We start from the raw sequence: 57,671 nt of genomic DNA, 5'->3' as shown, positions 1-57,671 counted from the left end.
GGCTGGTGGCGGGAATGTGTAGCTTCTGGTTGGCAATGGATGCGCAAACGTGGAAAGGCAAAAGCGCGGGATTTTTACTGCTGGGAATCACCTGCGGTATGGGGGTAATGACCAAAGGTTTTCTCGCCCTCGCCGTGCCGGTATTAAGCGTGCTGCCATGGGTGGCGACGCAAAAACGCTGGAAAGATTTCTTTATTTACGGCTGGCTGGCAATCATCAGTTGTGTACTGACGGTTCTCCCCTGGGGGTTAGCAATAGCGCAACGGGAGCCTGACTTCTGGCACTATTTTTTCTGGATTGAGCATATTCAACGCTTTGCGATGGATGATGCCCAACATAAAGCCCCGTTCTGGTACTACTTGCCTATCATCATTGCCGGTAGCCTGCCATGGCTGGGATTACTCCCCGGTGCGCTGCGTTCTGGCTGGAAAAACCGCAACCATTCCGCAACCGTCTATCTCTTGAGTTGGACGGTGATGCCACTGCTGTTTTTCTCCGTCGCTAAAGGCAAGCTGCCGACCTATATTCTTTCCTGCTTTGCGCCTCTGGCAATACTGGTGGCGTATTACGCGTTGCAGGCAGCAAAAAATAATCCTCTGGCGCTGCGGATTAATGGCTGGATCAATATCGCATTTGGCGTCACTGGCATTATTGCCACGTTTGTAGTCTCTCCCTGGGGACCAATGAGTACGCCAGTCTGGCAAACTTTCGAAATCTATAAAGTCTTTTGCGCATGGTCGATTTTTTCGCTATGGGCATTTTTCGGCTGGTACACATTAACGAACATTGAAAAAAACTGGCCTTTTGCGGCACTTTGCCCGTTGGGGCTGGCGTTGCTCGTGGGTATTGCGATCCCCGACAGGGTCATGGAAGGCAAACATCCGCAATTTTTTGTCGAGATGACGCAAGAATCACTCCAGCCGAGCCGCTATATTCTTACTGATAGCGTCGGCGTTGCCGCAGGTCTGGCATGGAGTCTGCAACGCGATGACATCATCATGTATCGCCAGACGGGGGAGTTGAAATATGGCCTCAATTATCCGGATGCGAAAGGCAGATTTGTCAGCGGTGATGATTTCGCCAGCTGGCTTACTCAACATCGCCAGGAGGGGATTATTACTCTCGTGCTTTCGGTAGACCGCGATGAGGATATCAACAGCCTTGCCATTCCACCTGCAGATGCTATCGATCATCAGGGGCGTCTGGTGCTCATTCAGTATCGGCCCAAATGATCTGGCTGATTTTAGTCTTTGCCAGCCTGCTTAGCGTAGCCGGGCAGCTCTGCCAGAAACAGGCAACTCGCTTTGTGGCAATAAGTAAACGGCGCAAACATATTGCACTGTGGCTGGCGCTGGCATTGATGTGTCTGGGGCTGGCAATGGTGCTCTGGCTGCTGGTATTACAGAACGTGCCGGTTGGAATCGCCTACCCTATGCTAAGCCTGAATTTTGTCTGGGTGACACTGGCGGCGACAAAACTCTGGCACGAACCGGTGTCTTTTCGGCACTGGTGTGGGGTGGCGTTCATTATTGGTGGCATTGTGATTCTCGGGAGTACGGTGTAATGGGCCTGATGTGGGGATTATGTAGCGTTATTATTGCCTCCGCTGCGCAATTAAGCCTGGGTTTTGCGGCGAGTCATCTGCCGCCGATAACGCAATTCTGGGAATTTATTGCGGCATTTTTTGCCTTTGGTCCCGGAGCCAGAATGCTGGTCGTCGGCCTGGTTGGCTATCTGATCTCCGTTTTTTGCTGGTATAAGGCGTTGCATCGGCTGGCACTCAGCAAAGCCTATGCCTTACTGAGTATGAGTTATGTACTGGTATGGATTGCATCAATGGTACTTCCCGGCTGGGAAGGGACCTTCTCGCTGAAGGCTATGCTGGGCGTAGCCTGTATTATGGGTGGATTAACGCTGATTTTTCTACCAGCAGCAAAACAACGCTGCTAACTTTTGCAGCCAGACTGACATTGTCGCCCCCATTCTTCAACACTATAACTGCTCGCCGAAATGACTTTCACCGTGCGCTGTTTTTCCCGGTTGATGCAATAAAGCGCATCCTGTAGCGGAGAAAGCAGGTCACCTGATTTAACGCTAAAGTCAGTTTGCACTTCGGCAATCATTTTTATCGTGCCGCCAGTATCACAAAGCTTTAGTACATGTCTGTTGTCTTGTTTATCGCTGCATGATTTTTTAACCAGCCATTCCATTGCACTATCCTGTCTGATAAGAATTGTCACATTAATTTACAGATTAACAGATAAACTCATTATCAATGGCAATGGAATAGCGGAAATGAGAGATGAAACTAATGATTTCTTAATACTGGCGTTGCACCCACTCTTTTAATGCCTGACGTGAAATCTTAATGCCGCCGTTTTTCAGCTCCGGCGGAAGCGTCAGCCAACGCACCGGTTGTTGAAAACGGGCCAACTTGTCTTTCACCCATTCGCTAAGATCAACGGTTTCGTGGTCATACTCCACCACCGCTACCGGTCGATGACCAAACTCCTTGTCAGTAACGGGGACGATAAACACCTGCAAAACCGCAGGATGCGCGGCAATCACACGTTCGACTTCTTCTGGCTGAATGCCTTCGCCACCACTGAAGAACAGATTGTCTAAACGTCCGACAATGGTCAGCTTGCCATTATGCATCTCACCGCGATCGCGCGTGGCGTACCAGCCTTCATCATTAACCAGCGGCACCAGTTGCCCGTTACGCCAGTAACCTTCTGCCATACTGGCAGCCCGCAGCCACACTTCATCATTAACGATTTTCACTTCCCGCCCCGGCAGCGGCGAACCGACGTCAGCCAGGCCGTCCGCTTCTTTCGCGCAAACCGTGGAAGCGAACTCCGTCAGACCATAGCCGCAAAAGCAACGAATGCCCTGCTCGCGCGCCTGCTCCGTCAACTCAACCGGAATTGCCGCGCCGCCAAGTAACACCGCTTTCAGGGAAACTGAACTGCGGTTAACCAGCAAACGCCAGAGCTGTGTTGGCACCAGTGAAGCGTGAGTACAGCCTGCCAGCATTTGCTCCAATGGCTGTTTATCACGTACCGTCATCCGCGCACCAGCGTATAACCAGCGCCACATAATTCCCTGACCAGAGACGTGAAACAACGGCAAAGAGAGCAGCCAGTCATCATGCTCGCCAAACTGAATCAGCGATAACACCCCTTCGGCACTGGCAAGATGGGCCTGATAAGTATGAACTGCGGCTTTCGGCAAGCCAGTGGAGCCAGAGGTTAACGTCATTGAGCACAGGCGCGTCGGCTGCCACGCAGCGACATATGCGCCTTCAACCAGCTGAATGTGCAGCGACGTTAACGCCGGAAACGTGTTTTCCCCTTCCGGCACCAGCGCAAATTGCAGAGTGAGATTTGGCAGCAATTCCTCAAGCAACGGTTGCGGCAGTTGTGGATTCACGGGCAGCACCCGCGCCCCACATTGCAGTAACGCCAGCCAGGCCAGCAGCGTTTGCGGCGTATTCCACGCCCGCAACATTACGCCGCTGCCCTCAACCACACCCTGCGCCGCAAAGCCGGAGGCTAATTCATCGACGCGAGCACAAAGCTTGCGCCAGTTGAGTTGCTCGTCATTAAGACGTAAGGCGATGGCTTCTCCCCGCACCTGCCGCCAGTGACGCCACGGCCAGTCAGAGAAGATCATAACAGCCGCTCCAGTGCATCAACTTCCACTAATGGCAGCGGGCTACCCGGCCAGCAACGAACCTGCTGCGCCTGCATCAGATCCAGCGTATCCAGCCCCGGAATGGTGTCTGGCGTTAACCAGGCAGCAATCCGCGCCAGTTGCGTTAAGCCTAAGCTCGACTCGATGGAAGAACTGATCACCGCCGTCAGCCCCAGCGCGTGCGCCGCCTGCACCTGCTCGCGGACTTTCTCCAGGCTGCCCGTGAGCGTGGGTTTGATCACCACCGCACGCACGCCCTCTTCCGCCACAAAGGCAAAATCCGGCTCGCGCAGGCTTTCATCCCAGGCAATGGCAATGCCGGTTTCACGGGCAAATGCACGCGAATCATCGCGGGTTTTGCACGGCTCTTCGAGAAACGCGATGCGGTGGCGATAGTCCGGGTTAACGTATTTGGCAAACTGCTGGCCTTTCAGCGGCGTCCAGGCGCGGTTCGCGTCAAGACGCAAATGCAGATCCGGAATTGCCTCCAGCAAAAGATTGACCACCATGCCGTCGCGCACGGCTTCGTACAATCCCACTTTGACCTTCGCCACTTTCTCGCCAGGCATATCGGCAAGTTTGAGGATCAGATCGTCCGGATCGCCATTACACAGCGGCGCAGCACGGTAATTGGCCGCCTGCGGGAGCGTATCTGCCAGTTCAGCCAGCGCGCAGCTTACGCCAAAGGCGACGGAAGGCATCTGTGGTAGCTCGCAATCGCCTGCCAGCCAGTTATGTACCCAGGCAAGCAGCACACTTTGCGCCTCTTCCCAGGTTTCCTGACTGAAGCCCGGCAGTGGGGAGATCTCCCCCCACCCTTCGCGCTCGCCCTCACGCAGGCAAACGTATAGCCCGTCGCGGGTTTTTAACCGCCTGTCGCGCAGAACCACCCCCGCGTCCATGGGGATCTGCCAGCGGTATACCTGCGCGCTACGCATTACGGATTCCGTTTAAATTTGCTGAAGTCAGGCTGACGTTTCTGGTTAAAGGCGTTGCGACCTTCCTGACCTTCTTCCGTCATGTAGAACAGCATGGTGGCGTTACCCGCCAGTTCCTGCAGACCCGCCTGACCGTCACAGTCGGCGTTCAGTGCAGCTTTCAGGCAACGCAGCGCCATCGGGCTGTTTTGCAGCATTTCGCGGCACCAGCGGACGGTCTCTTTTTCCAGATCGGCCAGCGGCACCACGGTGTTCACAAGGCCCATATCCAGCGCCTGTTTTGCATCGTACTGACGGCACAGGAACCAGATTTCACGCGCTTTTTTCTGCCCGACGATGCGAGCCATGTAGGAAGCGCCCCAGCCGCCGTCGAAGGAACCGACTTTCGGGCCAGTCTGACCGAAGATGGCATTATCTGCCGCGATAGTCAGGTCGCACATCATGTGCAGAACATGACCGCCGCCGATGGAGTAGCCAGCCACCATCGCGACAACCGGTTTCGGACAGGTACGGATCTGACGCTGGAAGTCCAGCACGTTGAGGTGATGTACGCCGGAATCATCTTTATAACCGCCGTAGTCGCCACGTACTTTCTGGTCACCGCCGGAGCAGAACGCTTTATCGCCCGCGCCAGTCAGAATGATCACGCCGATGTTGTCGTCATAACGGGCATCCGCCAGCGCCTGGATCATCTCTTTTACCGTCAGAGGACGGAAGGCATTGCGCACCTGCGGACGATTAATGGTGATTTTTGCTATACCGTCGGTGGATTTTTCATAACGAATGTCCTCGAAACCTTCGGAGCAGTCGTGCCATTCAACCGGTGCGTAAAGCATTGCTTCATCAGGATAAATCATATTGTGTCCTTTAGTCAGAAACGCAAGATCTGCGCCAGACTTGCGATTACGCCAGCGGGATTTTCCCGATGCGCGTTATGTCCGGCGCGAGGAATGACATGGCAGTCGGCAGCCAGTTCCGCCGCCAGAGCGCGGAATTTGCTGTCACGTTCACCACATAAATAATAAAACGCAAATGTGCGGGCGCTAAGGTTAGCACGTAAATCAGGCTGGACGGCGAGAGAAGTGGCCTCCAGCATGGCGGCAAGGGTTGCGCCGTTATTGTTGCTGCGCAGCGCCACCAGCTCCCGGCGTTGATCGTCATTGAGCGAGGCAAAAACAGGCTGTTGATACCAGTCGGCAAATACCGCCGTTAACGGTTCTGTGCGAAAACGCTGCGCCCAGCGATGATCGGAAAGCTGACGTTCCGTGCGTTGTTCAGCATTTTGCAGCCCGGGATGCCCACCTTCGACAATCACGCCACAAAGCCCCGCCATCCCCTGACAAGCCGCCATCATCGCCACCCGTCCACCGAGCGAGTACCCCACCAGCCAGAAGTTAAGGATGTTGTAACTAACCAAAGTTTTACGCAGTAAGTCGGTGACATCATCAAATCCATCGACGCTAATTGCCGCCGAACCGCCGTGACCTGGAAGATCAACATACAACCGCGAGTAGTCTGCAAACGCCTCGCCGACTTCCTGCCATTCGAGGCAATCGCCGGAGAAACCATGCAAAAACACCAGCCAGGGTAAACCTGGCTTGCCGTGTTTTGCCTGTGCGTGCAGGATCATAAATGGCTTACCTGCGCCAGCAGTTGCTGGAGGGTTTGCGCGCCGTCGGTGTCGTTAACCACCATCTCAATCACCGTGGTGGTCGGAGTGCGCCAGGCGTCGGCAAGTGCCGTTTCAAGTTCCTGCCAGTTTTGCGGACGATGATATTTCAGCTCAAACATCGCGGCAGCGTGCTCAAAATGGACGTTTTGCGGCATCAGATAGAAACGCTCGCGCTCGCTTTTCGGCGTCGGCAACAGCGAGAAAATTTGTCCGCCGTTGTTGTTCACCACAATTAATACCAGCGGCGCGGAAACCTGACGCAATAGCGCCAGCGCATTGAGATCGTAAAGTGCTGAGAGATCACCCACAATCGCCAGCGTCGGTTTGCCGCTGGCCCGCTGAACGCCTGCGGCGGTAGAGAGCAACCCATCAATTCCGCTGGCCCCACGGTTGCTGTACACCGGATAGCCTGCCGGAAGTTGCGAGAGAGCATCGATCAAACGTACCACCAGGCTATTACCGACAAACAGTTGCCCCTGTTCAGGCAAATAGTCTCTGATGCGGTGCGCCAGTTGTGCTTCGCCAAACGCATCACGACGGGCAACAACTGCCTGCATTGCCTGTTCAGCCAGACGCGGGATCTCCACGCACCAGGGCTGGCGTTTTTCAGCCGGATGCAGCTCCAGCCAGTCGGCAATATTGGCGACCAGGCGACGTCCACGGTGGTGTGCCGGGTCAAGCTGCCCTTCGATGTTATCAACAATCCAGTACTCTTCTGGTTCACAGCTTGCCTGCCATTGCAGTAACCGTTTGCCGGTCAGGCTGCTCCCCAGTTGCACGACAATCTGCGCCTGTCGCAGTTCGCTGGTCGCTTTGGCATTGCCTAACCAGAGATCGGCACACGGCAGCGGCTGCCCGGTTTGCGACAGAACGTCGCCAATCAGCGGCCAGCCAAGAGTTTGCGCCCACAGGGCAACTTTTTTGCCCTCTTCCGCACTCATGCGCCCGGCAACCACCACGCCGCGCTTTTGCCGCCAGAAGAACCAGTCGCGCTGTTTTTCGCTCTCAAGACGAGGCGCTTCACGCAGCCACGGTTTGTCGCCCTGCCACCAGTCGCCAAGACGTTGTTGCCAGCTAAGTCCGGTATCGTCCATCTCGCCATAAAGCGGTTCGGCAAACGGGCAGTTGATATGGACTCCACCCGCATGCAGCGTGCCTAAAGCATGGTCGATAGTAGAAACCAGCCAACGGGCGGGAATATCCTGCGTCGGGCGCGGTAGTGAAATGCTATGCGTAGGATGAGAGGCGAACATGCCCGGCTGACGAATTGCCTGATTTGCGCCGCAGTCAATCAATTCCGGAGGACGATCGGCGGTTAACAGGATCAGTTTTTCTCCGGTTAACCCAGCTTCAATCAGTGCCGGATAGAGATTCGCTACCGCCGTGCCGGAAGTCACTATCACCGCCACCGGCTGCTTGCTGACTTTCGCCAGCCCCAGCGCCAAATGCCCCAGCCCACGCTCATCAAAATGAGTGTGATGAATGAAAGCGGAATTTTCCGCCGCCGCCAGAGTTAATGGCGTAGAACGAGAGCCAGGGGCGATGCAGACGTGTCTGACGCCGTGACGTGTTAATGCTTCCAGAATGACCGCCGCCCAGCGTCGGTTAAATGCGCTTACTGACATGAGTTTGTCCGGTATCAATATTGCGGCTAAGTATAAGGAGCTACAAATAGAGATTATTGATATGAATCGGTAATGATGCGACTCATTACTATTCCAATTGTAATAAAGTGCGCAGTCCTGCCGCTTTGTTGTCGATTTCCTGCCACTCCAGTTCGGGGTCTGAGCCTCGGACAATACCCGCTCCGGCATACAATCGCACGACATTGCCACTGATTTTCGCCGAGCGCAGGGAAACGCAGAATTCGCTTTGTTGTAATGAGAGATAGCCCGCAGAACCCGCATACCATTCACGGGTAAACGGTTCGTGCCGGGCGATGAACTGCCGTGCCAAATCGCGCGGTAAACCTGCCACCGCTGCCGTTGGCTGCAACTGATGCAGACAAACCACATCATCTGCCGTATTAAGCGAGGTCCAGATACAGCGACGCAGATGCTGCACTTTACGCAGACGAAGCACCTGCGGCGGTAAAACATCCAGCGCCTGGGTGTCGCTCTGTAATCGCTGGCAGATATCTTCCACCACCAGCATATTCTCGCGCTGGTTTTTATCATCCGCCATCAGCCACTCGCCCAGTTGCTGCGCCTGTTTATCATCAGGATGATTCGCCACCGTTCCCGCCAGTGCTTCAGTACGCAACGCTTTGTCACGCCGCCGCCAAAGCCGCTCAGGAGATGAACCCAGGAACGCGCTTTCGCCATCAAAGGCCATGTAGAAATGGTAGCAGTTCAGGTTCAACCGACGGCTGGCAGCCATCATTGCCGCCGCGTTAACTGAATCGGAGAAATGCAGATCGGTCGCCCGCGCCAACACCACTTTATCCAGTTCACCTTCAGCAATGGTGTCTGTCGCCAGTTTAATTAACCCCGTCCAGGCTGATTTGTCCGGCCAGTGATTTTCTTGGATGATGGTTAAATGCAGAGCTGGCAACGGTTTAATGTTTGCCAGAGCAGCAATGTATTCCTTTGCCTGATGTGCGTCTTGCTGAAGGGAGTTTTCGCTGAAAAGGGTCAGTCGAAGGGTCGCTTTGCCTGCACAGCGTCGCCATTCCAACCGCGGGAGGAGTAAATTGCCCTGGGAAGGGTCAAACGCATTCAGCCCCCAGATACGTAAGTCGGTGTGATCCGGGTATTGTCGGAGAAAACGCTGCGCCTGCGCCAGCGACGAAAAGCTGGCTATTGTACCCAGCACGGCAGCCTCTTCATCACCATTGCGTTGTTGCCAGTAAAATTGCGGATACATTTGCTGGCTGGCCAGCCAGCTTAAGGCATCAAAGGCGTCATTTAATGGGAAAGGAACATCAAAAACCCGAATGCCGGGCGTCGCTGGAAACTCTTGCGACAGATGGCGCAATAGATTTTCCAGCGCCGTAGTGAGTGATTGCACGCGGACCTCTCCCTGTTAAAAGCCTCACATTATACGGGGTACTGCAAAAAAAATGCAGTACCCCAGTGTAGGGAGGTTTTAACGGCGTGCCAGCAACAGTCCTAATACCAAACCAACCGCAGCGCCAACGCCAATCCCCTGCCACGGTTTTTCATGAACGTAGTCGTCGGCACGATAAACCGCTTGCTTCGCCCGATAGTAATAGCTGTCTGAAGCCTGACTGACTCTTTTTTTCACATCATCCAGCGCCTTCTCTGCTCGCGCCTTCAGCTCAACATATTTCTGATCGGCGGGATCGCCAGAGGAGCGCAGCACTTCTTCCAGTGTTTCACTCAGCAACGTCAGGTCGTCATCGATGCGTGTATCACCAAATTGATTAGACATTCTCGTTCTCCATTTGCTTAAAACCTGCCACTAACTATAGACAACGGTTATCAATTACGCCTGAATGACTTCGCGCGCCATCCCAATGTGGGGAATACCATCTTCCTCGTAGATATCCGTTACGGGGATAAAGCCAAAACTGCGGTAAAAGTTTTGTAAGTGCGCCTGCGCTCCCAGATAAATCGCCTTGTCCGGCCAGTGGCGCGTACATGATTCCAGCACCTTACTCATCAATTGCTGCCCCACTTTTTCGCCCCGCAACGCTTCGCTGACAATCACCCGACCAATCACCACCGGTTCGAGATCATCATCACTTTTCAGAATCCTCGCATACGCTACCAGTTTCCCGTTTTGCCAGCCGAGAATATGACGATTTTCCCCTACCAGATCGTCACCATCGACATCCTGATAAGGACAGTTTTGTTCGACAACGAATACCGCACAACGCAGTTGTAATAAGGTATAAAGCTGAGAAACCGATAATTCAGAGTGATGAAGATCCTGCCAGTCGATCATGATGCGCTCCTTTTGGTTGTATGCCTTATACTAGCCGGATTATTTTTAGAAATGTGATGGTCTTATGGAATTAATTTTCTTAGGTACTTCGGCGGGAGTTCCGACCCGGGCGCGTAATGTCACGGCGATATTGCTTAATCTGCAACATCCGACCCAGGCCGGACTTTGGTTATTTGACTGTGGCGAAGGCACTCAACACCAAATGCTGCACACGGTGTTTAATCCCGGCAAACTGGACAGGATTTTTATTAGCCATCTTCATGGCGATCATCTTTTCGGCCTGCCCGGTTTGCTGTGCAGTCGTTCCATGTCAGGTATTGTGCAACCCTTAACCATTTATGGTCCGAAAGGTATCCGTGAATTTGTTGAGACAGCGCTACGCATTAGTGGCTCGTGGACCGATTATCCACTGGAGATTATTGAAATTAGCGCAGGCGAAATTCTTGATGATGGCTTGCGTAAAGTGACAGCTTATCCGATGGAACATCCGCTGGAATGTTACGGCTATCGCGTAGAAGAACATGATAAGCCTGGTGCGCTGAATGCCCGGGCATTAAAGGCTGCAGGAGTACCGCCAGGCCCATTGTTTCAGGATTTGAAAGCCGGAAAAACTGTCACACTGGAAGACGGTCGGCAGATTAACGGCGCTGATTACTTAGCCGCGCCTACACCAGGAAAAGCGATCGCCATTTTCGGCGATACTGGTCCTTGCGATGCCGCGCTGGCGCTGGCCAAAGGTGTCGACGTAATGGTTCACGAAGCGACTCTGGATTTGGCGATGGAGGCCAAAGCCAACAGTCGCGGCCACAGCTCCACACGCCAGGCGGCGGCACTGGCCCGTGAAGCTGGTGTCGGTAAGCTAATCATTACCCATGTTAGTTCACGCTATGATGATAAAGGCTGTCAGCACTTGTTACACGAGTGCCGGACGATTTTCCCGGCAACTGAACTGGCGAGCGATTTCGCGGTGTTTAGCATTTAAGTCGAAAGCGGTGGTTAGTTGGCAGATTAATTTAATGATGCCAACGCATTTATTTTTCATCTGTTTGCCGAATACGCTTGATGTCGATATCCGGCAAACAGATTTATCATTTATAGTTTTGTGAATTGTCCAGATCTTCCGCCAGCCCAATCAGACGAATAAATTCCGCTCTGTAGCCTTGTTGATCCGGTCCTTTTGCTTGCCGCGCCCACTGTTCGATCTGCTGCCAGGATGTATTATTCAGGTATTCAGAACCGCGCAATTTTAGCCCATACGCAGAGACTGCTGCGCGAAAACGCATATCTTCTGACGGTGCGTTTATTGTGGGTGCCAACGGGAATTCAACTAACTGACTTTCTTTTCCCTGCGGGTATTTCCAACGAATCTTTAACCAGGCCAGTTCTTTCGCTTTATCTGATTTCGCTGATTTGTTATCCGGGGCATAGCGTAACTTATCAATTGATGCTTTTTGCCCATTCAGAGTTAGCTGCCGGTGTCGACGTCAAGGCTAAACGTCGCCAACGGGTTTTGCGCTACCTGCTTAACCGGATTATCATCGAACTGCTGATAGCGAGCGGTTCCTGGATTTGCGATACGTGTAGCTTTTGCTTTAGCCGCTCTTTCAAATGTTGGCGCTTCCTGTAATCGCCCCTGCAAAGCCTGTTTGTCTGAGGATTGTTGCGCTTCATGCTGGGCTAAGGTTTTTGCTTTAGCGGCGGCGGCTCTTTGCTCCGCCACTTTTGTTGCCGCTTGTTGCGCGGCAAGTACTTGCTGGTCTGTGGGTGTAGTAGATTGTTGTTGCTGACTTTCCTTATCATCAGATTCCGGCCCACATCCTGACAAAATCAAACTACTAATAAGCAACATGATTATATTTTTATTTCGCATATAAAATCCTTTTAAATAAACTCAACCACCAGACATAAAATAGACTCTTTGTATAATCCGGCTAATCTTAATAAAATACGATCTCGAAACCTATAACAAATAATGATTCAACAACGAAACCTATCAACAATTTATATATGAAAAAAATAACCTTTTCCTTTTTTATATTGTTCCTGTTTTCACTTCCTCTGATTGTTTTTTACCAACCCTGGGTCAATGCATTACCACCAACGCCCCAGCACGCAAGTCCCGAGCAATTAGAAAAAACAGTTCGTTATTTTACACAAACTGTGCATCCACGTAGTGCCGACAATATTGATAATCTGAATAGGTCCGCAGAGTATATAAAAGAGGTCTTTGTCAGTAGCGGCGCCAGAGTTACCGGGCAGGATGTCCCCATTACTGGTGGCCCCTACAAAAACATTGTTGCTGATTATGGTCCTACCGATGGACCACAGATTATTATCGGTGCGCACTATGACTCTGCCAGTAGTTACGAAAACAATCAATTAACCTATACGCCGGGAGCGGATGATAACGCCAGCGGTGTGGCAGGATTACTCGAACTGGCACGTTTGTTACAGCAGCAAGCGCCGAAAATAGGTGTGCAACTGGTCGCCTATGCGTCGGAAGAACCGCCCTTCTTTCGTAGCAATGAAATGGGGAGCGCGGTACACGCCGCTTCGCTTGAGCGTCCGGTGAAATTAATGATAGCACTGGAGATGATAGGTTATTACGACTCCGCACCAGGGAGTCAGGATTACCCTTACTCTGTCATGTCCTGGCTTTATCCCGACCATGGTGATTTTATTGCTGTCGTCGGCAGAGTGCAGGATATCAGCGCTGTGCGTCAGGTAAAATCTGCGTTGTTATCAGCAAAAGAGTTGCCTGTTTATTCTATTAATGCACCTGGTTTTATTCCCGGTATCGATTTCTCCGACCACCTTAATTATTGGCAACACGATATTCCCGCCGTAATGATTACTGACACCGCTTTTTATCGTAATAAACAATATCACTTACCTGGCGATACCGCAGACAGACTCAATTATCAGAAAATGGCTCAGGTGGTGGATGGCGTTATAACCTTGTTGCAAAACAGTAAATAATAAAAATTTCTCGAGGAAGATCCAGAAAAAGCAACATGCGCATTTTATTTTCCCTCGTCTGTTTTAAGATGCGAAAAATTAAATTCAACGGAGGAAAAACAAATGGGAATGATTGGCTATTTTGCAGAAATTGACTCAGAAAGAATTAACCGACTGCTTGAGTCTACTGAAAAACCCTTAATGGACAATATTCATGACACGCTTTCAGGTTTACGGCGACTGGATATTGATAAACGCTGGGATTTTTTACATTTTGGCCTAACGGGTACCTCTGCTTTTGATCCAGCGAAGAATGATCCGCTGAGTCGTGCCGTGCTTGGTGAACACAGCCTCGAAGATGGCATAGATGGTTTCCTGGGATTGACCTGGAATCAGGAGTTAGCCGCGACAATCGACCGCCTGGAATCACTGGATCGAAGTGAGCTGCGTAAACAGTTTTCCATTCAGCGACTCAATGAAATGGAGATTTATCCGGGAGTGACCTTTTCAGAAGAGTTAGAGGGGCAACTCTTTGCTTCGATCATGCTTGATATGGAAAAGCTGATTAGCGCGTATCGACGTATGCTGCGACAAGGGAATCATGCGCTGACGGTTATTGTTGGGTGATATAGCTTGATGCCTGGGGGAGAAATACCCATTAGTTAAAATTTACGCCAAGATCATCTTGAAAAAATATTTAACCATGGTCCGGTTTTTATCCCCTTGTATAAATATCGCTAAATGCTTGCTTAGTCGCATTCTTAAAGCAATGCCGTGTATTCGGTATATAACAGCGATGTCATCTGTGCTGGCAACGATTTGGAATCTTGGATGAAAACGGAACTCAACCTGTCATTACCTGGAAATTACCAGGCAGATAAAAAGCCTGTTCAATTTTGAGATGATTTTTTAAAAAATCGTGTCCATTGTGACGACATGGGAAAAACTCAATATTATCCTCCACAAATTGCAGTAACACAGAATCAACATCTTTTGCAAGTTGGTCACAATGTGTGATAAGCATTTTGAATATTTCATCCTTTGTAATCTCATGAAAATTTTCTACCTTCTCTTTTAACTCATTATATCGGATTCTTGCAGTAACCATTTTTTTGGCAAGTTCTAACAATCCCAACGCTTGCAATTGTTGGTGAATATGATCACTTTCAAAAAAGATCCCACAATCCATTCCTTCCCAACCAACATATTCATGCCATTCATAAACCAGCATAAAAGTTTGTAAAACTGGCTGTAATAATTGGATATCTGCAAAACTAAACCAAAACTTACGCTTGAGATCCCACTCATATTCAATCGCCAATGCTATTTTGTTTAAGGCATCTCCGGCATCCTTATTTTTACGCAAAATCAATTCCGTCAGTGTATAGCGTTGTTCATCAATACGCCGAAGAGTTTCTGCAATATCATAGTTTGTAGCCAACAAAACATTCTCTGCTTCCTGATGTGTGACGTCTGCTTTTGCAGTCAATATATTGATTTGATCAATATGAAAGAATTTAATGGCCTCATCAACATTACCGCCAGTCCTCTCTAGCAAACGTCTGGCAGACTGGATACCGACAGGTACGTGCTCCCGAAGTTTGCGAATTTCACTTAACCATTCCATGTCAAACCCCTTTAAATATTTATGATGTTATATATAACAACGTCTGGATCACGACCCAGCCTGACTGAATATTTCACCTTTCCCTGCTTAACATCCATGCTATGATGTGCCTGAAACTAATAAGACGTGTGGCATTGTCACTATTTATCCGCTATTGAATTCAAACAATGCCATTCATTTGATGAATGAATTATTTCAGGGAATAATTATGACACCTTTAGAACGCATTACCCAACTTGTTAATATCAATGGTGATGTTAACGAGCCTGCTACCCCCCGTCCATTGTTATCTCTTGAGGATTTTTTTATCGGCAATAATATCCTCGGTTCAATATGTTGCAATGTGACTCCAGAACAATCTCCGCAAGCTATCTACCACCATTTGCTGAAAATTCGTGAGCGTAACGATGTCAGTGATGTTTTGGTAGAAATTACGATGTTCGATGACCCTAACTGGCCCTTTAGCGAAAGAATTTCAGTTATCACTTCTGCCTCACCCGAAGAAGTTCAGAATTGGTTTGCAGAAGAAATTGCCCCTGATGAGTGCCGGGAAGGATGGGAAGAAGATACAGATCATGGATGGGTTGAAGTCCCTGCGGGTATGCATCCGGTTAATTGTTGGTGGGATTAAAACATATTGCTCATTACGAAAAATTTTTAAAATACTTCATGGAGGATGTATATTGTCATTTTCAACGGGTGCTGTAATTATCATTTTTGCGTGTTATGCATTAGCCTTTATCATACCAATACTCTTTATCGTACCGTTTCTTCTTCGATGGGATAAAGAGAAAATGGATAACACCGGTTTCATTTCTTTAATCTATCTGGAATTGCCAATCGGCACTACCGCATTAGCCTATTTATTTTATTTCAATAAGTATTTCGATTCTTTCTTTGAATATATTTTCAACCTGATACCCTATACATTAATTTTATGGTATGTGTGTTTTCTAAGGAAAAGCATATATTGCAGCCCACGCAAGATTTTATTTACAGGCTGGCGCGCCTTTGCCATTATATTTGTTTTACATACATTCTATTTATTCCCCATGAAAAACGAATCAGATTATGACACTGCTGTGAATACGGCACTAAGACAAGGGGATGGTACTGCATTGGATAAACTTTGGAAAACATGCCCGGAGGGTATCAATTCACTTTTGTTCAATATGAAATTTAACTATAACAGAACATATAACTTTGACTACCCAATCACTTCATTCGAGAAAGTTATCCAGTGTAGTGAATTTAAAGACGACTTTACCAGCGATTATGCTGTCAACTATTCTTTTGCTAACGTAACAAGCATTAATTTCTTAAAATTTCTATATAGCAAAATAGATGATAATAAAAAGAAAGAGATTCAGAATGATAAAGGTATTATAGACACTAGATTAATTGATTTAAAGCGATGTTTAAGAGACGAAAAGTGCAGTGCACAAAAAATCCAAATGCTCGATTTTCTACTAAAGCTCGTTCCAAAATGGCAAAAGCATTTATTTATCAAACCGGTAGACTTGCATAATTCTATTTTAAACTCAAATAAGCTTAGTGTTTCTTATTTTTCAAAATTTGTTCAACCTGAAAATGAAAATGACATTATCGCTATGCATGTTGTTTTAGGTGATAACCAGTCCGTAATATCAAAAATAAAGAACAAAGAATACCTACCTTCCGTGATTGGTCAAGAATATGGTGATTTTGGTGAAAATATAACATTAGTAAAGTTTATTATAATGAATGGTACAGAAGACATGATCGACTTCATCATTAACGATTTAAACGTTGATGTGGCGTGTTATGCAAGTGCGTCAACCATAAACTATAATACTATTGTCTCTTCAGACTATAATTATAAATACAATAAACGTTTCCAAAATAAAACCTGCACAAACCCAATCAAATCATAACACCATAAAAAAACCGCCGAAATCGGCGGTTTTTTAACATCAACACTCAACCTTACATCAGCGGCATTGCCAAACGCACAATACTAATCAGCGGTTGCGGCCATACACCCAGCACCAGTACCAACAGTGCAGAGATCAGCACCACGATACCGCCCACGCTGTACTGCCAGTTTGACGGTGCATCGCGACCCGGTTGTTCCGGGGCGTGCAGGTATAAGCTCACCGCCACGCGCAGGTAGTAGTAAAGGCCGATTGCCGAACCGACAACCACGGCACCCACCAGCCACCACAAGTGTGCCTGGACACCGACCGCCAGCACGTAGAACTTACCAATAAAGCCCAGCGTCATCGGGATACCGGCCAGAGACAGCATCATCACCGTCATCACTGCCGCGAGGATCGGACGATGCCAGAACAGACCGCGGTAAGAGAACAGGGAATCAGCATCCGGGCCACGATATGGGCTGGACATCAGGCTGACCACGCCGAACGCGCCGAGGCTGCTGAACAGATAACCGGCCAGGTAAACCCCTACCGCTTCCATCGACATCTCGCCAGTTTGCAGCGCAATCAGCGCCACCAGCAGATAGCCGAGGTGAGAGATAGATGAGTAACCGAGCAGACGTTTGATGTTGGTCTGGCTCAGCGCCATCAGGTTACCGAAGATGATGGAGGCAAAGGCGATAATCGCCAGCACCACGCGAATCGCTTCGCTGTCACCCACTGGTGCGTAAAGGAACAGACGCATCACCACACCGAAGATAGCGATTTTGCTCGCCGTCGCCAGGAAAGTGGAAACCGGCGCAGGCGCGCCCTGGTATACGTCTGGCGTCCACAGGTGGAACGGCACCAGAGAGAGTTTGAAGCCGAGGCCAACAATCATCAGGCCGAAACCTGCCAGCAACAGCGGCTCGTTGAGCATACCGTCGCCGAGGTTTTTACCCAGTGCAACGAACGACAGATCCCCAGACTGCGCATACACCAGCGCCATACCAAACAGCAGGAAAGAAGACGCTGCGGCAGAAAGAATGGTGTATTTGATACTGGCTTCCAGCGAACGTTTCTGGCGGAAAGCGTAACCGACCAGACCAAACAGCGGCAAAGAGATCAGTTCGATACCGAGGAACAAGGACGCCAGATGGTTGGCATTCGCCAGCAGGATCCCGCCCAGCGCAGCAATTAACACCAACAGGTAGAACTCGTCCTTGTTGTCGTTATAGCCTTCAAGCCACGGGTAGGCGAAAGTACAGGTGGCGAGGCTCGCCAACAATACCAGCCCGGTGTAAAGCATGGCGAAACCATCAACGCGCATCAGCGGCGTAACGTCCATAGCGCCCGCCTGGCCGACAAACCAGAGCGAAACCAGCGCCGCGTTAAGCCCAATAACCGAGAGCGTAGCGTTGAGGAAATGATTGCGTCGCCACGCAATGGAGAGCATCACAACCACCACCGTCAAGCCGACGATCAGCAACGGTAGCAGTGCGATCAGGTTTTGTGGAGTTATTGTCATGGCGATTTACGGCCTTGTAGTAGTAACGGAATTAACAAACCACTGCTGGATATTGCCAATCGCGGAGTGCGAGGTATCCAGAATCGGCTGCGGATAGAAGCCCAGCAGTACCAGCAGCACCACCAGCAACAGGATCATAAACAGCTCGCGCAGCGACATCCCTGGCAGTTCTTTGCTGGCAATCTCGCTTTTCGCTTTACCGAAGTAAGCGCGATGTAACATTGCCAGCGAATAAACAGATGCAAAGACCAGCCCAAAGGTAGAGATAACGGTAATCACCGGGACAACCTGGAAGCTGCCGAACAGAATCATAAATTCGCCGACGAAGTTACCGGTGCCTGGCATCCCAAGCGTTGCCACCGCAAAGAACAGCGACAGTGCTGGCAGCCATTTCATCTTGCTCCACAGACCGCCCATCATGCGCATGTCGCGGGTATGGATACGTTCATAGAGCTGACCGCAGAGAATAAACAGACCCGCCGCTGACAAGCCGTGCGCAATCATCTGAATTACCGCGCCCTGGTAGGCCAACTGGCTGCCGGTGTAGATGGCAATCAGCACGAAGCCCATGTGGGAAACCGAGGTGTAGGCGATCAGACGTTTGATATCGGTCTGGGCGAAGGCCATCCACGCACCGTAGAAGATGCCGATAACACCCAGCCACATAGCGATTGGTGCAAACTCTGCCGACGCGTTCGGGAACAGCGGCAGGGAGAAACGCAGCAGACCGTAAGCGGCGGTTTTCAGCAAGATCCCCGCGAGGTCAACGGAACCCGCAGTTGGTGCCTGGGAGTGCGCATCCGGCAGCCAGCCATGCAGCGGAACCACCGGCATTTTCACCGCAAATGCGATGAAGAAGCCCAGCATCAACAGGTATTCCACGCCGCCAGACATTGGCGTATTCAGCAGCTCTTCATAGTTGAAGGTCCAGACGCCGGTCGCGTTGTAGTGAACAAAGACCAGCGCCAGGATGGCGATCAACATCACCAGACCACTCGCCTGGGTATAAATGAAGAACTTGGTTGCCGCCGTGATACGCGTTTTACCGTCAGAAGCTTTATGCCCCCACAGTGCGATCAGGAAGTACATCGGCACCAACATCATTTCCCAGAAGAAGAAGAACAGGAACATGTCGATGGCAAGGAACACGCCGATAACGCCGCCCAGGATCCACATCAGGTTGAGGTGGAAGAAGCCCTGATATTTTTCGATCTCGTTCCACGAACAGAGTACCGCCAGCACGCCGAGCAGACCGGTCAGCACGACCATCAGCAGCGACAGACCGTCAATGGCGAGATGGATAGAGATACCAAAACGCGGGATCCACGGCATGTCGAATTCAGACTGCCACTGCGGAATTCCGGCGGATTGCGTCAGTGAATAACCGCCCTGCAACCACAGTTGCAGCGACAGCGCCAGCGTCAATCCCATGGTGATCAGCGCTACCCAGCGCGGCACCTTTACGCCAAAGCGTTCGGTCTGCCAGCACAGGAAGCCGCCGATAAAGGGGATTAGTATTAACCAGGGTAATAACATAGCTAAGTATGTCCCTTATATTTACTCCTGCTCAGGCTATCTCACTCGCCAGCCCGAATCCCGGCAGTGCTCGCAATCCTCACGTACTTAAGTACGCTCCGGTTGCTGTGCGCTGGCGGTATCCGGTCTGACTTCGCCGATGACGCCTGTACTTCAGGAACAGTTACCTAAAATTTATTCTTAGTTCACAGACCCGGCGCAGCGCCGGGTATATTCACTCAGCCAACAACTCAACGCAGTACCATCAACAGTGCCAGCACCACGACCGCACCGATGCTCATGGATGCCACATACCAGCGCAGGTAGCCGTTCTCGCTTAACAGCAGACCTTTACCTGCAAAGCGGGAAAGAACCGCCGGGATGTTCATCATTGAGTTCAGCGGATCGCGTTTCAGCAACCAGGCAATCCCCAGGAACGGCTTGACGAATACTTTGTCATACAGCCAGTCGAAGCCCCAGGCGTTGTACCACCAGGTGCCCAGCAGGCGGCCCGGCGCACTGTTGGCGATGGAGGTCACCAGAGTACGTTTACCCAGCCACAGCCAGGCTGCCAGCAGAATGCCGACAACCGCGACCACGCCAGAGGTAATTTCCAGGGTCAACATGCTGCCGTGCGCCAGTTCCGTCGTTTGCGGAAGCACGCCCTGCAGCGGCGGTACAATCAGTGCGCCAACGAAGGTGGAAAGGATCAGCAGCACAATCAGCGGCAGGCTGTGAGTTACCCCTTTCACGGCGTGAGCGTGAATTTGTTCTTTTCCGTGGAAGACGATGAAAATCATACGGAAGGTGTAGAGCGAGGTCATAAACGCACCGACCAGACCTGCCACCATCAGATTGATATGACCATTCGCCATCGCACCCGCGAGGATCTCATCCTTACTGAAGAAGCCCGCAGTGACCAGCGGCAGTGCCGACAGTGCTGCGCCGCCCACCAGGAAGCAGAGATAAACCAGCGGAATAGATTTACGCAGACCGCCCATCTTGAAGATGTTCTGTTCGTGATGGCAGGCCAGAATGACGGAACCGGATGCCAGGAACAGCAGCGCTTTAAAGAACGCGTGGGTCATCAAGTGGAAAATCGCCGCATCCCATGCCTGCACGCCAAGCGCGAGGAACATGTAGCCAATCTGGCTCATGGTAGAGTAAGCGAGAACACGTTTGATGTCGGTCTGTACCAGCGCGGCAAAACCGGCCAGCAGCAGCGTAACCGCCCCAACAATACCCACCAGATGCAGAACTTCCGGCGTCATCAGGAACAGGCCGTGGGTACGGGCGATCAGGTAGACACCTGCGGTTACCATCGTTGCGGCGTGGATCAGCGCGGAGACAGGCGTCGGGCCCGCCATCGCGTCAGCAAGCCATGTCTGCAACGGCAGCTGCGCAGATTTACCAACCGCACCGCCCAGCAGCATCAGCGTCGCCCACATCAGCATGTTATTGCCGTCAGCAAAGTGCGCAGGCGCCAGTTCCACCATTTCACGGAAGTTCAGCGTACCCAACTCGTTGTAGAGAATGAACAGCGCGAAAGCGAGGAACACGTCACCCACACGGGTCACGACGAACGCTTTCATTGCCGCTGCGCCATTCTTCGGATCGGTGTAATAGAAACCGATCAGCAGATAGGAGCACAGGCCCACGCCTTCCCAGCCGAGGTACATCAGCAGCAGGTTATCGGCGAGAACCAGAACGACCATGCTGGCGATGAACAGGTTGGTGTAGGCGAAGAAGCGAGAGTAGCCCTCTTCACCGCGCATGTACCAGGAGGCGTACATGTGGATCAGGAAACCCACACCGGTAACCACCGAGAGCATGGTCAGCGACAGGCCGTCCAGCACCAGATTGAAACCGATGTTAAAGTCGCCTACCGACATCCACGTCCACAGCGGCTGGCTGTATGCCTGCTCACCGTTAGCGAAGAAGTCAACGCCGATAAAGGCAGTTACCAGCGCCGCCAGGCCCACAGAGCCAACGCCGACGATCGCCGAGACGTTTTCAGACCAGCGCCCACGGGAGAACGCCAGCAGGACGAAGCCAATCAATGGCAAAATAATGGTTAAGGCAAGCATGTTCATCCGCGCATCTCACTTACTGAATCGATGTTCAGGTTCTGGCGACGACGGTGAAGTTGCAGCAGCAGCGCAAGGCCGATACTCGCTTCTGCCGCCGCGAGGCTGATGGCGAGAATGTACATCACCTGACCGTCGGTCTGGCCCCAGTAGCTTCCGGCGACCACAAAGGCCAGCGCGGAGGCGTTAATCATGATTTCCAGACCAATCAGCATAAACAGCAGATTGCGACGGATAACCAGACCGGTTAAGCCAAGAACGAATAAGATTGCCGCGAGGATCAGTCCATGTTGTAAGGGGATCATGCGTGCTCCTCCGTTTTTCTTTTCGCGCTGTCGTCTTTACGATTGCTCAGCACTTCACCCGCACGCTCTTCACGACCGACGTGGAAGGCCACAACCAGACCCGCGAGCAGCAGCATAGAAGCCAGTTCCACCGCCAGTACGTAAGGCCCGAACAGCGTAATACCCACTGCTTTAGCACTGATTGGCGTACCGTCGATACCCTGATCGTTAACACCGAGGATGGCGTAAACAATCACCACCAGCATGATGGCCGACAAAATTGCCGGACCAATCCACACCTGCGGTTTCAGCCACTGGCGTTCTTGTTCGATTTCCGAACCGCCCAGGTTGAGCATCATCACCACGAACACGAACAGCACCATAATGGCACCCGCGTAGACGATAATTTCCAACGCACCGGCGAAGTAAGCGCCCAGCGAGAAGAACACCCCGGAAATCGCCAGCAGCGAAATAATCAGGTACAGCAGTGCGTGTACCGGATTGGTATGGGTGATCACTCGCAAGGTCGCAAGTATGGCTATCAGGCCACAGATATAAAAAGCGAACTCCATTGCCCCTCTCCTTACGGTAACAGGCTCTTGACGTCGATAGGCTTGGCTTCGTTCTCTGCTTCGCCCTTATCTTTGCCGTCGATTGCCATACCTGCCATCCGGTAGAAGTTATATTCCGGGTATTTGCCCGGACCGGAGATCAGCAGATCCTCTTTCTCGTAAACCAGGTCCTGGCGCTTGTATTCCCCCATTTCGAAATCCGGGGTTAACTGAATCGCCGTGGTCGGACAGGCTTCTTCGCACAAACCACAGAAAATGCAGCGTGAGAAGTTGATGCGGAAAAATTCCGGATACCAGCGACCGTCTTTGGTTTCTGCTTTTTGCAGCGAGATACAGCCGACCGGGCAGGCTACCGCGCAGAGGTTACAAGCTACGCAACGCTCTTCGCCGTCCGGGTCGCGGGTCAGAACGATACGACCACGATAACGGGGCGGCAGATAGACCGGCTCTTCCGGGTACATTCGCGTTTCGCGTTTGGCGAACGCGTGCAGGCCGATCATCCAGATACTACGAACCTGGGTGCCGAAACCTACTAACAATTCTTTTAAGGTCATGGTCTTATTGCCCCTTATTGCGCCTGCCAGAGAATGACAGCCGCCGTTACCAGCAAGTTGATCAGCGTCAGCGGCAGGCAGATTTTCCAGCCGAAGGACATTACCTGGTCATAACGCGGACGCGGTAACGACGCACGAATCAAAATGAACATCATCATAAAGAACGCGGTTTTCAGCGCGAACCAGATGAATGGCGGTAACAACGGGCCTTGCCAGCCACCGAAGAACAGCGTCACCATCAGTGCAGAGATGGTCACAATCCCGATGTATTCACCCACGAAAAACAGACCGAACTTCATGCCGGAATATTCAATGTGGTAACCATCCGCCAGTTCCTGCTCGGCTTCCGGCTGGTCAAACGGGTGACGGTGACACACCGCCACGCCCGCGATGGCAAAGGTAATAAAACCAAAGAATTGCGGGATGACGTTCCACACATGCGCCTGGCTGTTGACGATGTCGGTCATGTTGAATGAACCGGCCTGCGCCACCACGCCCATCAGGGAAAGCCCGAGGAACACTTCGTAGCTCAGGGTCTGCGCAGAAGCACGCATCGCACCCAGCAGCGAGTATTTGTTGTTACTTGACCAGCCCGCAAACAGCACCGCGTAAACCGCCAGACCGGCCATCATCAGGAAGAACAAAATCCCGATGTTCAGGTCAGCAACCACCCAACCAGGGCTGACTGGCACAATCGCAAAGGCCAGCAGCAGCGAGGTAAAAGCAATCATCGGTGCCAGGGTAAAGATGACGCGATCCGAGAATTTCGGGATCCAGTCTTCTTTAAAGAACATTTTGATCATGTCCGCAACCAGCTGGAGCGAACCGCCCCAGCCAACACGGTTAGGTCCGTAACGGTTCTGGAACAGACCCAGCAGGCGACGTTCGCCAAAGCTCATGAATGCCCCACAGGTGACAACCACCAGCAGGATCACCACCGCTTTGAGGATGGTCAGCAGGATCTCAATCAGTTCCGGTGATATCCAACTCATTGTTGTGCCTCCTTGAGATCCTCAAGATGCGCGCCGGCCAGCACCGGAGCAATGCCGGACATACCCATCGGCAAGCCAACCTGCCCTGCCGTCAGCCCTTCGGCGATTTCAACCGGCAGCGTGACCGTGTTGCCATCGTAACTAAAGGAGACGCGTGTACCTGCGTTCACACCTAACTTCGCGGCATCCGCTGGGTTGAGTTTGATGTACGGCTGCGGCATACGGCTCTGGAAGACCGGAGCACGCTGTGACAATTCATCGCTGCCAAACAGGTGGTAGTACGGCGCGATACGCCATTTCCCGTCCTGCGGCTGGAAGCGTGCCGGTACGCTGGTGAAGTAATCCAGACCATTTTCGCTGGTTTCAAACAGACGCACGCCCGGATCGCCAAAGCGCAGTTTGCCGCCCACTTCGTCCTGGAATTTGTTCCACGCCTGCGGGGAGTTCCAGCCTGGTGCCCAGGCAAACGGCACTTGCGAACGGTGCGCGGTCGGCTGGTTGTTACCTTCCATCGAGAAGGTGAACATGGTGTCAATATCCTGCGGCTGACGCGGCTCATGAACGCTGATGTTGGCGCGCATGGCGGTACGACCGCTGTAACGGTGCGGCTCACGGGCCAGTTTCTGCCCACGAATGCGGAATGTCGCATCCGGTGCGGCATCTTTAATACCTGCCAGTTCCGGGATTTTCGCCACAACGGCGTCAATCACGTGGTCGAGCTGCGTCCAGTCCACTTCACGGCTCAGCAGGGTACTGTGCAGCGAGTGCAGCCAGCGCCAGCTTTCCAGCATGACAGTTTTGCTGTCGTAATAGGACGGGTCGTAAACCTGGAAGAAACGTTGGGCGCGGCCTTCGTTATTAATTACCGTACCGTCGCTTTCAGCAAAGCTGGCGGCGGAAAGCACCAGATGGGCGTTTTCCATGATCGCTGTGCGTTGATGGTCAACCACCATCACCAGCGGCGCTTTAGCCAGCGCAGCATTCACGCGGGTAGCGGAAGCGTGACGATGCAGATCGTTTTCCAGCACCACCACCGCGTCGGCGCGTCCGGTTTCCAGTTCGGTTAACGCTTCTTCCAGCGAACCACCACCCATAATGCCCAGCCCCATGCTGTTTACAGAACGGGCAATCATGGTGATACCGACGTCAGCGCCGCGACCTTTCAGGGCTTTCGCCACGTTAGCCGCAGCCTGAATCACTTCAGCGCTACCGGCGTTCGTCCCGGAGATAATCAACGGTTTCTTCGCACCAGCCAGTGCCTGCACGATGACGTCGATTTTGCTTTGCAGCTCAGGTTCAATACCGTCAACCGCTGGCGCAGAGTTATCCAGCGCATGGGCGATGGCAAAACCTAAACGCGCCTGATCTTCAACCGGTGCGCGGTAAGTCCACGCAGCGATATCATCCAGACGGGTGTCATCAACGTTGGTAACAAACAGCGGATGCTTCGCACGCTGACCGATGTTGAGGATTGCCGCAATCTGCCAGTCAGCCACTTTCTGTGCTGCCGCCATTTCGCGCGCTTTACCTTTCACCGCCTGACGAACTGCCAGCGCGACGCGCGCGCCGGTCTGGGTAACGTCTTCGCCCAGCACCAGTACCGCATCATAAGATTCGATTTCGCGCAGTGCCGGAGTATAAATGCCGCCTTCACGCAGCACTTTTAGTGCCAGTTGCAGACGTTCCTGCTCACCGTGAGCGATACCGGTATAGAAGTTTTCTTCGCCCACCAGCTCACGCAGCGCAAAGTTGCTTTCCACGCTGGCGCGCGGAGAACCGATGCCGATCACTTTCTTCGACTGACGCAGAATATCTGCCGCGCCCTGCATTGCCTGTTCGGCGTTGAGGGTAATGAAATCATCGCCACGACGCTGTACTGGCTGACGCGGACGATCTTTCAGGTTGACGTAGCCGTAACCGAAACGACCACGGTCGCAGAGGAAGTAGTGGTTTACCGTACCGTTGTAACGGTTTTCGATACGACGCAGTTCGCCGTAACGTTCACCGGGGCTGATGTTACAGCCGATGGAACATTGCTGGCAGATGCTCGGCGCAAACTGCATATCCCATTTACGGTTGTAACGCTCGGAGTGCGTTTTGTCGGTAAATACGCCGGTCGGGCAAATTTCGACCAGGTTACCGGAAAATTCGCTTTCCAGCGTGCCGTCTTCCGGGCGACCGAAGTAGACGTTATCGTGTGCGCCATAAACGCCCAGATCTGTACCGTCAGCGTAATCTTTGTAGTAACGCACGCAGCGGTAGCAGGCGATGCAGCGGTTCATTTCGTGAGAGATGAACGGCCCCAGGTCCTGATTGCGGTGGGTACGTTTGGTGAAACGGTAGCGACGGAAGGTATGCCCGGTCATCACGGTCATATCCTGAAGATGGCAGTTACCGCCTTCTTCACATACCGGACAGTCGTGCGGATGGTTAGTCATCAACCACTCGACCACACTTTCACGGAACTGTTTCGCTTCTTCGTCGTCAATGGAAATAAAGGTGCCATCGGAAGCCGGTGTCATACAGGACATCACCAGGCGACCACGCGTGTCTTCCGCGTTTTGGTATTGCTTCACCGCACACTGGCGGCAAGCACCGACGCTTCCCAGCGCCGGATGCCAGCAAAAGTAAGGAATATCAAGGCCCAGAGACAGACAAGCTTCCAACAGGTTGTCCGCTCCGTTGACCTCGTATTCTTTGCCGTCTACATGAATTGTAGCCATTAGCATGCTTCCAGTTTTCTCGGTCAGGGACCGAGCGTTAATCGAAATTCGGTTACCAGCGCTCTTTCAGCAGGTTCGGCTGAATCCCATTAATCAAATGGGTATTGCTGAACGGCTGTTTGATTCCCGCCTCAAATTCTTCGCGGAAATATTTGATGGCGCTCTGTAACGGCTCCACTGCACCAGGTGCGTGGGCACAGAAAGTTTTACCCGGGCCTAAGAATCGACACAGTTGCTCAAGTGTTTCGATATCACCCGGCTGACCTTCGCCACGCTCCAGCGCACGCAGAATTTTCACGCTCCACGGCAGACCGTCGCGGCACGGCGTACACCAGCCGCAGGACTCACGGGCGAAAAACTCTTCCAGGTTACGCACCAGCGACACCATGTTGATCTCGTGGTCAACCGCCATCGCCAGCGCCGTACCCAGACGGCTTCCCGCTTTACCGATACTTTCGAATTCCATCGGCAGGTCAAGGTGCGCTTCGGTCAGGAAGTCAGTCCCAGCGCCGCCTGGCTGCCAGGCTTTGAACTTCAGGCCATCGCGCATACCACCGGCGTAATCTTCGAGGATCTCGCGTGCGGTGGTGCCGAACGGCAGTTCCCACAGGCCCGGATTTTTCACCCGACCGGAGAAGCCCATCAGCTTGGTGCCAGCATCTTTACTTTTCGAGATGTTCTGATACCACTCCACGCCGTTAGCGAGGATTGCCGGAACGTTACACAGGGTTTCGACGTTGTTAACGCAGGTTGGTTTACCCCATGCACCGGAGGTTGCCGGGAATGGCGGTTTTGAGCGAGGGTTAGCGCGACGCCCTTCCAGGGAGTTGATTAACGCCGTTTCTTCACCGCAGATATAGCGCCCTGCCCCGGTATGGACGAACAGTTCAAAATCAAAACCTGTTCCCATAATATTTTTACCGAGCAGACCCGCTTCGGTCGCTTCGGCAATGGCACGGCGCAGATTCACGGCTGCTTCAATATATTCGCCACGCAGGAAGATGTAGCCACGGTAGGCTTTCAGCGCAAACGCGGAAATAAGCATGCCTTCCACCAGCAGGTGCGGCAGTTGCTCCATCAGCAGACGGTCTTTATAAGTGCCAGGCTCCATTTCATCGGCGTTACATAGCAGGTAACGGATGTTCATGGATTCGTCTTTCGGCATCAGGCTCCACTTCAGGCCAGTTGAAAAGCCTGCACCGCCGCGCCCTTTCAGACCAGAGTCTTTAACCTGATTAACGATCTCGTCCGGAGACAGCCCGGTCAGCGCCTTACGCGCGCCTTCGTAACCGTTTTTGCTGCGGTATTCGTCCAGCCATACTGGCTGTTTGTCATCACGCAGACGCCAGGTTAGCGGATGCGTTTCGGGAGTACGGATAATGTTTTTCATTTATACCGCTCCAGCAGTTCAGGGATCGCTTCCGGGGTCAGATGCGCGTGAGTGTCCTCATCGATCATCATGTTTGGCCCTTTATCACAGTTCCCCAGGCAGCAGGTTGGCAGCAGCGTAAAGCGGCCATCAAATGTCGTTTGCCCTGGTTTGATGTTCAGCTTTTTCTCCAGCGCCGCCTGAATGCCCTGGTAACCGTTGATGTGACAAACCACGCTGTCGCAATAACGGATCACATGGCGGCCTACCGGCTGACGGAAGATCTGGCTGTAGAACGTTGCCACACCTTCGACGTCGCTCGCCGGAATACCCAGCACATCGGCGATCGCGTGGATCGCGCCATCCGGCACCCAGCCACGCTGCTTCTGAACGATTTTCAGCGCTTCAATGGACGCCGCACGCGGGTCTTCGTAGTGGTGCATCTCGTGCTCAATCGCTTCACGCTCTGCCGCACTCAGCTCAAAAGCCTCGGTTTGTGGTTGTTGATTCTCGTGCATAATTAGCGGTCCACATCTGACATAACAAAATCGATACTGCCCAGATAAACAATCAGGTCAGACACCAGGCTGCCGCGGATCGCCGCCGGAATTTGCTGCAAATGCGCATAACTCGGCGTACGGATACGGGTGCGATAACTCATGGTGCTGCCGTCACTGGTCAGGTAGTAACTATTGATCCCTTTAGTCGCCTCAATCATCTGGAAGGATTCATTGGCAGGCATCACCGGACCCCACGACACTTGCAGGAAGTGGGTGATCAGGGTTTCGATATGTTGCAGCGTGCGCTCTTTCGGTGGCGGCGTGGTCAGCGGGTGATCCGCTTTGAACGGGCCTTCCGGCATGTTGTTGAGGCACTGCTCAAGAATGCGCAGACTCTGGCGCAGCTCTTCCACTTTAAGCATTACGCGGGTGTAGCAGTCAGAAACACCACCACCCACCGGGATTTCAAAGTCGAAGTTTTCATAGCCAGAATAAGGACGCGCCTTACGCACGTCGAAGTCGATCCCGGTAGCACGCAGGCCCGCGCCAGTGGTGCCCCACTCCAGCGCCTCTTTCGCGCCATAGGCGGCAACGCCCTGGGAACGACCTTTCAGAATGGTGTTTTGCAGCGCCGCTTTCTCGTAAGACGCCAGACGTTTCGGCATCCAGTCGAGGAACTCACGCAGCAGACGATCCCAGCCACGCGGCAGGTCGTGCGCTACGCCGCCAATACGGAACCACGCCGGGTGCATACGGAAACCAGTGATTGCTTCCACCAGATCGTAAATTTTCTGCCGATCGGTAAAGGCAAAGAACACTGGCGTCATTGCGCCGACGTCCTGAATAAAGGTGGAGATATAGAGCAGGTGACTGTTGATGCGGAACAGTTCGGAGAGCATTACGCGAATGACGTTAACGCGATCCGGCACGGTGATCCCGGCCAGTTTCTCTACCGCCAGCACGTAAGGCATTTCGTTAACGCAGCCGCCGAGATATTCGATACGGTCGGTATACGGAATGTAGCTGTGCCAGGACTGGCGTTCGCCCATTTTCTCAGCGCCACGGTGGTGGTAGCCGATGTCGGGTACGCAGTCGACAATCTCTTCGCCATCGAGTTGCAAAACGATACGGAAAGCCCCGTGCGCCGACGGGTGGTTCGGACCGAGGTTGAGGAACATGAAGTCCTCGTTTTCGGTGCCGCGCTTCATCCCCCACTCTTCTGGTTTGAAGGTCAGGGCTTCCATCTCCAGATCCTGTTTGGCTTTGGTCAGCTCAAACGGCGAGAATTCGGTAGCGCGCGCCGGGTAATCTTTACGCAGCGGGTGACCTTTCCAGGTTTGCGGCATCATGATGCGGCGCAGGTTCGGGTGACCGTCGAAAGTAATGCCAAACAGATCCCAGGTTTCACGCTCATACCAGTTAGCGTTCGGGAACAGTTTGGTAAAGGTCGGTACGTGCAGGTCGTTTTCTGCCAGCGCCACCTTCAGCATGATGTCGCGGTTACGATCGATAGAAATCAGATGGTAGAAAACGGAAAAATCCGCGGCAGGTAACCCTTCGCGGTGTGTGCGCAGACGTTCGTCCATGCCGTGTAAGTCAAACAGCATGACGTAAGGTTTCGGCAGTTTCTTTAAGAAATCGCCCACTTCCAGTAATTGTTCACGCTTGATCCACACAACGGGAACCCCGGTGCGAGTCGCCTGAACAGTAAAGGCATCCGGCCCAAAACGGTTGCGCAGTTCGCCAATCACCGGATCATCAAGATGATCGCGGGTCTGCCAGGCGGGTTCTTGCGCGGTTAAGTCGGTCATATTGTTCACCATTGCAAATGGTCCGTGGTGACTGTCGGCGCAGTAAGCTTCGCGAAATAGATTTAGGAATAAGCGAAGAAAAATCCCTTTGCCGACAGGCGCAAATTAAATCTCGTCAGGTGTACGCAGGTTGGTTACGGCAATGCGTTCACCGCGCTTGCGTTCGCGCTCTGATTGCATATTGGCGCGATAAACGCCTTGATCGCCAACCACCCAGGAGAGCGGACGACGTTCTTTACCGATAGATTCCTGCAACAGCATCAGTGCCTGCATGTACGCTTCAGGACGCGGCGGGCAGCCCGGGATATACACATCAACCGGGATGAATTTATCGACGCCCTGCACAACGGAATAAATATCGTACATACCGCCGGAGTTGGCACAGGCACCCATTGAGATAACCCATTTTGGTTCCAGCATCTGGTCATAAAGACGCTGAATAACCGGTGCCATTTTTGTAAAGCAGGTTCCTGCCACCACCATCAGGTCAGCCTGACGCGGCGAAGCACGCAATACTTCTGCGCCAAAACGCGCCACGTCATGCACCGCGGTAAACGAAGTCACCATCTCAACGTAACAGCAGGAAAGACCGAAGTTATACGGCCAAATTGAGTTTTTACGACCCCAGTTAACCATGTCATTGAGCTTGCCCATAAACACGTTTTTGTTAACTTCTTGCTCCAGAGGGTCGGTTACGATCTCCTGCTTTTGCAGGGGGTAACGGTCGTTCTCACCGTTGGGATCTATGCGGGTGAGCGTATAATCCATCTTAATGCCTCGCGGTTAGCGTTGACGATTAGCGATACTGTTCGTTTCCGGGTTCATACGCTCGCGGCGTGAACGCGCGGGCGTCCAGTCCAGCGCGCCAATACGCACCAGATAAACCAGACCTGCCAGTAACACAAAAATAAAAATTGCAGCTTCCACAAAGCCTACCCAGCCGCTTTCGCGAATAGAGGTTGACCATGCGAACAGATACAGCGCTTCAACGTCGAAGATAACGAAGAACATGGCCACCAGATAAAACTTGGCGGACAGGCGTAAGCGGGCGGAGCCGACCGAGTCGATACCGGATTCAAACGGCACGTTTTTCGACCTCGCGCGTGCGCGACCGCCTAAAAACCAACCGCCTACCAGCATCAGGCAACACAGGCCAATGGCAACGATAAGAAAGATAGCGAATGCCCAGTGATGAGCGATGACTTCAGTGGATGTTGACATACTCATTGCTTACTCATCAAAAGTAGCGCCAGATTCACTGCTCTTCACGGCAGATGGACGCCACATCGATTCATGGGGAGGAATAAAAAAAACCTTACAACTACTGTAATAACAATTTTATACAGTGAATTGATGTGGTCTTTTACCCCTTTCTATAACCTTTTGTCAACTTTAACAAAAGTTTCTTCACATTAATTTACATAATACCAACAACCCTTGCATTTAATGCTCTTCATCCCAGATCATTGACGACTCCAGGAAAATTAGATGTTGTTGAATCGTGTCCGTTGTGAAGCAATGGAAAAAATACGGGCCTATTTTGACAGGAATTTGTGTCGATTCCTCCCCCTAAAAGAGAGTATTTTCTTGATCTGTGACACGCTTTTGTTAATCCATAACAAAAATACAGCAACAAGTTCACGTATTTTTTAACATTATTGTAGCAGGAGATTTTTATCAGGCGATTTTTTGTTCGCGCGTATAGAGAATGGAGGTCGGTTGAAAAATGAACACATTTGTTCAAAATCAGGAAAAGTCGTCATCATTTATTGTAAAAAAAAGCCACTGACGTTCAAAAAAACATCAGTGGCTTGTTTTTACAAATGTGGTTACCTGGTACCAGGCAATTATTCGTAATCGCCTTCAATTAACAGAGAATCATCCCCTTCATGGGCTCCTGTCGCGCTGAACTGCCATGGATTCTGATAACTCTCCATAGCCTGATATATCACCTGGGCCAGTTCATTACCGCTGGACGGATCATAGCAGAGCAAATATTCGGTATCTGGCAGTGGTGGTAAACCGTCCACAGCACTCAAGACGCGCAGGTCCGGACTCATCATCTCAACCGGCCTGGCCGTTACACCCAATCCCGCTTTAACGGCAGCACGGACCGCCGGCAACGTGGAGGCGACATAAGCCAGACGCCATGGAATATCTGCTTTATTGAGTGTTGCCAGAACCATATCGCGGAACGGACTAGGATCATCCAGCAACACCAGAGGGATCGGCTCGCCTTTTTGCAATACGTATTCCGCAGCGCAATACCAGTGCGTTGGAGAAGTTCTCAGGTTTAACGCCTTAAAGGTATCAGGACGATTTGTGGTAACCATTAAATCCACTTCCTGGGACTTCAGCATATCTGCCATGTAAGCATTACGCTTAACGCGGACATCCAGCGCAAGTTTCGGATAAACCGAACTCACGCGATTAAGCAGGAAAGGTAAGATCGTATCAGCAGATTCATCTGAAGCGCCGATTGTTAACACGCCCTGAAGATTACTGAACATCAATGATGAGCAAGCTTCATCATTAAAACGCAGGATCTTCCTGGCATAGCCAAGAAGCTGAATGCCATGTTCAGTTAACAGTTTGTTACGACCATGCCGAGCGAACAGTTCTTTCCCAACGAGTTGTTCAAGACGTTGCATTTGCTGACTAACAGCGGACTGAGTACGACACACGGCGGCAGCTGCGGCAGCAAAAGTGTTCAGATCGGCAACAGCAACAAATGTTCTCAGCAGATCGAGGTCGAGGTTAATTATCGGACGATTTGCACTTATCATATATTATCACTTACTGGCGGCTCATACTGAGCTGGTTAATGCTGTGCACACACAAACAAGCAATTCCATTTGTAATGTGCCTCCCTGGCAGTTTCATCCGGAAGTCTGGATGAAAGTTAAAATGCATATGAGTTGCACTAATAAGAACGACTCACATTGTTCCGTTATAATGCCTGAAGTAGTTCACAGAATATATCTTCAGGAATCGCATATCTATTAAGTTACTCACTCTTTTCTATTTATGACATGCGAGTGTTTGTGTAAATGTAAATGTTGATCCTTGTTCCACTACTAGCAAAGCGGCACCAACCCAGCGTGAACACGCATAAGCGGCGATGATTTGTCTGCATCAAAAGTGGGGGTTCCGTCATTTAAGCGAGCATTTTACCCTAAAACCCATTTATTTATAAGGGCCATTGCGAATTATCTGATGCAAAGTTATGTTATGTTAGGCAAAGTAATCTTCTATTATTAATAAGCACAACAAAACCTTTTTGAATATTAAATAATAATTAATTAGCACACCCTGCATTCATTAATTACGCTTAACAATAGTTTCGCACGTCATCACCTATACGACACTTCGGCAATCACTATCTGTTAATGTTTCACTTATAATGAAAATATCATGAATATGTTATGTTCGTGATTTCTTAAATCAAAGGAAATTCGCACATTTATCTACCAGACAAAAAACTATGCATTAGATTAATACTTAGAATAAATCACTACAAAACACAAATCATTAAGCATATGCATCTCAATATTTAACGATTATTAAGTTATTAACAGCACATTCCCTTCTTTTACTCTCGCAAAATCTTGTTCTGCAGAACTTCAAAACACCGCCTCGGGGGAGTACATTGTTCTAAGCTGACTTCCACGGCAGGGAGTGGCGATAACAGCAAAAAAGGTCAAGATTCATGTCACCCATTGAAAAATCCAGCAAGTTAGAGAATGTCTGTTATGACATCCGTGGTCCGGTGCTGAAAGAAGCAAAACGCCTGGAAGAAGAAGGTAACAAGGTATTGAAACTGAACATCGGCAACCCTGCCCCGTTCGGTTTTGACGCTCCTGATGAGATCCTGGTTGACGTGATACGCAACCTCCCGACCGCTCAGGGCTATTGTGATTCAAAAGGCCTCTACTCTGCGCGTAAAGCCATCATGCAGCACTATCAGGCGCGAGGCATGCGTGATGTTACCGTGGAAGATATTTACATCGGCAATGGTGTATCGGAGCTTATCGTTCAGGCAATGCAGGCCTTGCTGAACAGCGGGGATGAAATGTTGGTTCCTGCACCTGATTACCCACTATGGACCGCGGCGGTTTCGCTCTCCAGCGGTAAAGCGGTGCACTACCTTTGTGACGAGTCCTCTGACTGGTTTCCGGACCTCGATGATATTCGCGCTAAAATTACGCCTCGTACGCGCGGTATCGTTATTATCAACCCGAACAACCCTACCGGCGCGGTTTATTCCAAAGAGCTTTTAATGGAAATTGTGGAGATTGCGCGTCAGCATAATCTCATTATCTTCGCCGATGAAATTTACGACAAAATTCTCTACGACGACGCCGAGCATCACTCGATTGCGGCGATGGCGCCTGACCTGCTGACCATTACCTTTAACGGTCTGTCGAAAACGTATCGCGTGGCAGGCTTCCGTCAGGGCTGGATGGTGCTGAACGGGCCGAAAAAACACGCCAAAGGCTACATCGAAGGTCTGGAGATGCTGGCCTCAATGCGACTTTGCGCCAACGTTCCCGCACAACACGCGATTCAGACCGCATTGGGTGGCTATCAGAGTATCAGTGAATTTATCTTACCAGGCGGGCGTCTTTACGAGCAGCGTAATCGCGCATGGGAATTGATTAACGACATTCCAGGCGTTTCCTGCGTGAAGCCACGCGGCGCGCTGTACATGTTCCCAAAAATCGACGCCAAACGTTTTAATATTCACGACGACCAGAAGATGGTGCTGGACTTCCTGTTACAGGAAAAAGTTCTGCTGGTTCAGGGAACGGCTTTTAACTGGCCGTGGCCGGATCACTTCCGCATAGTTACGCTGCCGCGCGTTGATGATATCGAACTGTCATTAAGTAAATTCGCTCGTTTCCTTTCTGGCTATCATCAGCTGTAATCTTAAATTCACTGCCGGAGATTGCATCCGGCAGTGTTATCCCCCCACAATGATCTCATGAAGTCATCACACGCAAGGTCGTTATGAAGCAGAGCCATTTTTTTGCCCATCTCTCCCGTCTGAAACTCATTAACCGCTGGCCGTTAATGCGCAATGTACGGACAGAAAATGTGTCTGAGCACAGTTTGCAGGTGGCGATGGTCGCCCATGCGCTGGCTGCCATTAAAAACCGTAAGTTTGGCGGAAATGTCAACGCTGAACGCATCGCTCTGCTGGCGATGTACCACGATGCCTCTGAAGTGCTCACCGGCGATCTCCCTACCCCAGTGAAATATTTCAACTCGCAAATCGCTCAGGAATACAAAGCCATTGAAAAAATCGCCCAACAAAAGCTGGTCGATATGGTTCCGGAGGAGTTGCGGGATATTTTCGCGCCATTAATCGATGAAAATGCGTATAGCGATGAAGAAAAGTCGCTGGTGAAACAGGCTGATGCACTTTGTGCCTATCTGAAATGTCTGGAAGAGCTCGCAGCCGGAAATAATGAATTTTTGCTGGCAAAAACGCGGCTGGAAGCGACGCTTGAAGCGCGCCGCAGCCAGGAGATGGACTACTTCATTGAAGTCTTTGTTCCCAGCTTCCAACTATCGCTCGATGAGATTAGCCAGGATTCGCCGCTGTAAGCAGACAGATACCAGCCGACGCAGCCTGATAAGACGCGCCAGCGTCGCATCGGGCTCTCGTTAAAACGGAAACAGCATCGGAATCATCACCACGCAAACCGCCATCACAATAACGGTGAACGGTACTCCCAGCTTCACAAAATCACTAAAGCTGTAATTTCCCGGCCCTAAAACCAACGTGTTAACCGGCGAGGAAACTGGCGTCATAAAGGCGGCGGATGCTGCCATCGCCACCACCATGGCAAATGGATACGGCGAGACGCCCATTGTTTTAGCCGCGGCCAGCGCAATCGGCGCCATCAACACAGCCGTTGCCGTATTCGAAATAAACAAACCAATCACCGCCGACAAGACAAACAAACAGCCAAGCATCATATGCGGCCCGTAACCGCCGCCGATGTCCATTAACCCTTTCACCGCCAGCGCGACACCGCCTGTTTTCTGTAGCGCTACCGCGAACGGCATCATCCCAACGATCAAAATAATGCTCGGCCAGTGAATGGATTTATAGGCGCTTTCAGCATCGATACAGCGGAATTTCCCCATCAGCAGGCAGGCAATGATAGCCGCGATGGGATTAGGGATTTCATCAGTCAGCATTAACGCCACCATCAACACCAGACAGAAAATGGCATGGGGTGCCTGACTGTGCGCAGGCGATGCTTCACTCACTTCTTCCGGTAAGTTCAGCGCCACGAAGTCGCGGCCCTGTTTTGCCAACATACCGATAAGCTTCCAGTTACCGACGACCAGAATGATATCGCCTAGCAGCAGAGGCTCATCCGCCAGCGAACCTTCCAGCGCCACGCCGTTGCGTTTCAGGCCCACCACATTCAGTCCGTAGCGCGTACGAAAGCCAATTTCGCGCACCGATTTACCAATCAACTCAGACTCAGGAATTAATGAAATCTCCGCCATGCCAACATCAAGGGCTTGATCGGAAAAATACTCGCCGCGCAGCACCATCGGTTCCAGCAATTGTTCACTACAAAATTGTCGGAGATCGACATCAGCCGCAGACATATCAATAAGCAAAACGTCACGCGCCCGGAATTCAGAAACCCCGTTCACGTTCACAATAACGCGACGAAAACGCCGCCAGCGTTCAACACCGATGACGTTAGCGCCATAACGTTCACGTAATTTGAGATCGTCCAGTCGCTGGCCAATCATCGGCGAACCGGGACGAATGGCCAGGCGACGCGCGCGCCCGGTAAGTCGGTATTCACGGATAAGATCGCGGAAGGTACGACGCGTCCAGCCTTCGCGCGGCGGGGTCTGGGCATCCCCTTTCAGCATGAAACGCATCACTAACATATACAAGATGCCCAGCACCAGTACGACCAGGCCGATGGGGGTTACGCTAAAGAAACTAAAACCATGATAGCCTTCACGCAGCAATTCACTGTTAATCACCAGGTTAGGTGGCGTTGCCACCAGCGTCATCATGCCGCTGATCAGCCCGGCAAAACTTAACGGCATCATCAGGCGCGACGGCGACGTTTGCATGCGCATAGCGACGCTTAACACCACAGGGATAAAGATAGCGACGACGCCCGTTGAACTCATAAACGCGCCAAGGCCCGCAACGGTCAGCATCAACAAAACCAACATTTTGATTTCACTGTTGCCTGCCACTTTAACCAGCCATGTCCCCATTACAGTGGCGACACCCGTGCGGACTAAACCATCGCCAATAATAAACAAGGCGGCGATCAGTACCACGTTAGGATCGGAAAAACCGGAAAACACTTCAGGGACGGTCAGCGTACCGCTTAATGCAAACGCAACAATGACAAACAAAGCGACCGCATCCATACGCACTCTGCCAGTCGCAAACAAGACGATGGCAACCGCCAGTAATGAAAGAACCCAGATCAATTCACCGTTCACAACGTATCCTTGTTAATTGAGGGGGATGGCCTGATTCTGCCACAAAAAAGCCCCGTCGGGACGGGGCTAAATCATGATCTGGCGTTTCACGCAATAATAACGTCACCATTTGGCTGTTTGATCACAGTAATTTGTTCCAGACTATGGAGGACCAAATCTACCTCATTCAGACGCGGCGTCTCAGTCGGCGCATTGACTGCGATAACCTTGCAACCCGCCGCCAGGCCAGAAAGCACACCAGCGGGCGCATCCTCTACTACCACGCATTCCTGCGGCGCAAGGCCCAACAGTTGTGCACCTAACAGATATGCATCCGGCTCTGGTTTTCCACGTTTAACCCGCTCTGCGGTAACAAACACTTCCGGCGCGGGAAGTCCGGCGACTTTGTGACGTGCTCGCGCAACAGGCATGGAACCAGAAGTGACAATGGCCCACGGAATCCCCGCTTTATTCAAATGATTGAGTAAAGCTATCGCCCCTGGGAGTGCGGTAATACCTTCGGTTTCCGTGGCCTCGATTTGTTCCAGACGGGTAAACTCGGCGGCAATTTCCGTCTCCGATTTGCCCATCATGAAATGGCGCAGAGACGTAATCGCCTGTTTACCATGAATAAACGCCAGCACATCTTCCGGTGCTAGCCCATGACGTCTGGCCCAGTTGCTCCACGCCCGCTCTACCGCGGGCAGAGAATCCACCAGCGTTCCATCCAGATCAAACAGAAAACCTTTACACCGCACGCGGGCCTCCTCAGGCGTTGATGATTTGGTTAATTTCGTTAGCGCTCAGGTGATACTGACGCGGGCAGGCATGCCAGACATTCAACATGCGCAGATATTTCTCCCACATTGGCGTCTGGGCATTAAAACCGTGAGTTCCGGCATCAAAATGGGTGTAACGCCCTTCAACGTTAACCATAAAGCGGACATAACCGAGATAACGTGCTTCGGTGGCGGCGTCAAAGCCGAGGAAGGTGACACGACGTTCATCGATGGATTGCTGGTCCTGTAAATTAGACCAGGAAACATGCAGCGCGTGATACATCTCCATAATGTCGATGATAGTGCGGCAGGTTTCTTCTTTCAGCTCGCCAAACTCGCGATCCAGTTCACGCATTTGTAAACCATAACCACGCTCAATGATTGTTTGCAGGCGACGGTAACGTTCAGCATTTGCCGGATCGAGCATAGTCATCATTTTGTACTGGTTAGACAAAATAAGACGTTGCGCGTTGGTCATTTCCATTGTTGACTCCTGTATCACTCTACTACGGTGAAAAAAAAGAAGGCCGATGTCTGCCTTCTTTTATATGCGTAATCAGGGGTCAATTACAAATCATCAAGGAAAGTTTTATCCAGTTGTTTGAAGGCGCGCTTAAGCGTGTCAGCTAATGCCTGGTAATCAGGCTTGCCTTCAACAGGTGCCAGCACCTGTCCAGACTCCTGCAATTTACCGCGAACTTCATAAAACCAGTTGAGGATTGCAGGTGGTAATGGCGTTACAGAGCGCTTGCCCAGCCACCACAGTCCCTGCATGGGTAAGCTTAGGGCGAACAACGCAGTGGCGACTGCCGGACCAAGCTGACCGCCCAGCGCAATCTGCCAGCAGAGAGTAAACACGGCGATCGGCGGCATAAAGCGGATCGCATAGCGCGTCATCTTAATGACTCGATTCTCAACAAAGACCGGGGCAAGGCGTTTTTCCAGCGGCCACGTCTTTGAGTAATGCTGTCCCCGGCGAAACAAGCTAAAAAAATTAACAGAACGATTATCCGGCGTTGACATGCTTCACCTCAACTTCACATATAAAGATTCAAAAATTTGTGCAAATTCACAACTCAGCGGGACAACGTTCAAAACATTTTGTCTTCCATACCCACAATCAGGTATCCTTTAGCAGCCTGAAATGGCCGAGTAGTACATATTCATTGAGTCGTCAAATTCATAAACATTATGCCATTGGCTGAAAATTACGCAAAATGGCATAGACTCAAGATATTTCTTCCATCATGCAAAAAAAATTTGCAGTGCATGATGTTAATCATAAATGTCGGTGTCATCATGCGCTACGCTCTATGGCTCCCTGACGTTTTTTTAGCCACGTATCAATTATAGGTACTTCCATGTCGAGTAAGTTAGTACTGGTTCTGAACTGCGGTAGTTCTTCACTGAAATTTGCAATCATCGATGCAGCGAATGGTGAAGAGTACCTTTCTGGTTTAGCCGAATGTTTCCACCTGCCCGAAGCACGTATCAAATGGAAAATGGACGGCAATAAACAAGAAGCGGCTTTAGGTGCAGGCGCCGCTCACAGCGAAGCGCTCAACTTTATCGTTAATACTATTCTGGCACAAAAACCAGAACTGTCTGCGCAGCTGACCGCTATCGGTCACCGTATCGTACACGGCGGTGAGAAGTATACCAGCTCCGTAGTGATCGACGAGTCTGTTATTCAGGGTATCAAAGATGCAGCTTCTTTTGCACCGCTGCACAACCCGGCTCACCTGATCGGTATCGAAGAAGCACTGAAATCTTTCCCGCAGTTGAAAGATAAAAACGTTGCTGTATTTGACACGGCGTTCCACCAGACTATGCCGGAAGAGTCTTACCTCTACGCCCTGCCGTACAACCTGTACAAAGAGCACGGCATCCGTCGTTATGGCGCGCACGGCACCAGCCACTTCTATGTAACTCAGGAAGCGGCAAAAATGCTGAACAAACCGGTAGAAGAACTGAACATCATCACCTGCCACCTGGGCAACGGTGGTTCCGTTTCTGCTATCCGTAACGGCAAATGCGTTGATACCTCTATGGGTCTGACTCCGCTGGAAGGCCTGGTAATGGGTACTCGTTCTGGTGACATCGATCCGGCGATCATTTTCCACCTGCACGACACCCTCGGCATGAGCGTTGATGCCATCAACAAACTGCTGACCAAAGAGTCTGGCCTGCTGGGTCTGACCGAAGTGACCAGCGACTGCCGCTATGTTGAAGATAACTACGCGACGAAAGAAGACGCGAAGCGCGCAATGGACGTTTACTGCCACCGCCTGGCGAAATACATCGGTGCATACACCGCGCTGATGGATGGTCGTCTGGACGCTGTTGTATTCACCGGTGGTATCGGTGAAAACGCAGCGATGGTTCGTGAACTGTCTCTGGGCAAACTGGGCGTGCTGGGCTTTGAAGTTGATCGCGAACGCAACCTGGCTGCACGTTTCGGCAAATCTGGTTTCATCAACAAAGAAGGTACCCGTCCTGCGGTGGTTATCCCAACCAACGAAGAACTGGTTATCGCGCAAGACGCGAGCCGCCTGACTGCCTGATTTCACACCGCCAGCCCAGCTGGCGGTGCTGTTTTGTAACCCGCCAACCGGCGGTAACGAAAGAGGATAAACCGTGTCCCGTATTATTATGCTGATCCCTACCGGAACCAGCGTCGGTCTGACCAGCGTCAGCCTCGGCGTGATCCGTGCAATGGAACGCAAAGGCGTTCGTCTGAGCGTTTTCAAACCTATTGCTCAGCCGCGTACCGGTGGCGATGCGCCCGATCAGACAACGACTATCGTGCGTGCGAGCTCTTCCACCACGACAGCCGCCGAACCGCTGAAAATGAGCTACGTTGAAGGTCTGCTTTCCAGCAATAAAAAAGATGTGCTGATGGAAGAGATCGTCGCGAACTACCACGCTAACACCAAAGACGCTGAAGTGGTTCTGGTTGAAGGTCTGGTACCGACACGTAAACACCAGTTTGCCCAGTCTCTGAACTACGAAATCGCCAAAACGCTGAACGCGGAAATCGTCTTCGTTATGTCTCAGGGTACTGACACCCCGGAACAGCTGAAAGAGCGTATCGAACTGACTCGTAACAGCTTCGGTGGTGCCAAAAACACCAACATCACTGGCGTTATCGTTAACAAACTGAACGCACCGGTTGATGAACAGGGTCGTACTCGCCCGGATCTGTCCGAGATTTTCGACGACTCTTCCAAAGCTAAAATCAACAATGTTGATCCAGCGAAGCTGCAAGAATCCAGCCCGCTGCCGGTTCTCGGCGCTGTGCCGTGGAGCTTTGATCTAATCGCGACTCGTGCTATCGATATGGCACGCCACCTGAATGCCACCATCATCAACGAAGGCGACATCAACACTCGCCGCGTGAAATCTGTAACTTTCTGTGCACGCAGCATTCCGCACATGCTGGAGCACTTCCGTGCAGGTTCTCTGCTGGTAACTTCCGCAGACCGTCCTGACGTACTGGTTGCCGCTTGCCTTGCTGCAATGAACGGCGTAGAAATCGGCGCCCTGCTGCTGACTGGCGGCTATGAAATGGACGCGCGCATTTCTAAACTGTGCGAACGCGCTTTCGCCACCGGCCTGCCGGTATTCATGGTGAACACCAACACCTGGCAGACTTCTCTGAGCCTGCAGAGCTTCAACCTGGAAGTTCCGGTTGACGATCACGAGCGCATCGAGAAAGTTCAGGAATACGTTGCTAACTACATCAACGCTGACTGGATTGACTCTCTGACTGCCACTTCCGAGCGCAGCCGTCGTCTGTCTCCGCCTGCGTTCCGTTATCAGCTGACTGAACTGGCGCGCAAAGCGGGCAAACGTATCGTTCTGCCGGAAGGCGACGAACCGCGTACCGTTAAAGCAGCCGCCATCTGTGCTGAACGTGGTATCGCAACTTGCGTACTGTTGGGTAACCCGGCAGAGATCAACCGAGTTGCAGCGTCTCAAGGCGTAGAACTGGGCGCAGGCATTGAAATCGTTGATCCGGAAGTGGTTCGCGAAAAATATGTTGCTCGTCTGGTCGAACTGCGTAAGAACAAAGGCATGACCGAAACCGTTGCCCGCGAACAGCTGGAAGACAACGTGGTTCTCGGTACCCTGATGCTGGAACAGGATGAAGTTGATGGCCTGGTTTCCGGTGCTGTTCACACCACCGCAAACACCATCCGTCCGCCGCTGCAGCTGATCAAAACTGCACCGGGTAGCTCTCTGGTATCTTCCGTGTTCTTCATGCTGCTGCCGGAACAGGTTTACGTTTACGGTGACTGTGCGATCAACCCGGATCCGACCGCAGAACAGCTGGCTGAAATCGCCATCCAGTCCGCGGATTCCGCCGCAGCCTTCGGTATCGAACCGCGTGTGGCTATGCTCTCCTACTCCACCGGTACTTCTGGTGCAGGTAGCGACGTAGAGAAAGTTCGCGAAGCAACTCGTCTGGCGCAGGAAAAACGTCCTGACCTGATGATCGACGGCCCGCTGCAGTACGACGCTGCGGTAATGGCTGACGTTGCGAAATCTAAAGCGCCGAACTCTCCGGTTGCAGGTCGCGCTACCGTGTTCATCTTCCCGGATCTGAACACCGGTAACACCACCTACAAAGCGGTACAGCGTTCTGCCGACCTGATCTCCATCGGGCCGATGCTGCAGGGTATGCGCAAGCCGGTTAACGACCTGTCCCGTGGCGCACTGGTTGACGATATAGTCTACACCATCGCGCTGACTGCGATTCAGTCTGCACAGCAGCAGTAATCTCGTCATAATCCGCAGCCTTACTGCTGCGGATATCAGAACCGGAAATAGCCACTATTTCCGGTTTTTTATTCTCTTAATTTGCATTACTCCTTTCTGATTATCTTGCTTAACTGCGCTGCATCAATGAATTGCGTCATCTCACTTTGCATACTTACCACTTTGTCTTGTGCAAGGGAAAATTTGCGCTATGTCAGCAATCACTGAATCCAAACCAACCAGAAGATGGGCAATGCCCGATACTCTGGTGATTATCTTTTTTGTTGCTATTTTAACCAGTCTCGCCACCTGGGTTGTTCCGGTGGGAATGTTTGACAGTCAGGAAGTGCAATATCAGGTTGATGGTCAGACAAAAACACGCAAGGTTGTAGACCCTCACTCATTTCGCATTCTGACCAACGAGGCGGGCGAACCAGAGTATCACCGCGTACAACTGTTCTCGACGGGCGATGAACGTCCCGGCCTGATGAACTTCCCGTTTGAAGGGCTAACCTCTGGTTCGAAATATGGGACCGCCGTTGGCATCATCATGTTTATGCTGGTGATTGGCGGCGCGTTTGGCATCGTGATGCGTACAGGAACTATTGATAACGGCATCCTGGCGCTTATCCGCCACACACGAGGGAATGAAATTCTTTTCATTCCGGCGTTATTTATTCTCTTTTCACTCGGCGGTGCGGTATTTGGCATGGGAGAAGAGGCAGTCGCCTTTGCCATCATCATCGCGCCACTCATGGTACGGCTAGGTTATGACAGTATCACCACCGTCCTGGTAACCTATATCGCTACGCAAATCGGTTTTGCCAGCTCGTGGATGAACCCGTTCTGCGTGGTCGTCGCCCAGGGGATCGCTGGTGTTCCGGTGCTTTCTGGCTCCGGTTTGCGCATCGTGGTATGGGTAATCTCTACTCTGATTGGCCTGGTCTTCACCATGGTGTACGCCTCACGGGTGAAAAAGAATCCTCTGTTGTCACGCGTTCATGAGTCCGATCGTTTCTTCCGCGAAAAACAGGCGGATGTCGAACAGCGCCCATTTACCTTTGGTGACTGGCTGGTATTAATTGTTTTAACCGCCGTCATGATCTGGGTGATTTGGGGCGTTATTGTCAATGCCTGGTTTATTCCTGAAATTGCCAGCCAGTTCTTCGCTATGGGTCTGGTAATTGGCATCATCGGCGTTGTCTTCCGTCTGAATGGTATGACGGTAAACACCATGGCTTCATCATTTACCGAAGGCGCGCGAATGATGATAGCCCCCGCCCTGCTGGTTGGTTTCGCCAAAGGGATTTTGCTGCTGGTAGGTAACGGCGAAGCCGGTGATGCCAGCGTACTGAATACCATCCTCAACAGCATTGCCAATGCCATTAGCGGCCTTGATAACGCGGTCGCGGCGTGGTTTATGCTGCTCTTCCAGGCGGTATTTAATTTCTTCGTGACATCCGGTTCTGGCCAGGCCGCGTTAACCATGCCGTTACTGGCACCGCTTGGCGATCTGGTCGGCGTTAACCGTCAGGTTACCGTGCTGGCCTTCCAGTTTGGCGATGGCTTCAGTCATATCATTTACCCGACCTCGGCTTCGTTAATGGCCACGCTCGGTGTTTGCCGGGTGGACTTCCGTAACTGGATAAAAGTGGGGGCAACACTGCTTGGGCTGCTGTTTATTATGTCCAGCGTGGTGGTGATAGGCGCCCAGTTGATGGGCTACCATTAAAAACGTTAAGAGCCGCGATTGCGGCTCTTAGATTGATGACAACGGAAAAATTGCCTGATGCGTTACGCTTATCATGCCTACATGGCCCATGCAATATATTGAATTTGCAATATTTTGTAGGCCGGATAAGGCATTTACGCCGCATCCGGCATAAACAAAGCGCACTTTGTCTACAACCTGAGAGCCGCAACTGCGGCTCTTTTTTCATTCTGCCGTTTCAGTCTCTACGGCTTCATTGTTGGCATTGCGCTTCATCCACAACGCCAAAGCTTTTAGCGAGTCTGGTGTGAACTCATCGCAACGCGCGGTGATTTCTTCTGGCGTCAGCCAGCAGACCTCGCTGACTTCATCTTCCTGAAGGGCGAAAGGGCCGTGAGAAACACAGCTGAACAACGCGCCCCAGACACGGCAATTTTTATCTTCGAAATAGAACTGCCCGTGCTCGGCAAAGGGGACACCGGCAATGCCCAACTCTTCTTCCGCTTCGCGACGTGCGGATTCCAGCAGTTGTTCATCAGCCTGGACCACACCACCAGCAGTAGCATCTAACATGCCGGGTAAAAAGTCTTTTGTCTCGGTACGACGCTGGACCAGAATTTTGCCCATACCATCATGCACGACGATGTAAGTTGCACGATGACGCAGACACTGTGCCCGCATTTGTTCCCGGCTGGCTTGTGCAATGACTTCGTTATCTTCATTGACAATATCCACCCATTCAGTACTTGCCAAACGACGCTGTTCCATTATCAGGAAACCTTCTTTTTCTGGCGCTCTTACGGCGCATTTTGAGTTGTTGGGTAAATTACGGATTAATCGCGACCTGCGCAATGATACTTTGATCATTGAGTGCGATTACGCTTAGTACGTCATCTTCGAGCATGCCGTAGCTCGCCAGATTGCCGCCTTTCGGAATGCTAACCGAACCGGGGTTGAAGTGGAAAATCTCCCCCCGCTGCTCCGCCACCGGCAGATGGGTATGACCATACACCAGCACGTCGTTCTGGTTTAACGCCGGCAGATTATCCGGGCCAAACAGATGCCCATGTGTCAGAAACAGGCGCTGTTTTTCCAGCAACACCTGTTGCCATGGCGCGGTCATTGGGAAATGCAGCAGCATTTGGTCCACTTCACTGTCGCAGTTGCCACGTACAGCGATGACTTTATGCGCCACTTCATTCAAGCGTTCCGCCACCTTTGCCGGCGCATAGCCCTCCGGTAAAGCATTGCGTGGGCCGTGATTCAGCACGTCGCCAAGAATCACCAGCCACTGCGCGCCGCTTTGGGCAAACAACTCCAGTACACGTTCCGTCGCCGGTAACGACCCATGAATGTCCGATGCAAACATCAGTTTCATCACTCACTCCTCGTCGAAAAAACGTAAGCTATGATACTGGATTCTGTCGCTGCTATCAGCCAGATTGCTTTGCTGAAAGTGCAATAAAACGCTGAACTGAAGCACGCTGCCACTGGAATGCCGCATAATCCACCATACGCTCCGGCACCTCATCGCCGTGCAGCACCAGACGATTAATCATTAGCGCTAAATCAGTGTCGGCAATGCACCACTCGCCAAACAAATTAGGCTGGTTATGCGTCAGTAAATGTTCTGCCATTGCGAACAATTTCTGCGCGCTGGCTTTTCCCTCCGCCGTTAGCGGTGCTTTTTTTGCGCCAGCAAAAACGACATCCGTCGAACGCTCTTCACGCAGAGGCATCAGGTCGCTCCGCAGCCATGCCTGAATCTGCCGTGCACGCGCCCGGTTTTGCAGATCCAATGGATAAATGCGTTCCCAGGTCGGCGGCGCAAAACGGTCTTCCAGATATTCCGCTATGGCAGAGGATTCACTCAACTCAAAATCATCAATCTGTAACAAAGGCACGCGGCGTGTCTGCCCGTAACCTTGCCACGTCGGCTGTAAATGTTCACCGCTGTCAAGGTCGATAGTCTTTATATGAAAAGGTAGTCCTTTCTCCTGCAACGCCACCCAGGCAGATAACACGTAGGGGGAGAAAAAATGGGCATCTGACCAAAGCGTGATAGCGGGTTTACTCATTATATCCTCGGCGATAAAGGGGCTTGCTCTCAAACTATAGAGCCTTTTTGCCACGGTTACTTGATGAAAACTCACGCAAGCCTCCCGGGTTTCTATACTTGAGATGTTCAGATTATTAGACAACCGGAGCTGCAATGATCGATCTCTATTATGCCCCTACCCCAAATGGCCACAAAATTACGCTGTTTCTCGAAGAGGCTGGCCTGGATTATCGTTTAATTAAGGTTGACTTGGGGAAAGGCTGTCAGTTTCGCCCGGAGTTTTTGCGCATTTCACCGAACAATAAGATTCCGGCAATTGTTGATCATTCACCGACTGATGGCGGCGAACCGTTAAGCCTCTTTGAGTCAGGTGCAATATTGTTGTATCTGGCAGAGAAAACGGGACTATTTTTAAGTCACGACCCGCGTGAGCGCGCCACCACCTTACAATGGTTATTCTGGCAGGTTGGCGGCCTGGGGCCAATGCTCGGACAGAATCATCATTTTAATCATGCTGCGCCACAGACTATTCCTTACGCTATTGAACGTTATCAGGTTGAAACCCAGCGTCTGTATCAGGTACTCAATAAGCGCCTGGAAAACGCCCCCTGGCTTGGCGGCGAAGATTACAGCATTGCGGATATTGCCTGTTGGCCGTGGGTAAATGCATATGCTCGTCAGCGGATTGACCTTGCTATGTACCCGGCAGCGAAGAACTGGCATGAGCGGATCCGTTCACGCCCAGCCACCGGACAATCACTATTAAAGGCCCAATTGAATGATGAGATCTCAGATAGTTAACTGAGAAAGGTTCTCGTGTATTATTCCAGTCTAAGTAAAACAACAGGGAACCTGCAATGTCACAACCTGCCGCTATTATTCGTATAAAGAACCTTCGTTTACGTACATTTATCGGAATTAAGGACGAAGAGATTAACAACCGTCAGGATATCGTTATCAATGTCACGATCCACTACCCCGCCGATAAAGCGCGTACCAGTGAAGATATTAATGACGCGCTGAACTATCGCACCGTCACCAAAAACATCATTCAACACGTAGAGAATAACCGTTTCTCTTTGCTGGAAAAATTAACTCAGGATGTGCTCGATATCGCACGTGAACATCACTGGGTAACCTATGCTGAAGTGGAGATCGATAAACTGCACGCGCTGCGCTACGCCGATTCGGTATCAATGACCTTGAGCTGGCAGCGTTAACCGCCATATCGGGAGGCTGCATGAATATAGTGATCACCGGAGGGACTGGATTAATTGGTCGCCATTTAATCCCGCGTTTGCTGGAGTTGGGCCATCAGGTCACTGTGGTGACGCGTAACACGCAGAAAGCCAGTTCAATCCTCGGCCCTCAAGTGACACTATGGCAAGGGCTTGCCGATCAAAGCAACCTCAACGGCGTTGATGCGGTAATCAACCTGGCTGGCGAACCGATTGCCGACAAACGCTGGACTCGCGAGCAAAAAGACCGACTGTGCCAAAGTCGCTGGAATATTACGCAAAAACTGGTGGATTTAATTAACGCCAGCAACACGCCGCCGTCGGTCCTTATTTCCGGTTCGGCGACGGGATATTACGGTGATTTAGGTGAAGTTGTAGTTACCGAAGAAGAGCCTCCGCATAACGAATTTACCCATAAACTCTGCGCTCGTTGGGAAGAAATTGCCTGTCGGGCGCAAAGCGACAAAACGCGTGTGTGCCTGCTGCGTACCGGTGTGGTGCTGGCACCAGATGGCGGAATTCTCGGCAAAATGCTGCCGCCGTTTCGCCTCGGTTTAGGTGGCCCAATTGGCTCTGGTCGGCAGTATCTGGCCTGGATTCATATCGATGATATGGTCAACGGGATTCTCTGGCTGCTGGATAACGATCTGCGCGGACCGTTTAATATGGTTGCCCCCTATCCGGTACGCAACGAACAATTTGCCCACGCGCTCGGTCATGCACTGCATCGCCCGGCAATTATGCGCGTCCCCGCCACCGCTATTCGGCTGTTAATGGGCGAATCTTCAGTTCTGGTATTAGGCGGGCAACGTGCGCTGCCAAAAAGGCTGGAAGAAGCGGGATTCGCTTTTCGCTGGTACGATTTAGACGAGGCGCTGGCAGACGTTATTCACTGATGTGTTTTACCGCGAACATCCGCCAGTTAGTTCCTGGTAATTCAGAATTAGTGGCTTTTCGCCAAAAGCTCGTCTGGCGAAAGTCGGGTCAGTGTCAAAACTAACTCTCGGTCTAAACCTCTCTCCAGCATCTCCTGAGCAATACGCAGGGCTTCTTCGCGTTTGCCCAGAATTAATCCATCATTCCGCCCTTCTTCACGTAATCTGTCAGCAATGGTCATCAGTTTCTCCTTTTCTTGTGGTGCGCGTTCCGCTATCTCACCAATAAATGCGCGGAAGCGCTGGGCATCCCCCGTTTGTAATACGTAATTAAACAGGGCTTTTAGCTGCCTGTCATTAGTGTTGCCTGTAATAAGCAGAGAAACGATTTGATCGACTAATCCCAATAGATCGCGCTGGCGAATATGTTTCTGCATTAACTCCAGCAACGCCATTTTGCGATGTTGCATAATCTCGTCATCCGGCACCACGGTAATATCCACCAGCGGAAAAGCCGATGAATAAATTTTGCGGGCAATAGCAGGTTCCGCAAATTCATCAAGCCAGCAGAGAGAATAAGGATAAGGACTTCTGCAACCATGATAAAACAGCATCGGGATCACCAAAGGCAGTTCTTTATAGCCTGCATCAAGATGATTTTGCATTGCCGCGATAGAATAGCGCATCATGCGGTGTGGAAGTTGTCGATATGGTCATGGCGTTCCGTCACCTCTCAAATTTAAGATGACGAGACAATAACCACCCTTTATAAGCAAGGCAGCAGGCAGTTTTTATATCTGGACAGCGAATTCAGAACTATTTTAAGTGGACTGCAATATATACATTTCAACGGAAGCTAACTCGCAAATTAGCCTTGAAAATACTCCGGCAGCATTAGCCACCGGAGAGGCAATTATTTCAGCGATCCCTTAAGGAACTGTTGCAAACGAGGACTTTGCGGGTTGCCAAATAATTGTTCTGGCGCACCCTCTTCTTCGATTTTCCCCTGATGGAGGAAAATAACATGTGTGGAGACATGGCGAGCAAATTCCATTTCGTGGGTTACCACCACCATCGTTTTGCCCTCTTCCGCCAGCTGCTGCATAATGCGCAGCACTTCGCCCACCAGCTCCGGATCAAGGGCCGATGTAGGTTCATCAAACAGCAGAACTTCTGGTTCCATTGCCAGCGCCCTTGCGATGGAAACACGCTGTTGCTGACCGCCGGACAGATGCACCGGATATTTCCCCTGCGCACGTTCGTCTATGCCGACTTTCGCCAGATATTTCACCGCCCGCTCGCGCGCTTCATGCTTGCTCAGGCCCAGCACCTGAATGGGCGCTTCCATGACGTTTTCCAGCACCGTCATGTGGCTCCAGAGATTGAAGTGCTGGAACACCATCGTCAGGCGCGTGCGCAGTAAACGCAGCTGATTTTTATCGGCGACTTTGAGTTGGCCGTCTTTATCCCGCACCAGATTGATAGTCTGGCCGTTAACCACGATCGTGCCTTCACTCGGTTTTTCGAGGAAGTTAATGCAACGCAGAAAGGTACTTTTCCCCGATCCCGACGATCCGATGATGCTGATCACATCCCCGGCGTTCGCTTGCAGTGACACCCCTTTCAGCACTTCATGTTCGCCGTAGCGTTTGTGCAAATCGATAACGTTTAATTTATTCTCGGACATCGTATTCTCAGTGCGTTGAAGAAGGTTTCACATGCTGCAACCAGCGTTTTTCCGCTCTGCGAAAGAGGCTGATCAGGACATAAGAGATGATTAAATAGAGTACCGCAGCAATGCCAAAGGCGGTAAAAGGTTGATACGTCGCGGCGTTGATATCACGGGCAATTTTCAGCAGATCCGGCACCGTGGCAGTAAACGCCAGCGCAGTAGAGTGCAACATCAGGATCACTTCGTTGCTGTAGGCCGGTAAAGCAATACGCAGCGCCGACGGTAAAATAATGCAGCGATACATTTTAAAGGTCGAGAAACCATAGGCCCTGGCAGCTTCAATTTCCCCGTGCGGCACCGAGCGGATCGCTCCGGCAAAAATCTCGGTGGTGTAAGCACAAGTGTTAAGCGTCAGCGCCAGCACGGTACAGTTCAGGCCACTGCGGAAAAAGGCGTTAAGGAACTCGGTCCCTTTAACAATCTCCAGCGTGTACATGCCGGAATAGAACACCAGCAACTGCACATACAGCGGCGTACCGCGAAAAATATAGGTAAATAACCAGATTGGAAACTGGATGTATTTATTACTTGAGACGCGACCAATCGCCAGAAACAGCGCCAGAATTCCGCCTATCACTACTGACAAAATCAGCAACCAAAGGGTAATCGCCACGCCGGTAAAGCGATAACCGTCGGTCCACAACAGCGGTTTCCAGTATTCATGTAAGATTTCGATCACAGGTCAGCCCTCTTCACACCCACGGAGTAGCGGCGCTCAAGGAACAGCAGCACACCATTGGAAACGGTGGTGAAAACCAGATAAATCACGCCACAGACGATGGCGAAATAGAACGGTTCCCATGTACTTTTGCCTGCCAATTGGGTGGCTTTCACCACATCTTCCAGGCCGAGTAACGAAACCAGAGCGGTAGATTTGAGGATCACCTGCCAGTTGTTGCCAATGCCCGGCAGAGCGTAACGCATCATCGCCGGAAACATAATCCGCCGAAATACTTGCCCGCGAGTAAAACCGAACGCCGTAGCCGCCTCTATTTGTCCTTTCGGCACCGCCATAAACGCGCCACGGAACGTTTCGGTGAAGTAAGCACCGTAAATAAAACCCAGGGTGATAATACCGGCAACCATCGGGTCGATATCAATCTGTCCGACGCCCATCGCTTCCGTCACCGCGTTTAGCGCAATCTGCAAACCGTAAAATATCAGCAGCATCAACACCAAGTCCGGCACGCCGCGAATCAGCGTGGTGTACCCTTCGAAAATCAGCCCCGAAAGCCGATTTTGCGAGAGCTTACCGCCAGCGCCAATTAAACCGATGATTACAGCGAGCACTACAGAGCTGATAGCCAGCTCCAGCGTGACGAGCGCCCCCTGTAAAATAACACCTGAAAACCCATACAACATGCAGCCTGTCCTGTCGTGTGTGGTGAATTTCCTGCCTCTTGTCTCCCTCCGGTTACCCAAAGGGAGCGGGCTTTCTTTCACCGATGGTGATTAACCACCATAAACATCAAAATCGAAGTACTTTTTCGCTAATTTCTCGTAAGTACCGTCAGCGCGCATTTCGGCAAAGGCTTTGTTCAGTGCCTCGCGCAGTTCGTTATCTTCTTTACGCAGGCCCATGCCGGTGCCTACGCCAAACAGTTTTTCATCTTTAACAGACGGGCCACCGAATTTGTAATCTTTACCGACAGGCTGTTTGAGGAAACCTTCGCTGGCGGCAACTTCGTCCTGGAACGCGGCATCAATACGCCCGGCGGTCAGGTCAGAATAAATGTTGTCCTGCCCCTGATAAGAGACGATTTCAATGCCTTTTGGCGCCCAGTGCTCGTTACCAAATGTCTCCTGGGTCGTGCCCTGCAATACGCCCACCCGCTTGCCTTTCAGCGATTCTACTGTCGGCTGAATGTCGGAATTTTTCGCCACAACCAGGCGAGAATCGGCGGCGTACAATTTGTCGGTGAAGGCTATTTCCTGCTGACGTTTTTCGGTGATGGAAAGCGATGACATGATGGCGTCAATCTTCTTCGCTTTTAATGACGGAATTAACGCATCCAGCGGGTTTTCGACAAATGTACATTGCGTATTGATGCGTTTGCACAGTTCCTTCGCCAGGTCGATATCAAAGCCAACCAATTCACCTTGTGAATTTTTTGATTCAAACGGTGCATAAGTCGGGTCAGTACCGATGCGAATATTTTGCGGAATAGCAGCAAAAGCAGCAGTCGCGCTGGAGAAGGCCAGAACCAAGGAGAGCGATAGCACCAGTTTTTTCATAATGTCCTCAACTGACAGTCTTTTAATAGGGAATATTTACAGGTTTGTTACACTTATCGTGCCATAAAATTGACCAACAAGGCAAAATATCCCGGCCCGTTAATCGTATTATTTTTCATTAAAATTGCTTAAGTATGCATTTCAATGCACCACGATAGTGCAACAAACCTATAATGCACCATGAGAATGACGCTATCAGGTGCAGCTTCCCTGCGACGTATCAGTCACCGTAGACATTAAAATCGAAGTACTTTTTCGCCATCTTGTCGTAAGTACCATCCTGGCGCAGTTCGCCAAGCGCCTTATTAAACGCAGCCGTCAGTTCAGCATCATCTTTACGTAGCCCGACACCGGTGCCGTCACCGAAGTATTTTTTGTCTTTCACTGAAGGGCCAGCAAAGGCGAACTCTTTACCGGCAGGTTGCTTAAGGAATCCTTCACTGGCGGCGACTTCATCTTGTAACGCAGCATCCAGACGCCCCGCAGCCAGATCGGAATAAACTAAATCCTGGTTGGCATAAGCCACAACATCAATACCTTTACTGCGCCAGGTATCGTTAGCGTAGGCTTCCTGAGTGGAGCCTTGCAGCACTCCGACATGTTTACCTTTCAGTGAATCCAGCGTTGGCTGAATCGGCGAACCTTTGGCGGCAATCAAACGGGAATCCGCGGCGTACAACTTGTCAGAGAAAGCAATCTCCTGCTGACGTTTATCGGTAATGGAGAGCGACGAAATAATGGCGTCGATTTTTTTCGCTTTCAGTGAGGGGATCAGCGCGTCAAAGTCACTGGCAACCCAGGTACATTTCACCTGCATCCGTTTGCACATCTCGTTACCGAGATCGATATCAAAGCCAACAAAGTCACCTTTGGCATCTTTCGATGAGAACGGTGCATAGGTGGTATCCGTTCCGATACGTACCGTCTCCGGCAGCGCCGCGTAGCTGGAAGCTGCTGCGGAGATACCGACTAACAAAGACAGAGCGAGAATCGACTTCTTCATACATAACCCTCAAGTGAAATGGCTTTTTTATATTGTGTATTGTGTTGTGTGTTTGCAGGCTCATTCATGCAGGTCTTATGCCATCTTGCCGACAGCAGCAACATTCAACGTAAAATATGTTAATAAGACGTTGCATTATTGTCCTGAAATTGAAGATAGCAGGTATGGCGGTTGAATCGCAGCGTTTCGATTCAATGGAAGGAACAAAATGTCGAGGATTTGATCGCGGTTGCAAAATTGCCCTGAAACAGGGCAACAGTGGAGTTATACGCCCTGCCAGCGGGCAAAGAGATCTTCGGGAAGGGTTATCGCAAACTGGTCAAGAACACGGTTAACCGTCTGATTTATCACATCATCAAGGGATTGCGGGCGATGATAAAACGCCGGAACGGGAGGCATAATCACCGCACCGATTTCAGCCGCCTGAGTCATTAAACGCAGGTGGCCTAAGTGCAATGGTGTTTCACGCACGCAGAGCACCAACGGGCGACGCTCTTTCAGCACCACATCTGCCGCGCGGGTCAACAGGCCATCGGTATAGCTATGGACAATGCCGGAAAGGGTTTTGATTGAACAGGGTAAAATCACCATGCCCAGCGTCTGAAAAGAACCAGAAGAGATGCTGGCAGCAATATCGCGCGCATCATGAGTTACATCGGCTAACGCCTGCACTTCGCGCAGGGAAAAATCCGTTTCGAGGGATAAGGTCTGGCGCGCCGCCTGGCTCATAACCAGATGCGTTTCGATGTCTGTGACATCGCGCAGAACCTGTAATAAGCGCACGCCATAAATCGCGCCGCTGGCACCACTGATGCCTACAATGAGTCGTTTCATAGAGAGTTGCCCTGTCAGACTTGCAGGCAGACTTTGCAGGATTTCGGCGGGAGTTGCAAGTCAGGGTGCCAGACTGGCACCCTGAGTGAAGGCATCATCCTTCGTTATGCATTTCCAGGTTTTCCACTTCGTTCTGACGTTGCAATGCTTTGGCGTCGTCATTACGTAAAGTATCGAGAAAATCGAGGTAGCCCTGATCAACATCTTTGGTGACGTAGACGCCGTTGAACACCGAGCATTCAAACTGCTGGATATCCGGATTTTCAGCGCGAACGGCTTCGATCAGATCGTTGAGATCCTGGAAAATCAAACCGTCGGCACCGATGATCTGGCGAATTTCATCCACTTCACGGCCGTGAGCGATCAGTTCCGTGGCACTCGGCATATCAATACCATAAACGTTCGGGAAGCGAATTTCCGGTGCCGCAGAGGCGAGGTACACTTTCTTCGCTCCGGCTTCGCGTGCCATCTCGATAATTTGTTCAGAGGTGGTGCCGCGCACGATGGAGTCATCAACCAGCAGGACGTTTTTATCGCGGAACTCAGCGCGGTTGGCGTTCAATTTACGGCGCACAGATTTACGACGCAGTTGCTGACCCGGCATGATGAAGGTACGACCAACATAGCGATTTTTAACAAAGCCCTGGCGGTACGGTTTGCCCAGAATTCGGGCTATTTCCAGCGCGATATCGCAAGAAGTTTCCGGGATCGGGATCACCACGTCAATATCCAGATCTTCCCATTCACGGGCAATTTTCTCGCCCAGTTTGGTGCCCATATTCACACGCGCGCTGTAAACGGAAATTTTGTCGATGAACGAGTCAGGACGGGCAAAGTAAACATACTCAAACAGGCACGGATTGCTGACCGGATTGTCAGCACACTGACGGGTAAACAACTGCCCTTCTTCAGTGATGTAAATCGCTTCGCCTGGGGCGACGTCACGCAGGAACTCAAAGCCCAGCGTATCGAGCGCAACGCTTTCGGAAGCGACCATATATTCTGTGCGATTCTCGTCGATATCACGTTTCCCCAACACCAGCGGACGAATCCCGTTAGGATCGCGGAAGGCGACCATACCGTGGCCGATAATCATCGCCACGCAGGCATACGCGCCGCGAATTTGGCGGTTAGTCGCGGCAATGGCGGAGAAAATGTTGTCGGCTTCCAGCGGATAGTGGCGGAAGTTATCCAGCTCGCTGGCGAAGATATTAAGCAGAATTTCCGAGTCAGAAGTGGTGTTGATGTGGCGGCGTTTTTCTTCAAACAGTTTTTTACGCAACTCGTGAGCGTTGGTCAGATTGCCGTTGTGGGCAAGCGTAATACCATACGGAGAGTTAACGTAAAACGGCTGCGCTTCAGAGGCACTGGAGCTGCCAGCCGTAGGGTAACGCACATGACCAATGCCCATATTGCCCTGCAAACGCTGCATATGGCGAGCTTCAAATACATCGCTCACCAGCCCGTTCGCTTTACGCAAACGGAAGCAGTTATTGGCATCTATGGTGATGATGCCGGCGGCATCCTGACCGCGATGCTGAAGCACCGTTAAGGCATCATAAATCGACTGGTTAACCGGCATAACACCGGCGATACCGACAATACCGCACATACGTCTTTTTCCTCGTTAAGCCACATCTCAGAGCACTTACGCCCTGGGCAAGAAACTTGACGAGCTTTGCAGATAATCAAAAAACCATCTGATGATAAAACTGAACTGCGGGATCAGCTGTGATTTGCTCCAGTCTTCGCTTTTCGACACCCCGGTAAAGGAGTCGAGAAAGAAGAGAATGGCAGCAACAATCAACACACCGCGCAACGCACCGAAACAGACGCCCAGCACCCGATCGGTGCCTGACAACCCCGTTTTCTCCACCAGCTGGCCTATCACGAAGTTCACGATAGCACCAACGATCAGGGTAGCGATAAACAGTACCGCGATGGCAATCCCATTTCGAACCAGTTCGTCTTCAAAGCCCGTAAACCAGACTGACAGGTAAGTGTAGTAATGACTGGCAACAAAGAAAGCACAACCCCATGTCACCAGCGATAACGCTTCACGAACAAAGCCGCGGATCAGGCTAACCAGAGAGGAAAAAGCAATCACCGCGATTATGGCGTAATCAATCCAGACCATATGTGTCCCACGATTTTACGCCCTGTCATCCTGTTCGGGGCGCATTCTAACAGAAAAAGAAAACGTTTGCGTAGGGATTTCCTTCCCGCGCATCAATAAAAATGGCGCTGAAAAAATATTCAACGCCATCGACTTTTTATGCCTTTGCGGCATCGGGCAATCATTGTCGGATGCGGCGTGAACGCCTTATCCGAC

54 protein-coding genes and 3 pseudogenes (1 of these 57 running past the window's edge) are annotated in these 57,671 nt (G+C 51.4%); 16 read left to right on the top strand and 41 right to left on the bottom strand.

Features of this window, described 5'->3' with window-relative positions; translation table 11 throughout:
- The 3 genes in view from arnT to arnF are tightly spaced (each overlapping or abutting the next) and all read left to right on the top strand, a layout consistent with a single transcriptional unit that may run on beyond the window.
- Window positions 1–1,232, top strand: the 3' portion of a protein-coding gene (arnT, locus tag AACS80_RS12415; RefSeq protein WP_130207180.1) for a lipid IV(A) 4-amino-4-deoxy-L-arabinosyltransferase. It extends 421 nt beyond the left edge of the window; 1,232 of the gene's 1,653 nt are visible here — the last part of the coding sequence; its start codon lies off the left edge, out of view; it ends in the stop codon at window positions 1,230–1,232.
- On the top strand, window positions 1,229–1,564 hold the full coding sequence (gene arnE, locus AACS80_RS12410) for a 4-amino-4-deoxy-L-arabinose-phosphoundecaprenol flippase subunit ArnE (RefSeq protein ID WP_135410198.1): 336 nt from the start codon (window positions 1,229–1,231) through the stop codon (window positions 1,562–1,564). Before arnT ends, arnE begins: the two co-directional genes overlap by 4 nt.
- Window positions 1,564–1,950 carry a 4-amino-4-deoxy-L-arabinose-phosphoundecaprenol flippase subunit ArnF gene (gene arnF, locus AACS80_RS12405; RefSeq protein WP_135410199.1) on the top strand — a complete coding sequence of 129 codons (387 nt, stop codon included), beginning with the start codon at window positions 1,564–1,566 and terminating at the stop codon, window positions 1,948–1,950. The genes arnE and arnF overlap by 1 nt, the downstream gene beginning before the upstream one ends.
- Here the strand turns inward: arnF and pmrD are convergent.
- The 9 genes from pmrD to AACS80_RS12360 form a co-directional block, all read right to left on the bottom strand.
- Window positions 1,947–2,210: a signal transduction protein PmrD gene (gene pmrD, locus AACS80_RS12400; protein ID WP_130260550.1), complete on the bottom strand. Its 264-nt coding sequence runs from the start codon at window positions 2,208–2,210 to the stop codon at window positions 1,947–1,949. The genes arnF and pmrD overlap by 4 nt on opposite strands.
- A gap of 109 nt (window positions 2,211–2,319) precedes the next feature.
- Window positions 2,320–3,675 (bottom strand): o-succinylbenzoate--CoA ligase, encoded by a 1,356-nt coding sequence (gene menE / locus AACS80_RS12395; protein ID WP_135410200.1) that lies wholly within the window; start codon window positions 3,673–3,675, stop codon window positions 2,320–2,322.
- Window positions 3,672–4,634, bottom strand: coding sequence for an o-succinylbenzoate synthase (gene menC / locus AACS80_RS12390; protein ID WP_135410201.1), 963 nt, complete (start codon window positions 4,632–4,634; stop codon window positions 3,672–3,674). Before menC ends, menE begins: the two co-directional genes overlap by 4 nt.
- Window positions 4,634–5,491 (bottom strand): 1,4-dihydroxy-2-naphthoyl-CoA synthase, encoded by an 858-nt coding sequence (gene menB, locus AACS80_RS12385; RefSeq protein ID WP_000639996.1) that lies wholly within the window; start codon window positions 5,489–5,491, stop codon window positions 4,634–4,636. Before menB ends, menC begins: the two co-directional genes overlap by 1 nt.
- A 14-nt stretch (window positions 5,492–5,505) precedes the next feature.
- Window positions 5,506–6,264, bottom strand: coding sequence for a 2-succinyl-6-hydroxy-2,4-cyclohexadiene-1-carboxylate synthase (gene menH, locus AACS80_RS12380; RefSeq protein ID WP_135410202.1), 759 nt, complete (start codon window positions 6,262–6,264; stop codon window positions 5,506–5,508).
- The gene (menD, locus tag AACS80_RS12375; protein WP_135410203.1) at window positions 6,261–7,931 is read right to left on the bottom strand and encodes a 2-succinyl-5-enolpyruvyl-6-hydroxy-3-cyclohexene-1-carboxylic-acid synthase; all 1,671 of its coding nucleotides are present in this window, start codon (window positions 7,929–7,931) and stop codon (window positions 6,261–6,263) included. Before menD ends, menH begins: the two co-directional genes overlap by 4 nt.
- A gap of 88 nt (window positions 7,932–8,019) precedes the next feature.
- Window positions 8,020–9,315, bottom strand: a complete 1,296-nt coding sequence (menF, locus tag AACS80_RS12370) for an isochorismate synthase MenF (RefSeq protein ID WP_135410204.1) — start codon at window positions 9,313–9,315, stop codon at window positions 8,020–8,022.
- Window positions 9,316–9,393: 78 nt separating this feature from the next.
- Window positions 9,394–9,699 carry a stress response protein ElaB gene (elaB, locus tag AACS80_RS12365; protein WP_000070621.1) on the bottom strand — a complete coding sequence of 102 codons (306 nt, stop codon included), beginning with the start codon at window positions 9,697–9,699 and terminating at the stop codon, window positions 9,394–9,396.
- Window positions 9,700–9,753: 54 nt separating this feature from the next.
- Window positions 9,754–10,215 (bottom strand): GNAT family N-acetyltransferase, encoded by a 462-nt coding sequence (locus AACS80_RS12360; RefSeq protein ID WP_131162033.1) that lies wholly within the window; start codon window positions 10,213–10,215, stop codon window positions 9,754–9,756.
- Window positions 10,216–10,279: 64 nt separating this feature from the next.
- On the opposite strand from AACS80_RS12360, the gene rbn reads away from it, so the two are divergent.
- Window positions 10,280–11,197 (top strand): ribonuclease BN, encoded by a 918-nt coding sequence (gene rbn / locus AACS80_RS12355; protein ID WP_135410205.1) that lies wholly within the window; start codon window positions 10,280–10,282, stop codon window positions 11,195–11,197.
- A 106-nt stretch (window positions 11,198–11,303) separates the two neighbouring features.
- On the opposite strand, the pseudogene AACS80_RS12350 reads toward rbn, so the two are convergent.
- Window positions 11,304–12,085 (bottom strand): annotated as a pseudogene (locus AACS80_RS12350) (YfbK domain-containing protein).
- A 137-nt stretch (window positions 12,086–12,222) separates the two neighbouring features.
- Between AACS80_RS12350 and AACS80_RS12345 the strand changes: the two are divergent.
- Entirely contained in the window at window positions 12,223–13,194 is a 972-nt protein-coding gene (locus AACS80_RS12345) for a M28 family metallopeptidase (RefSeq protein WP_138183808.1), read from the top strand.
- Window positions 13,195–13,296: 102 nt separating this feature from the next.
- Window positions 13,297–13,800, top strand: coding sequence for a YfbM family protein (locus AACS80_RS12340; RefSeq protein WP_135407465.1), 504 nt, complete (start codon window positions 13,297–13,299; stop codon window positions 13,798–13,800).
- 289 nt (window positions 13,801–14,089) lie between these two features.
- Here AACS80_RS12340 and AACS80_RS12335 read toward each other — a convergent pair.
- Window positions 14,090–14,800: pseudogene (locus AACS80_RS12335) on the bottom strand (hypothetical protein); the annotation flags it as partial.
- Window positions 14,801–15,008: 208 nt separating this feature from the next.
- Here AACS80_RS12335 and AACS80_RS12330 point away from each other — a divergent pair.
- Entirely contained in the window at window positions 15,009–15,431 is a 423-nt protein-coding gene (locus tag AACS80_RS12330; protein WP_130207206.1) for a hypothetical protein, read from the top strand.
- Window positions 15,376–16,713, top strand: coding sequence for a hypothetical protein (locus tag AACS80_RS12325; RefSeq protein ID WP_171021443.1), 1,338 nt, complete (start codon window positions 15,376–15,378; stop codon window positions 16,711–16,713). Before AACS80_RS12330 ends, AACS80_RS12325 begins: the two co-directional genes overlap by 56 nt.
- Window positions 16,714–16,765: 52 nt before the next feature.
- Here AACS80_RS12325 and nuoN read toward each other — a convergent pair whose 3' ends face one another.
- The 14 genes from nuoN to lrhA all read right to left on the bottom strand — a co-directional run bounded on the left by nuoN (window position 16,766) and on the right by lrhA (window position 33,416).
- Window positions 16,766–18,223, bottom strand: a complete 1,458-nt coding sequence (gene nuoN / locus AACS80_RS12320; protein WP_047645430.1) for an NADH-quinone oxidoreductase subunit NuoN — start codon at window positions 18,221–18,223, stop codon at window positions 16,766–16,768.
- Window positions 18,224–18,229: 6 nt separating this feature from the next.
- Window positions 18,230–19,759: an NADH-quinone oxidoreductase subunit M gene (gene nuoM, locus AACS80_RS12315; RefSeq protein ID WP_130260560.1), complete on the bottom strand. Its 1,530-nt coding sequence runs from the start codon at window positions 19,757–19,759 to the stop codon at window positions 18,230–18,232.
- A 230-nt stretch (window positions 19,760–19,989) separates the two neighbouring features.
- The gene (nuoL, locus tag AACS80_RS12310; protein ID WP_001056618.1) at window positions 19,990–21,831 is read right to left on the bottom strand and encodes an NADH-quinone oxidoreductase subunit L; all 1,842 of its coding nucleotides are present in this window, start codon (window positions 21,829–21,831) and stop codon (window positions 19,990–19,992) included.
- Complete coding sequence (nuoK, locus tag AACS80_RS12305) at window positions 21,828–22,130, bottom strand: NADH-quinone oxidoreductase subunit NuoK (RefSeq protein ID WP_000612644.1); 303 nt, start codon at window positions 22,128–22,130, stop codon at window positions 21,828–21,830. The genes nuoL and nuoK overlap by 4 nt, the downstream gene beginning before the upstream one ends.
- Window positions 22,127–22,681: an NADH-quinone oxidoreductase subunit J gene (gene nuoJ, locus AACS80_RS12300; protein ID WP_000393511.1), complete on the bottom strand. Its 555-nt coding sequence runs from the start codon at window positions 22,679–22,681 to the stop codon at window positions 22,127–22,129. The genes nuoK and nuoJ overlap by 4 nt, the downstream gene beginning before the upstream one ends.
- Before the next feature lie 11 nt (window positions 22,682–22,692).
- On the bottom strand, window positions 22,693–23,235 hold the full coding sequence (gene nuoI, locus AACS80_RS12295) for an NADH-quinone oxidoreductase subunit NuoI (protein WP_000172749.1): 543 nt from the start codon (window positions 23,233–23,235) through the stop codon (window positions 22,693–22,695).
- 14 nt (window positions 23,236–23,249) lie between these two features.
- Complete coding sequence (gene nuoH / locus AACS80_RS12290) at window positions 23,250–24,227, bottom strand: NADH-quinone oxidoreductase subunit NuoH (RefSeq protein WP_000118507.1); 978 nt, start codon at window positions 24,225–24,227, stop codon at window positions 23,250–23,252.
- Window positions 24,224–26,950: an NADH-quinone oxidoreductase subunit NuoG gene (gene nuoG, locus AACS80_RS12285; protein WP_130207217.1), complete on the bottom strand. Its 2,727-nt coding sequence runs from the start codon at window positions 26,948–26,950 to the stop codon at window positions 24,224–24,226. Before nuoG ends, nuoH begins: the two co-directional genes overlap by 4 nt.
- A gap of 52 nt (window positions 26,951–27,002) precedes the next feature.
- Entirely contained in the window at window positions 27,003–28,340 is a 1,338-nt protein-coding gene (nuoF, locus tag AACS80_RS12280; RefSeq protein ID WP_000789507.1) for an NADH-quinone oxidoreductase subunit NuoF, read from the bottom strand.
- A complete protein-coding gene (nuoE, locus tag AACS80_RS12275; protein WP_000545042.1) occupies window positions 28,337–28,837 on the bottom strand; it encodes an NADH-quinone oxidoreductase subunit NuoE in 501 nt (166 codons plus the stop codon). The genes nuoF and nuoE overlap by 4 nt, the downstream gene beginning before the upstream one ends.
- Before the next feature lie 2 nt (window positions 28,838–28,839).
- The gene (gene nuoC, locus AACS80_RS12270) at window positions 28,840–30,642 is read right to left on the bottom strand and encodes an NADH-quinone oxidoreductase subunit C/D (RefSeq protein WP_000247878.1); all 1,803 of its coding nucleotides are present in this window, start codon (window positions 30,640–30,642) and stop codon (window positions 28,840–28,842) included.
- 93 nt (window positions 30,643–30,735) lie between these two features.
- Window positions 30,736–31,398: an NADH-quinone oxidoreductase subunit NuoB gene (gene nuoB, locus AACS80_RS12265; RefSeq protein WP_000386733.1), complete on the bottom strand. Its 663-nt coding sequence runs from the start codon at window positions 31,396–31,398 to the stop codon at window positions 30,736–30,738.
- 15 nt (window positions 31,399–31,413) lie between these two features.
- Window positions 31,414–31,857: an NADH-quinone oxidoreductase subunit NuoA gene (gene nuoA / locus AACS80_RS12260; RefSeq protein ID WP_000062997.1), complete on the bottom strand. Its 444-nt coding sequence runs from the start codon at window positions 31,855–31,857 to the stop codon at window positions 31,414–31,416.
- A 620-nt stretch (window positions 31,858–32,477) separates the two neighbouring features.
- On the bottom strand, window positions 32,478–33,416 hold the full coding sequence (lrhA, locus tag AACS80_RS12255) for a transcriptional regulator LrhA (RefSeq protein ID WP_130207219.1): 939 nt from the start codon (window positions 33,414–33,416) through the stop codon (window positions 32,478–32,480).
- Window positions 33,417–34,339: 923 nt separating this feature from the next.
- Here lrhA and alaA point away from each other — a divergent pair.
- Together alaA and yfbR are read left to right on the top strand one after the other, a co-directional pair.
- A complete protein-coding gene (gene alaA / locus AACS80_RS12250) occupies window positions 34,340–35,557 on the top strand; it encodes an alanine transaminase AlaA (protein ID WP_064526608.1) in 1,218 nt (405 codons plus the stop codon).
- An 83-nt stretch (window positions 35,558–35,640) separates the two neighbouring features.
- On the top strand, window positions 35,641–36,240 hold the full coding sequence (yfbR, locus tag AACS80_RS12245) for a 5'-deoxynucleotidase (RefSeq protein WP_130207221.1): 600 nt from the start codon (window positions 35,641–35,643) through the stop codon (window positions 36,238–36,240).
- 60 nt (window positions 36,241–36,300) lie between these two features.
- On the opposite strand, the gene AACS80_RS12240 is transcribed toward yfbR, so the two are convergent.
- From AACS80_RS12240 to yfbV, 4 genes are all read right to left on the bottom strand, one after another.
- Window positions 36,301–38,133 carry an SLC13 family permease gene (locus AACS80_RS12240; protein ID WP_130207223.1) on the bottom strand — a complete coding sequence of 611 codons (1,833 nt, stop codon included), beginning with the start codon at window positions 38,131–38,133 and terminating at the stop codon, window positions 36,301–36,303.
- 86 nt (window positions 38,134–38,219) lie between these two features.
- The gene (gene hxpA, locus AACS80_RS12235; RefSeq protein ID WP_130207225.1) at window positions 38,220–38,870 is read right to left on the bottom strand and encodes a hexitol phosphatase HxpA; all 651 of its coding nucleotides are present in this window, start codon (window positions 38,868–38,870) and stop codon (window positions 38,220–38,222) included.
- Window positions 38,871–38,880: 10 nt separating this feature from the next.
- Window positions 38,881–39,375, bottom strand: coding sequence for a YfbU family protein (locus AACS80_RS12230; RefSeq protein ID WP_064526599.1), 495 nt, complete (start codon window positions 39,373–39,375; stop codon window positions 38,881–38,883).
- Between the two features lie 83 nt (window positions 39,376–39,458).
- Window positions 39,459–39,914: a terminus macrodomain insulation protein YfbV gene (yfbV, locus tag AACS80_RS12225; RefSeq protein WP_000106627.1), complete on the bottom strand. Its 456-nt coding sequence runs from the start codon at window positions 39,912–39,914 to the stop codon at window positions 39,459–39,461.
- 338 nt (window positions 39,915–40,252) lie between these two features.
- Here yfbV and ackA point away from each other — a divergent pair, with 338 nt between their 5' ends.
- From ackA to yfcC, 3 genes are all read left to right on the top strand, one after another.
- Window positions 40,253–41,455, top strand: a complete 1,203-nt coding sequence (ackA, locus tag AACS80_RS12220; protein WP_130207228.1) for an acetate kinase — start codon at window positions 40,253–40,255, stop codon at window positions 41,453–41,455.
- A gap of 73 nt (window positions 41,456–41,528) precedes the next feature.
- Complete coding sequence (gene pta / locus AACS80_RS12215; protein WP_130207230.1) at window positions 41,529–43,673, top strand: phosphate acetyltransferase; 2,145 nt, start codon at window positions 41,529–41,531, stop codon at window positions 43,671–43,673.
- A gap of 190 nt (window positions 43,674–43,863) precedes the next feature.
- A complete protein-coding gene (gene yfcC, locus AACS80_RS12210) occupies window positions 43,864–45,384 on the top strand; it encodes a putative basic amino acid antiporter YfcC (RefSeq protein ID WP_130207232.1) in 1,521 nt (506 codons plus the stop codon).
- A 204-nt stretch (window positions 45,385–45,588) separates the two neighbouring features.
- On the opposite strand, the gene yfcD is transcribed toward yfcC, so the two are convergent.
- The 3 genes from yfcD to yfcF are packed head-to-tail and all read right to left on the bottom strand — an operon-like array spanning window position 45,589 to window position 47,441.
- On the bottom strand, window positions 45,589–46,131 hold the full coding sequence (gene yfcD, locus AACS80_RS12205; protein WP_130207234.1) for an NUDIX hydrolase YfcD: 543 nt from the start codon (window positions 46,129–46,131) through the stop codon (window positions 45,589–45,591).
- Between the two features lie 58 nt (window positions 46,132–46,189).
- Window positions 46,190–46,741: a phosphodiesterase gene (yfcE, locus tag AACS80_RS12200; protein ID WP_064526570.1), complete on the bottom strand. Its 552-nt coding sequence runs from the start codon at window positions 46,739–46,741 to the stop codon at window positions 46,190–46,192.
- A 55-nt stretch (window positions 46,742–46,796) separates the two neighbouring features.
- Window positions 46,797–47,441 (bottom strand): glutathione transferase, encoded by a 645-nt coding sequence (gene yfcF / locus AACS80_RS12195; RefSeq protein WP_130207236.1) that lies wholly within the window; start codon window positions 47,439–47,441, stop codon window positions 46,797–46,799.
- Between the two features lie 134 nt (window positions 47,442–47,575).
- Here yfcF and yfcG point away from each other — a divergent pair, with 134 nt between their 5' ends.
- From yfcG to AACS80_RS12180, 3 genes are read left to right on the top strand one after another with little or no spacing between them, the layout of a single operon-like run.
- Window positions 47,576–48,223 carry a GSH-dependent disulfide bond oxidoreductase gene (gene yfcG, locus AACS80_RS12190; RefSeq protein ID WP_130207238.1) on the top strand — a complete coding sequence of 216 codons (648 nt, stop codon included), beginning with the start codon at window positions 47,576–47,578 and terminating at the stop codon, window positions 48,221–48,223.
- A gap of 56 nt (window positions 48,224–48,279) precedes the next feature.
- A complete protein-coding gene (gene folX / locus AACS80_RS12185; RefSeq protein ID WP_130207240.1) occupies window positions 48,280–48,642 on the top strand; it encodes a dihydroneopterin triphosphate 2'-epimerase in 363 nt (120 codons plus the stop codon).
- Between the two features lie 20 nt (window positions 48,643–48,662).
- Window positions 48,663–49,556, top strand: a complete 894-nt coding sequence (locus AACS80_RS12180; protein ID WP_130207242.1) for a TIGR01777 family oxidoreductase — start codon at window positions 48,663–48,665, stop codon at window positions 49,554–49,556.
- 47 nt (window positions 49,557–49,603) lie between these two features.
- On the opposite strand, the pseudogene AACS80_RS12175 reads toward AACS80_RS12180, so the two are convergent.
- The 9 genes and pseudogenes from AACS80_RS12175 to cvpA form a co-directional block, all read right to left on the bottom strand.
- Window positions 49,604–50,230 (bottom strand): annotated as a pseudogene (locus tag AACS80_RS12175) (Rpn family recombination-promoting nuclease/putative transposase); the annotation flags it as partial.
- Window positions 50,231–50,448: 218 nt separating this feature from the next.
- Window positions 50,449–51,222 carry a histidine ABC transporter ATP-binding protein HisP gene (gene hisP, locus AACS80_RS12170; protein WP_130207246.1) on the bottom strand — a complete coding sequence of 258 codons (774 nt, stop codon included), beginning with the start codon at window positions 51,220–51,222 and terminating at the stop codon, window positions 50,449–50,451.
- Window positions 51,223–51,229: 7 nt separating this feature from the next.
- Window positions 51,230–51,946: an ABC transporter permease gene (locus AACS80_RS12165; protein WP_000569948.1), complete on the bottom strand. Its 717-nt coding sequence runs from the start codon at window positions 51,944–51,946 to the stop codon at window positions 51,230–51,232.
- A complete protein-coding gene (hisQ, locus tag AACS80_RS12160; protein WP_130207250.1) occupies window positions 51,943–52,629 on the bottom strand; it encodes a histidine ABC transporter permease HisQ in 687 nt (228 codons plus the stop codon). The genes AACS80_RS12165 and hisQ overlap by 4 nt, the downstream gene beginning before the upstream one ends.
- 90 nt (window positions 52,630–52,719) lie before the next feature.
- A complete protein-coding gene (hisJ, locus tag AACS80_RS12155; protein ID WP_000737621.1) occupies window positions 52,720–53,502 on the bottom strand; it encodes a histidine ABC transporter substrate-binding protein HisJ in 783 nt (260 codons plus the stop codon).
- A gap of 220 nt (window positions 53,503–53,722) precedes the next feature.
- A complete protein-coding gene (argT, locus tag AACS80_RS12150) occupies window positions 53,723–54,505 on the bottom strand; it encodes a lysine/arginine/ornithine ABC transporter substrate-binding protein ArgT (RefSeq protein ID WP_130207252.1) in 783 nt (260 codons plus the stop codon).
- A gap of 264 nt (window positions 54,506–54,769) precedes the next feature.
- Entirely contained in the window at window positions 54,770–55,339 is a 570-nt protein-coding gene (gene ubiX, locus AACS80_RS12145) for a flavin prenyltransferase UbiX (RefSeq protein WP_112923829.1), read from the bottom strand.
- A 94-nt stretch (window positions 55,340–55,433) separates the two neighbouring features.
- The gene (gene purF, locus AACS80_RS12140) at window positions 55,434–56,951 is read right to left on the bottom strand and encodes an amidophosphoribosyltransferase (RefSeq protein WP_130207254.1); all 1,518 of its coding nucleotides are present in this window, start codon (window positions 56,949–56,951) and stop codon (window positions 55,434–55,436) included.
- A gap of 36 nt (window positions 56,952–56,987) precedes the next feature.
- Entirely contained in the window at window positions 56,988–57,476 is a 489-nt protein-coding gene (gene cvpA / locus AACS80_RS12135; RefSeq protein WP_000262113.1) for a colicin V production protein, read from the bottom strand.
- Window positions 57,477–57,671: the final 195 nt, after the last annotated feature.

It is taken from the genome of Escherichia sp. E4385, from assembly GCF_963883145.1.
Taxonomy (GTDB): domain Bacteria; phylum Pseudomonadota; class Gammaproteobacteria; order Enterobacterales; family Enterobacteriaceae; genus Escherichia.
Note: the sequence above shows the minus strand (reverse complement) of the source record. Positions and strands in the feature narration are given on the sequence as shown.

Coding starts and splice junctions, on each gene's coding strand:
- arnE (WP_135410198.1), top strand. CDS start 1,229: ATGATCTGGCTGATTTTAGTCTTTGCCAGCCTGCTTAGCGTAGCCGGG.
- arnF (WP_135410199.1), top strand. CDS start 1,564: ATGGGCCTGATGTGGGGATTATGTAGCGTTATTATTGCCTCCGCTGCG.
- pmrD (WP_130260550.1), bottom strand. CDS start 2,210: ATGGAATGGCTGGTTAAAAAATCATGCAGCGATAAACAAGACAACAGA.
- menE (WP_135410200.1), bottom strand. CDS start 3,675: ATGATCTTCTCTGACTGGCCGTGGCGTCACTGGCGGCAGGTGCGGGGA.
- menC (WP_135410201.1), bottom strand. CDS start 4,634: ATGCGTAGCGCGCAGGTATACCGCTGGCAGATCCCCATGGACGCGGGG.
- menB (WP_000639996.1), bottom strand. CDS start 5,491: ATGATTTATCCTGATGAAGCAATGCTTTACGCACCGGTTGAATGGCAC.
- menH (WP_135410202.1), bottom strand. CDS start 6,264: ATGATCCTGCACGCACAGGCAAAACACGGCAAGCCAGGTTTACCCTGG.
- menD (WP_135410203.1), bottom strand. CDS start 7,931: ATGTCAGTAAGCGCATTTAACCGACGCTGGGCGGCGGTCATTCTGGAA.
- elaB (WP_000070621.1), bottom strand. CDS start 9,699: ATGTCTAATCAATTTGGTGATACACGCATCGATGACGACCTGACGTTG.
- AACS80_RS12360 (WP_131162033.1), bottom strand. CDS start 10,215: ATGATCGACTGGCAGGATCTTCATCACTCTGAATTATCGGTTTCTCAG.
- rbn (WP_135410205.1), top strand. CDS start 10,280: ATGGAATTAATTTTCTTAGGTACTTCGGCGGGAGTTCCGACCCGGGCG.
- AACS80_RS12345 (WP_138183808.1), top strand. CDS start 12,223: ATGAAAAAAATAACCTTTTCCTTTTTTATATTGTTCCTGTTTTCACTT.
- AACS80_RS12340 (WP_135407465.1), top strand. CDS start 13,297: ATGGGAATGATTGGCTATTTTGCAGAAATTGACTCAGAAAGAATTAAC.
- AACS80_RS12330 (WP_130207206.1), top strand. CDS start 15,009: ATGACACCTTTAGAACGCATTACCCAACTTGTTAATATCAATGGTGAT.
- AACS80_RS12325 (WP_171021443.1), top strand. CDS start 15,376: ATGGATGGGTTGAAGTCCCTGCGGGTATGCATCCGGTTAATTGTTGGT.
- nuoN (WP_047645430.1), bottom strand. CDS start 18,223: ATGACAATAACTCCACAAAACCTGATCGCACTGCTACCGTTGCTGATC.
- nuoM (WP_130260560.1), bottom strand. CDS start 19,759: ATGTTATTACCCTGGTTAATACTAATCCCCTTTATCGGCGGCTTCCTG.
- nuoL (WP_001056618.1), bottom strand. CDS start 21,831: ATGAACATGCTTGCCTTAACCATTATTTTGCCATTGATTGGCTTCGTC.
- nuoK (WP_000612644.1), bottom strand. CDS start 22,130: ATGATCCCCTTACAACATGGACTGATCCTCGCGGCAATCTTATTCGTT.
- nuoJ (WP_000393511.1), bottom strand. CDS start 22,681: ATGGAGTTCGCTTTTTATATCTGTGGCCTGATAGCCATACTTGCGACC.
- nuoI (WP_000172749.1), bottom strand. CDS start 23,235: ATGACCTTAAAAGAATTGTTAGTAGGTTTCGGCACCCAGGTTCGTAGT.
- nuoH (WP_000118507.1), bottom strand. CDS start 24,227: ATGAGTTGGATATCACCGGAACTGATTGAGATCCTGCTGACCATCCTC.
- nuoG (WP_130207217.1), bottom strand. CDS start 26,950: ATGGCTACAATTCATGTAGACGGCAAAGAATACGAGGTCAACGGAGCG.
- nuoF (WP_000789507.1), bottom strand. CDS start 28,340: ATGAAAAACATTATCCGTACTCCCGAAACGCATCCGCTAACCTGGCGT.
- nuoE (WP_000545042.1), bottom strand. CDS start 28,837: ATGCACGAGAATCAACAACCACAAACCGAGGCTTTTGAGCTGAGTGCG.
- nuoC (WP_000247878.1), bottom strand. CDS start 30,642: ATGGTGAACAATATGACCGACTTAACCGCGCAAGAACCCGCCTGGCAG.
- nuoB (WP_000386733.1), bottom strand. CDS start 31,398: ATGGATTATACGCTCACCCGCATAGATCCCAACGGTGAGAACGACCGT.
- nuoA (WP_000062997.1), bottom strand. CDS start 31,857: ATGAGTATGTCAACATCCACTGAAGTCATCGCTCATCACTGGGCATTC.
- lrhA (WP_130207219.1), bottom strand. CDS start 33,416: ATGATAAGTGCAAATCGTCCGATAATTAACCTCGACCTCGATCTGCTG.
- alaA (WP_064526608.1), top strand. CDS start 34,340: ATGTCACCCATTGAAAAATCCAGCAAGTTAGAGAATGTCTGTTATGAC.
- yfbR (WP_130207221.1), top strand. CDS start 35,641: ATGAAGCAGAGCCATTTTTTTGCCCATCTCTCCCGTCTGAAACTCATT.
- AACS80_RS12230 (WP_064526599.1), bottom strand. CDS start 39,375: ATGGAAATGACCAACGCGCAACGTCTTATTTTGTCTAACCAGTACAAA.
- yfbV (WP_000106627.1), bottom strand. CDS start 39,914: ATGTCAACGCCGGATAATCGTTCTGTTAATTTTTTTAGCTTGTTTCGC.
- ackA (WP_130207228.1), top strand. CDS start 40,253: ATGTCGAGTAAGTTAGTACTGGTTCTGAACTGCGGTAGTTCTTCACTG.
- yfcC (WP_130207232.1), top strand. CDS start 43,864: ATGTCAGCAATCACTGAATCCAAACCAACCAGAAGATGGGCAATGCCC.
- yfcD (WP_130207234.1), bottom strand. CDS start 46,131: ATGGAACAGCGTCGTTTGGCAAGTACTGAATGGGTGGATATTGTCAAT.
- yfcE (WP_064526570.1), bottom strand. CDS start 46,741: ATGAAACTGATGTTTGCATCGGACATTCATGGGTCGTTACCGGCGACG.
- yfcF (WP_130207236.1), bottom strand. CDS start 47,441: ATGAGTAAACCCGCTATCACGCTTTGGTCAGATGCCCATTTTTTCTCC.
- yfcG (WP_130207238.1), top strand. CDS start 47,576: ATGATCGATCTCTATTATGCCCCTACCCCAAATGGCCACAAAATTACG.
- folX (WP_130207240.1), top strand. CDS start 48,280: ATGTCACAACCTGCCGCTATTATTCGTATAAAGAACCTTCGTTTACGT.
- AACS80_RS12180 (WP_130207242.1), top strand. CDS start 48,663: ATGAATATAGTGATCACCGGAGGGACTGGATTAATTGGTCGCCATTTA.
- hisP (WP_130207246.1), bottom strand. CDS start 51,222: ATGTCCGAGAATAAATTAAACGTTATCGATTTGCACAAACGCTACGGC.
- hisQ (WP_130207250.1), bottom strand. CDS start 52,629: ATGTTGTATGGGTTTTCAGGTGTTATTTTACAGGGGGCGCTCGTCACG.
- hisJ (WP_000737621.1), bottom strand. CDS start 53,502: ATGAAAAAACTGGTGCTATCGCTCTCCTTGGTTCTGGCCTTCTCCAGC.
- argT (WP_130207252.1), bottom strand. CDS start 54,505: ATGAAGAAGTCGATTCTCGCTCTGTCTTTGTTAGTCGGTATCTCCGCA.
- ubiX (WP_112923829.1), bottom strand. CDS start 55,339: ATGAAACGACTCATTGTAGGCATCAGTGGTGCCAGCGGCGCGATTTAT.
- purF (WP_130207254.1), bottom strand. CDS start 56,951: ATGTGCGGTATTGTCGGTATCGCCGGTGTTATGCCGGTTAACCAGTCG.
- cvpA (WP_000262113.1), bottom strand. CDS start 57,476: ATGGTCTGGATTGATTACGCCATAATCGCGGTGATTGCTTTTTCCTCT.